Source organism: Bradyrhizobium sp. 62 (genome assembly GCF_023073035.1).
GTDB lineage: Bacteria > Pseudomonadota > Alphaproteobacteria > Rhizobiales > Xanthobacteraceae > Bradyrhizobium.
Genome location: NZ_JADPIT010000010.1, coordinates 23,382 through 79,848, shown reverse-complemented (window position 1 = coordinate 79,848; position 56,467 = coordinate 23,382). Strand labels below are relative to the sequence as shown.

55 protein-coding genes and 1 pseudogene (1 of these 56 running past the window's edge) are annotated in these 56,467 nt (G+C 63.9%); 10 read left to right on the top strand and 46 right to left on the bottom strand.

Going from position 1 to position 56,467, the window contains the following annotated elements; all coding sequences use genetic code 11:
- From IVB47_RS04560 to IVB47_RS04530, 7 genes are all read right to left on the bottom strand, one after another.
- A protein-coding gene (locus tag IVB47_RS04560; RefSeq protein WP_027570538.1) for a xanthine dehydrogenase family protein molybdopterin-binding subunit crosses the window boundary here: on the bottom strand, nt 1–1,564 show its 5' portion. The gene continues 824 nt to the left of window position 1, outside the view; 1,564 of the gene's 2,388 nt are visible here — the first part of the coding sequence; the start codon lies at nt 1,562–1,564; its stop codon lies beyond the left edge, outside the window.
- 2 nt (nt 1,565–1,566) lie between these two features.
- Nucleotides 1,567–2,058: a (2Fe-2S)-binding protein gene (locus IVB47_RS04555; protein ID WP_027570537.1), complete on the bottom strand. Its 492-nt coding sequence runs from the start codon at nt 2,056–2,058 to the stop codon at nt 1,567–1,569.
- A gap of 20 nt (nt 2,059–2,078) precedes the next feature.
- Nucleotides 2,079–3,185, bottom strand: coding sequence for an ABC transporter ATP-binding protein (locus tag IVB47_RS04550; protein ID WP_247460104.1), 1,107 nt, complete (start codon nt 3,183–3,185; stop codon nt 2,079–2,081).
- A gap of 8 nt (nt 3,186–3,193) precedes the next feature.
- Nucleotides 3,194–4,114, bottom strand: coding sequence for an ABC transporter permease (locus IVB47_RS04545; protein ID WP_027570535.1), 921 nt, complete (start codon nt 4,112–4,114; stop codon nt 3,194–3,196).
- A complete protein-coding gene (locus IVB47_RS04540; RefSeq protein WP_247460103.1) occupies nt 4,111–5,028 on the bottom strand; it encodes an ABC transporter permease in 918 nt (305 codons plus the stop codon). Before IVB47_RS04540 ends, IVB47_RS04545 begins: the two co-directional genes overlap by 4 nt.
- A 55-nt stretch (nt 5,029–5,083) precedes the next feature.
- The gene (locus IVB47_RS04535; protein ID WP_247358416.1) at nt 5,084–6,433 is read right to left on the bottom strand and encodes an extracellular solute-binding protein; all 1,350 of its coding nucleotides are present in this window, start codon (nt 6,431–6,433) and stop codon (nt 5,084–5,086) included.
- A gap of 264 nt (nt 6,434–6,697) precedes the next feature.
- Nucleotides 6,698–7,999: an MFS transporter gene (locus IVB47_RS04530; RefSeq protein ID WP_247460540.1), complete on the bottom strand. Its 1,302-nt coding sequence runs from the start codon at nt 7,997–7,999 to the stop codon at nt 6,698–6,700.
- A gap of 346 nt (nt 8,000–8,345) precedes the next feature.
- Here IVB47_RS04530 and IVB47_RS04525 point away from each other — a divergent pair, with 346 nt between their 5' ends.
- From IVB47_RS04525 to IVB47_RS04515, 3 genes are read left to right on the top strand one after another with little or no spacing between them, the layout of a single operon-like run.
- Nucleotides 8,346–9,560 carry an ABC transporter substrate-binding protein gene (locus tag IVB47_RS04525; protein WP_247460101.1) on the top strand — a complete coding sequence of 405 codons (1,215 nt, stop codon included), beginning with the start codon at nt 8,346–8,348 and terminating at the stop codon, nt 9,558–9,560.
- Nucleotides 9,561–9,567: 7 nt separating this feature from the next.
- The gene (locus IVB47_RS04520; protein ID WP_247460098.1) at nt 9,568–11,301 is read left to right on the top strand and encodes an FAD-dependent oxidoreductase; all 1,734 of its coding nucleotides are present in this window, start codon (nt 9,568–9,570) and stop codon (nt 11,299–11,301) included.
- A 23-nt stretch (nt 11,302–11,324) separates the two neighbouring features.
- Nucleotides 11,325–12,119: an IclR family transcriptional regulator gene (locus IVB47_RS04515; RefSeq protein ID WP_247460096.1), complete on the top strand. Its 795-nt coding sequence runs from the start codon at nt 11,325–11,327 to the stop codon at nt 12,117–12,119.
- A 154-nt stretch (nt 12,120–12,273) separates the two neighbouring features.
- On the opposite strand, the gene IVB47_RS04510 is transcribed toward IVB47_RS04515, so the two are convergent.
- From IVB47_RS04510 to IVB47_RS04455, 12 genes are all read right to left on the bottom strand, one after another.
- Entirely contained in the window at nt 12,274–13,056 is a 783-nt protein-coding gene (locus IVB47_RS04510) for an SDR family oxidoreductase (RefSeq protein WP_247460094.1), read from the bottom strand.
- A 57-nt stretch (nt 13,057–13,113) separates the two neighbouring features.
- Entirely contained in the window at nt 13,114–13,704 is a 591-nt protein-coding gene (locus IVB47_RS04505) for a thiamine pyrophosphate-dependent enzyme (protein WP_247460092.1), read from the bottom strand.
- Nucleotides 13,704–14,243 carry a thiamine pyrophosphate-binding protein gene (locus IVB47_RS04500; protein WP_247460090.1) on the bottom strand — a complete coding sequence of 180 codons (540 nt, stop codon included), beginning with the start codon at nt 14,241–14,243 and terminating at the stop codon, nt 13,704–13,706. Before IVB47_RS04500 ends, IVB47_RS04505 begins: the two co-directional genes overlap by 1 nt.
- 162 nt (nt 14,244–14,405) lie before the next feature.
- Nucleotides 14,406–15,149, bottom strand: coding sequence for an aspartate/glutamate racemase family protein (locus IVB47_RS04495; protein ID WP_247460088.1), 744 nt, complete (start codon nt 15,147–15,149; stop codon nt 14,406–14,408).
- 9 nt (nt 15,150–15,158) lie between these two features.
- Nucleotides 15,159–16,424 carry an FAD-binding oxidoreductase gene (locus tag IVB47_RS04490; RefSeq protein ID WP_247460086.1) on the bottom strand — a complete coding sequence of 422 codons (1,266 nt, stop codon included), beginning with the start codon at nt 16,422–16,424 and terminating at the stop codon, nt 15,159–15,161.
- A gap of 3 nt (nt 16,425–16,427) precedes the next feature.
- Complete coding sequence (locus IVB47_RS04485) at nt 16,428–18,089, bottom strand: thiamine pyrophosphate-binding protein (RefSeq protein ID WP_247460084.1); 1,662 nt, start codon at nt 18,087–18,089, stop codon at nt 16,428–16,430.
- A 199-nt stretch (nt 18,090–18,288) separates the two neighbouring features.
- Nucleotides 18,289–19,074, bottom strand: coding sequence for an ABC transporter permease (locus IVB47_RS04480; protein ID WP_247460083.1), 786 nt, complete (start codon nt 19,072–19,074; stop codon nt 18,289–18,291).
- Nucleotides 19,071–19,928 carry an ABC transporter permease gene (locus IVB47_RS04475; protein WP_247287793.1) on the bottom strand — a complete coding sequence of 286 codons (858 nt, stop codon included), beginning with the start codon at nt 19,926–19,928 and terminating at the stop codon, nt 19,071–19,073. Before IVB47_RS04475 ends, IVB47_RS04480 begins: the two co-directional genes overlap by 4 nt.
- 28 nt (nt 19,929–19,956) lie before the next feature.
- Nucleotides 19,957–21,015, bottom strand: a complete 1,059-nt coding sequence (locus tag IVB47_RS04470; protein ID WP_247287791.1) for an ABC transporter substrate-binding protein — start codon at nt 21,013–21,015, stop codon at nt 19,957–19,959.
- Nucleotides 21,016–21,043: 28 nt separating this feature from the next.
- Nucleotides 21,044–22,351: an FAD-binding oxidoreductase gene (locus IVB47_RS04465; protein WP_247460081.1), complete on the bottom strand. Its 1,308-nt coding sequence runs from the start codon at nt 22,349–22,351 to the stop codon at nt 21,044–21,046.
- Nucleotides 22,352–22,366: 15 nt separating this feature from the next.
- Nucleotides 22,367–23,083: an HAD family hydrolase gene (locus IVB47_RS04460; RefSeq protein WP_247460079.1), complete on the bottom strand. Its 717-nt coding sequence runs from the start codon at nt 23,081–23,083 to the stop codon at nt 22,367–22,369.
- Nucleotides 23,084–23,120: 37 nt separating this feature from the next.
- Nucleotides 23,121–24,203 (bottom strand): ABC transporter ATP-binding protein, encoded by a 1,083-nt coding sequence (locus IVB47_RS04455; protein WP_247460077.1) that lies wholly within the window; start codon nt 24,201–24,203, stop codon nt 23,121–23,123.
- Nucleotides 24,204–24,414: 211 nt separating this feature from the next.
- Here IVB47_RS04455 and IVB47_RS04450 point away from each other — a divergent pair, with 211 nt between their 5' ends.
- A complete protein-coding gene (locus IVB47_RS04450; protein WP_247431194.1) occupies nt 24,415–25,353 on the top strand; it encodes a LysR family transcriptional regulator in 939 nt (312 codons plus the stop codon).
- 57 nt (nt 25,354–25,410) lie between these two features.
- On the opposite strand, the gene IVB47_RS04445 is transcribed toward IVB47_RS04450, so the two are convergent.
- The 7 genes from IVB47_RS04445 to IVB47_RS04415 all read right to left on the bottom strand — a co-directional run bounded on the left by IVB47_RS04445 (nt 25,411) and on the right by IVB47_RS04415 (nt 32,837).
- Nucleotides 25,411–26,322 (bottom strand): lipase family protein, encoded by a 912-nt coding sequence (locus tag IVB47_RS04445; RefSeq protein WP_247431197.1) that lies wholly within the window; start codon nt 26,320–26,322, stop codon nt 25,411–25,413.
- 263 nt (nt 26,323–26,585) lie between these two features.
- Nucleotides 26,586–27,776 (bottom strand): mannonate dehydratase, encoded by a 1,191-nt coding sequence (uxuA, locus tag IVB47_RS04440; protein WP_247431200.1) that lies wholly within the window; start codon nt 27,774–27,776, stop codon nt 26,586–26,588.
- Nucleotides 27,777–27,791: 15 nt separating this feature from the next.
- Nucleotides 27,792–28,841, bottom strand: coding sequence for an L-idonate 5-dehydrogenase (locus IVB47_RS04435; protein ID WP_247401353.1), 1,050 nt, complete (start codon nt 28,839–28,841; stop codon nt 27,792–27,794).
- Entirely contained in the window at nt 28,838–30,244 is a 1,407-nt protein-coding gene (locus IVB47_RS04430) for a TRAP transporter large permease (protein ID WP_247431203.1), read from the bottom strand. The genes IVB47_RS04435 and IVB47_RS04430 overlap by 4 nt, the downstream gene beginning before the upstream one ends.
- 4 nt (nt 30,245–30,248) lie before the next feature.
- Complete coding sequence (locus IVB47_RS04425; RefSeq protein ID WP_247287781.1) at nt 30,249–30,827, bottom strand: TRAP transporter small permease; 579 nt, start codon at nt 30,825–30,827, stop codon at nt 30,249–30,251.
- Between the two features lie 136 nt (nt 30,828–30,963).
- Nucleotides 30,964–31,923: a sialic acid TRAP transporter substrate-binding protein SiaP gene (locus tag IVB47_RS04420; RefSeq protein ID WP_035963484.1), complete on the bottom strand. Its 960-nt coding sequence runs from the start codon at nt 31,921–31,923 to the stop codon at nt 30,964–30,966.
- 104 nt (nt 31,924–32,027) lie between these two features.
- Complete coding sequence (locus IVB47_RS04415; RefSeq protein WP_247431207.1) at nt 32,028–32,837, bottom strand: FadR/GntR family transcriptional regulator; 810 nt, start codon at nt 32,835–32,837, stop codon at nt 32,028–32,030.
- A gap of 144 nt (nt 32,838–32,981) precedes the next feature.
- On the opposite strand from IVB47_RS04415, the gene IVB47_RS04410 reads away from it, so the two are divergent.
- Together IVB47_RS04410 and IVB47_RS04405 are read left to right on the top strand one after the other, a co-directional pair.
- Nucleotides 32,982–34,466, top strand: coding sequence for a mannitol dehydrogenase family protein (locus tag IVB47_RS04410; protein ID WP_247460075.1), 1,485 nt, complete (start codon nt 32,982–32,984; stop codon nt 34,464–34,466).
- A 100-nt stretch (nt 34,467–34,566) separates the two neighbouring features.
- Nucleotides 34,567–34,974 (top strand): nuclear transport factor 2 family protein, encoded by a 408-nt coding sequence (locus tag IVB47_RS04405; RefSeq protein ID WP_027519831.1) that lies wholly within the window; start codon nt 34,567–34,569, stop codon nt 34,972–34,974.
- A 24-nt stretch (nt 34,975–34,998) separates the two neighbouring features.
- Here IVB47_RS04405 and IVB47_RS04400 read toward each other — a convergent pair whose 3' ends face one another.
- On the bottom strand, nt 34,999–35,760 hold the full coding sequence (locus IVB47_RS04400; protein WP_247460074.1) for an HAD family hydrolase: 762 nt from the start codon (nt 35,758–35,760) through the stop codon (nt 34,999–35,001).
- 145 nt (nt 35,761–35,905) lie between these two features.
- Here IVB47_RS04400 and IVB47_RS04395 point away from each other — a divergent pair, with 145 nt between their 5' ends.
- Together IVB47_RS04395 and IVB47_RS04390 are read left to right on the top strand one after the other, a co-directional pair.
- Nucleotides 35,906–36,757 (top strand): SDR family oxidoreductase, encoded by an 852-nt coding sequence (locus IVB47_RS04395; protein ID WP_247460072.1) that lies wholly within the window; start codon nt 35,906–35,908, stop codon nt 36,755–36,757.
- Between the two features lie 120 nt (nt 36,758–36,877).
- Nucleotides 36,878–38,143 carry a serine hydrolase domain-containing protein gene (locus IVB47_RS04390; RefSeq protein ID WP_247460069.1) on the top strand — a complete coding sequence of 422 codons (1,266 nt, stop codon included), beginning with the start codon at nt 36,878–36,880 and terminating at the stop codon, nt 38,141–38,143.
- A 57-nt stretch (nt 38,144–38,200) separates the two neighbouring features.
- On the opposite strand, the gene IVB47_RS04385 is transcribed toward IVB47_RS04390, so the two are convergent.
- Complete coding sequence (locus IVB47_RS04385) at nt 38,201–39,088, bottom strand: dienelactone hydrolase family protein (RefSeq protein ID WP_247460067.1); 888 nt, start codon at nt 39,086–39,088, stop codon at nt 38,201–38,203.
- Between the two features lie 112 nt (nt 39,089–39,200).
- Complete coding sequence (locus IVB47_RS04380; protein ID WP_247359171.1) at nt 39,201–40,490, bottom strand: MFS transporter; 1,290 nt, start codon at nt 40,488–40,490, stop codon at nt 39,201–39,203.
- A gap of 425 nt (nt 40,491–40,915) precedes the next feature.
- On the opposite strand from IVB47_RS04380, the gene IVB47_RS04375 reads away from it, so the two are divergent.
- On the top strand, nt 40,916–41,494 hold the full coding sequence (locus tag IVB47_RS04375) for a MarR family transcriptional regulator (RefSeq protein WP_027570502.1): 579 nt from the start codon (nt 40,916–40,918) through the stop codon (nt 41,492–41,494).
- Between the two features lie 13 nt (nt 41,495–41,507).
- On the opposite strand, the gene IVB47_RS04370 is transcribed toward IVB47_RS04375, so the two are convergent.
- Nucleotides 41,508–42,476 carry a hypothetical protein gene (locus IVB47_RS04370; RefSeq protein WP_247460065.1) on the bottom strand — a complete coding sequence of 323 codons (969 nt, stop codon included), beginning with the start codon at nt 42,474–42,476 and terminating at the stop codon, nt 41,508–41,510.
- 819 nt (nt 42,477–43,295) lie between these two features.
- Between IVB47_RS04370 and IVB47_RS04365 the strand changes: the two genes are divergently transcribed.
- Nucleotides 43,296–44,066 carry a response regulator transcription factor gene (locus IVB47_RS04365; protein ID WP_007595845.1) on the top strand — a complete coding sequence of 257 codons (771 nt, stop codon included), beginning with the start codon at nt 43,296–43,298 and terminating at the stop codon, nt 44,064–44,066.
- Nucleotides 44,067–44,237: 171 nt separating this feature from the next.
- On the opposite strand, the gene IVB47_RS04360 is transcribed toward IVB47_RS04365, so the two are convergent.
- The 16 genes and pseudogenes from IVB47_RS04360 to IVB47_RS04285 form a co-directional block, all read right to left on the bottom strand.
- On the bottom strand, nt 44,238–44,696 hold the full coding sequence (locus tag IVB47_RS04360; protein WP_018453988.1) for a hypothetical protein: 459 nt from the start codon (nt 44,694–44,696) through the stop codon (nt 44,238–44,240).
- Nucleotides 44,693–45,205, bottom strand: a complete 513-nt coding sequence (locus IVB47_RS04355) for a flagellar biosynthesis protein FlgN (RefSeq protein ID WP_247460063.1) — start codon at nt 45,203–45,205, stop codon at nt 44,693–44,695. Before IVB47_RS04355 ends, IVB47_RS04360 begins: the two co-directional genes overlap by 4 nt.
- A 42-nt stretch (nt 45,206–45,247) precedes the next feature.
- Nucleotides 45,248–45,733 (bottom strand): rod-binding protein, encoded by a 486-nt coding sequence (locus IVB47_RS04350; RefSeq protein WP_247460060.1) that lies wholly within the window; start codon nt 45,731–45,733, stop codon nt 45,248–45,250.
- Nucleotides 45,730–46,149: a hypothetical protein gene (locus IVB47_RS04345; protein WP_247460059.1), complete on the bottom strand. Its 420-nt coding sequence runs from the start codon at nt 46,147–46,149 to the stop codon at nt 45,730–45,732. The genes IVB47_RS04350 and IVB47_RS04345 overlap by 4 nt, the downstream gene beginning before the upstream one ends.
- Nucleotides 46,150–46,155: 6 nt before the next feature.
- The gene (gene fliR, locus IVB47_RS04340; RefSeq protein ID WP_027570497.1) at nt 46,156–46,908 is read right to left on the bottom strand and encodes a flagellar biosynthesis protein FliR; all 753 of its coding nucleotides are present in this window, start codon (nt 46,906–46,908) and stop codon (nt 46,156–46,158) included.
- The gene (gene flhA / locus IVB47_RS04335; protein WP_007613922.1) at nt 46,905–48,986 is read right to left on the bottom strand and encodes a flagellar biosynthesis protein FlhA; all 2,082 of its coding nucleotides are present in this window, start codon (nt 48,984–48,986) and stop codon (nt 46,905–46,907) included. The genes fliR and flhA overlap by 4 nt, the downstream gene beginning before the upstream one ends.
- Before the next feature lie 85 nt (nt 48,987–49,071).
- Entirely contained in the window at nt 49,072–49,338 is a 267-nt protein-coding gene (gene fliQ / locus IVB47_RS04330; protein ID WP_018453982.1) for a flagellar biosynthesis protein FliQ, read from the bottom strand.
- Nucleotides 49,335–49,751: a flagellar hook assembly protein FlgD gene (flgD, locus tag IVB47_RS04325; RefSeq protein WP_027570495.1), complete on the bottom strand. Its 417-nt coding sequence runs from the start codon at nt 49,749–49,751 to the stop codon at nt 49,335–49,337. The genes fliQ and flgD overlap by 4 nt, the downstream gene beginning before the upstream one ends.
- Before the next feature lie 14 nt (nt 49,752–49,765).
- On the bottom strand, nt 49,766–50,176 hold the full coding sequence (gene flbT, locus IVB47_RS04320) for a flagellar biosynthesis repressor FlbT (protein WP_027519845.1): 411 nt from the start codon (nt 50,174–50,176) through the stop codon (nt 49,766–49,768).
- Nucleotides 50,176–50,520, bottom strand: coding sequence for a flagellar biosynthesis regulator FlaF (gene flaF, locus IVB47_RS04315; RefSeq protein WP_027570494.1), 345 nt, complete (start codon nt 50,518–50,520; stop codon nt 50,176–50,178). Before flaF ends, flbT begins: the two co-directional genes overlap by 1 nt.
- Before the next feature lie 67 nt (nt 50,521–50,587).
- Entirely contained in the window at nt 50,588–51,634 is a 1,047-nt protein-coding gene (locus tag IVB47_RS04310; RefSeq protein ID WP_027570493.1) for a flagellar hook-associated family protein, read from the bottom strand.
- Between the two features lie 3 nt (nt 51,635–51,637).
- Nucleotides 51,638–53,116 (bottom strand): flagellar hook-associated protein FlgK, encoded by a 1,479-nt coding sequence (gene flgK, locus IVB47_RS04305; RefSeq protein WP_247460057.1) that lies wholly within the window; start codon nt 53,114–53,116, stop codon nt 51,638–51,640.
- A 34-nt stretch (nt 53,117–53,150) separates the two neighbouring features.
- A complete protein-coding gene (locus IVB47_RS04300; RefSeq protein ID WP_027570491.1) occupies nt 53,151–54,383 on the bottom strand; it encodes a flagellar hook protein FlgE in 1,233 nt (410 codons plus the stop codon).
- Between the two features lie 90 nt (nt 54,384–54,473).
- A complete protein-coding gene (locus IVB47_RS04295) occupies nt 54,474–55,055 on the bottom strand; it encodes a transglycosylase SLT domain-containing protein (RefSeq protein WP_247460055.1) in 582 nt (193 codons plus the stop codon).
- The gene (locus tag IVB47_RS04290) at nt 55,006–56,346 is read right to left on the bottom strand and encodes a flagellar hook-length control protein FliK (RefSeq protein ID WP_247460053.1); all 1,341 of its coding nucleotides are present in this window, start codon (nt 56,344–56,346) and stop codon (nt 55,006–55,008) included. Before IVB47_RS04290 ends, IVB47_RS04295 begins: the two co-directional genes overlap by 50 nt.
- Nucleotides 56,343–56,467 (bottom strand): annotated as a pseudogene (locus IVB47_RS04285) (chemotaxis protein); the annotation flags it as partial. The gene IVB47_RS04290 and the pseudogene IVB47_RS04285, both read right to left, overlap by 4 nt.

Genomic DNA, 56,467 nt, shown 5'->3' with positions numbered 1-56,467 from the left:
CCGAGACGATCTGCGCGAACGTCGTCTCGTGGCCCTGGCCGTGATTGTGCGTGCCGATCATGACCGTGACCTGGCCGGTCGGATGCACCCGCACCGTGGCGCTCTCATAGAGCCCGCCGCGCGCTCCCAATCGTCCCGCGAAGCGCGACGGCGCGAGGCCGCAGGCCTCGACATAAGTCGAGTAGCCGAGCCCACGGAATTTGCCCGTGCGCGCCGACTCCGCCTTGCGGATGCCGAAGTTCTTGACGTCGGCCGCGACAAGAGCGCCGTCGAGACACCCCATCGGGTCGCCGGAATCGTACTGCACCAGCACCGGCGTCTGATACGGATAGGCCTCCTTCGGGATCATGTTGCGTCGGCGGATCTCGACCCGGTCGATCCCCATCTCGCTGGCTGCGACATCGACGATGCGCTCCAGCACGAAGGTCGCCTCGGGCCGGCCCGCGCCGCGATAGGCGTCGACGGGCACGGTGTTGGTGAAGACCACCTTCACGTTGCAGTAGATTGCCGGCGTGGTGTAGACGCCGCCGAGCAGCGGACCGTAGAGATTGGTCGGAATGTTCGGTCCGAAGGTCGAGAGATAGCCGCCCATATTGGCGAGCGTGTTGACGCGGAAGGCCAGAAACTTCCCGGTCTCGTCCAGTGCGAGTTCGGCCTCGGTGACGTGATCGCGGCCGTGGCGATCGGAGACGTAGCCTTCCGACCGGCTCGCCACCCATTTGATCGACCGCATCACGCGCTTGGCGGCCCAAGTGATCACGGCCTCCTCGCCATAGTGGAACTGCTTGACGCCAAAGCCGCCGCCGACATCGGGCGCGACCACGCGCAGCTTGTGCTGCGGAATGTTCAGCACCAGCGCGCCCATCAGGAAGCGCACGACGTGCGGAAACTGGCTGGTGGTCCACAGCGTGAAGCGATCCGTGCCGGGCTCATATTCGGCAATCGCTGCGCGCGGCTCCATCGGGTTGCCGATCAGCCTGTTGTTGACGAGGCTGAGCTTGGCGACATGCGCCGCTTTCCGGAACGCGGTCTCGACCGCGGCCTTGTCGCCGAGCTCCCAATCGCAACAGAGGTTGTTCGGCACGTCGTCGAACAATTGCGGCGCGCCGGGCCGCACGGCTTCGAGCACGCCGACCACCGAGGGCAGCACCTCGTAATCGACCGTGAGCAGCTCGGCTGCCGCGCTGGCCTGCGCCGGCGTCTCCGCGACGACAAAGGCCACCATGTCGCCGACAAAGCGCACCTTGCCCTGCGCCAGCATCGGGAACGGCGGCTCCTTCATCGGAACGCCCTTGGCGTCCGTGATACCCCAGCCGCAGGGCAGCGAGCCTAGCTTGTCCGCGGCGGCATCCTCGCCGGTCAGGACCGCGATGACGCCGGGCGATGCGAGCGCCGCACTCTTGTCGATGCCGCGCAGGATCGCGTGTCCATGCGGCGAGCGCACGAACACACCGGCCGTCATGCCGGGACGCTTGATGTCGGAGACGTAATTGCCGCGGCCGGTGAGGAAGCGCTGGTCCTCTTTCCGTTTGGGTGAAGCGCCGATCCCGATCACGTTGCCCATGGTCACTCTCCCCTGGCGGCGTTCATGGCGGCAGCGCCAGCCATGACCGAGACGACGATGTTCTGATAGCCGGTGCAACGGCAGATGTTGCCTTCAAGGCCGTGGCGGACGTCGGCTTCCGTGAGGTCCGGCTTTTCGGCCGCGAGCGCCACCGCCGTCATCAGCATGCCGGGCGTGCAAAAGCCGCATTGTAGACCGTGATGCTCGCGAAACGCTTCCTGCATCGGATGCATCTGGTTCGAACCGGGGGCGCCGTGAAGCCCTTCGATGGTGAGCAGCGTCGCACCGTCGAGCGCAGGCGCGAGCAGCGTGCAGCTCTTCACCGGCAGGCCGTCGAGATGCACCACGCAGGCGCCGCACTGGCTGGTGTCGCAGCCGATATGGGTACCGGTGAGGTTGAGCCGCTCGCGCAGCAGTTCGGCGACGAGCATCGCCGGTTCGACATCGACAGTGGTTGGCCGTCCGTTCAGTGTGAAGGATATCTGCACGATCATACTCCTGTGCGCGACGGTCTTTAGGAAAGTGGAAGCGCGCTGCCGGCGGCCCATGTGGCCATCACGACGTCGCCGACGGTGAACGGATCCGCGAAGAAGGTCTTTTCCGGCACATAGGCGACGAACGCGTCGTCCGGCACGGTGTCCAGCATGACCTTGACGAAATAGCCCTGGTATTCGATCGCGAGCACGCGACTCGGCAGCGACGTAGAGCAGCCCGGCGGCAGCTCCCTGCCCGGCCGGACCAGCGCGACATCGTCGCGGCGCACGGCGATATCCATCTTGTCACCGACTCTGACCGTGGACCGCGCCAGAAGCGGGACCTCGATGCCATCAGGCGCGGCCTGCGCGAGCGTAAAGGTCGAACCGTTGACCTTCTCGACTCGCCCCGACAGCACGTTCTGCCCGCCCATGAACTCGGCGACGTAACGATCATGCGGATGGGCATAGACGTCGCGGGCCGCGCCCGCCTGCTTGATCCTGCCCTGCTCCATCACCACCACCAGATCGGCGAGCGCGATCGCCTCGAGCTGGGTGTGGGTGACGTGGATGAAGGTGATGCCGAGCTCCTGCTGCATTCGCCTGAGCTCCTGGCGCATCTGCACGCGGAGCTGCTCGTCGAGGGCGGAGAGCGGTTCATCGAGCAAAAGTACCCTCGGCTCGGTGATCGCGGCGCGCGCCAGCGCCACACGCTGCTGCTGGCCGCCGGAGAGCTGCGCCGGCAGGCGGTCGGCGAACTGCGTCAGCCGAACCTTCTCGATCATGGCATCCGCAGCGCGCAGGCGATCGCCCTTCGACATGCCGCGTACGCGCAAGGCGAACGCGATATTGTCGCGCACTGTCAGGTGCGGGAACAGCGCGTAGGACTGAAACATCATCGCGGTGCGTCGCTGCACCGGCGCGAGCCCGACGACGTTCTGGCCGCCGATGACGATCTCGCCGGCGGTCGGGTCCTCGTGGCCGGCGATCATGCGCAGAATCGTGGTCTTTCCGCAGCCGGACGGACCGATGAAGCAGCAATAGGCGCCATCGGCGATCTTGAGGTTGACGCCGTCGACCACATTGCTGACGCCGTCAAAGCTCTTGCAGACGCCCGCCAGTTCGATATCGCCGCGATCGCTCTTCATTTCCCAGCTCAACCCTTTGTGCTGCTGCCGCGTTTCTTCTGGATCAGCACGATGCTGCCCAGGCTCGCGCCGATGACGATGAAGGACACGATCGTCGTCACCGTGCCGAGTGCGTAAAGCGAGGGCGACGTGACGTTCAAGGTCATGCTCCAGATCTCCAGCGGCAGCGTGTTCAGTGAGCCCGCGGTCTGGAGGCTGCGCGCGAACTCGTCGTAGGAGAGCGTGAAGCCGAACAGCGCGACCGCGACCAGGCCGGGCGCCAACACCGGGATCATCACCAGCCGGATCGACTGCCAGCGGCTAGCGCCGAGGTCGTAGGCCGCCTCCTCCCAGACGTGGTTGAAGCGCGACATCACCGCGAACATCACGAGCACGCCGAACGGCAGCGTCCAGGACAGTTGCGCGCCGAGCGCCGAGGTGTACCAGCTCGCATTGAGCCCGAGCGCCTGGAACAACAGACCGGTGCCGAGGCCGAGCACGAGACCTGGTGCGACCAGGCTGCCGATCATCATGTAGAACACGACGGTGTCGCCGCGAAAGCGCTTGCGAAAGCCGAGCCCGGCGAGGAACGAGACCACCACCGTGATGACAGTGACAATGACGGCGAGCTTGATCGAGCGATCGAACGAGCCCTTGACGTCGCCGGTTCGCACCTGGGTGAAGAGATCGACGAACCAGTGCAGCGAAGTGCCCTTCATCGGGAACACGAGGCCGCCACGGATATCCTGGAACGACAGGACGTAGATGCAGAACATCGGGCCGTACAGCGCGATCACATAGAACGCGAACAGGGTCGCCAGAACATAGAACGTCCACGGCCGGCCGCCCTTGCTCGGGGCAATCGCCTTGGTCGTCGCAGGCGCGAGCGTCTTTGACATGTCGGTTTTGGGCAAGTCCGTCTTGGACATGTCGGCGAGAACCGCGCTCATCGCGTGATCTCCTGCCTGATGTCGACGGTGCGCAGGATCAGCGAGACGACCGCGACCAGCACCAGCGTCAGCAACACCGCGCTGGCCGCCGCGGTCGGATATTGCAGTACGCCGACGTCCTCGTAGAACGCGCTGACCACCGAGGCCGAGCCGCCGCCGGACATCACCTTGACCACGAAGAAATCGCCCATCACGATCGAGACGACGAAGATTGTGCCGAGGGCGATGCCGCTCTTGGACATCGGCACCACGATCAGGCGCATGATGTCGAAACGGCTGGCGCCTGCATCGATCGCGGCCTCGATCAGCTTCTTGTCGATCCGTGCCATGGAATTGAAGATCGGCACGATCATGAAAATGGTGAGCTGGTGGACATAGGCGATGACCACCGCCAGGTCGGAGAACAGCAGCACTTCCAGCGGCTGGCGGATCAGACCGAGCCCCAGCAGCGCCTGGTTGATCAGGCCTTCCTTGCCGAGCAGCGGGATCCAGGAAATCATCCGGATGATGTTCGAGGTCCAGAACGGCACCGTGCAGAGCAGGAACAGGCCAATCGCCAGCAGCTGATTGCGGACGTGGAAGACCAGGAAGTATGCGACGAAGAAGCCAATGATTAGCGTGAAGACCCAGGTCAGCACCGTGAACTTGATCGTCGCCAGGTACAGCTTCAGCGTCAGCGCCGAATGCAGTACCTCGACATAGCTTGCGAGCGTGAAGCCCGGCGTCAGCCCGCCGAAGCCGTCGGTGGCGAAAAAGCTCGCGGCCAGCACGACCAGGATCGGCGCCACGAAGAACGGCACGAGCACCAGCACGAGCGGCGACACGTAGAGCCAGCCAGCGAGATTTGCACGTGGTGGGGTTTGGGCTGGACTAAGGCTTGGCTGCATGTCGGCAAACGCCTCGAACTCGGTCATGTGGCACCGGCGCATTGCCGCGCCGGCGCTTCGTTCACGTCAGGTGAAGCAGGTTTCAGGCCACCTTGAAGTCGTTCCAGCGCTTGTTCATGTAGGCGGCTTCGTCCATCAGCGTGTTCCAGCAGGAGATGTTCTTGACGCGGTCGAGGAACGAGCCGCCGTCACGCTTGGTGCCGCTCTTCTCCATCGGCACGCCATAGGGGTCGTTGACCACCTCGGGCGCGGGCTGGCCCTCGTACCAGAATGCCCATTCGGCCGGCGTGAGGAATTTCTTCGCAGTCGAGGGGACCGGGCTGTAATAGCCGTAGCGCGCGACGAAGCCGCCCTGCCATCCCGACAGATACCAGTTGAGATATTCGTAAGCCGCATCCAGCTTCTTGCCGGAGAGATGCTTCATCAGGCCCATGCCGTTGCACCAGCCGCGATAGCCTTCCTTGCCGTTCTTGATGTTGACCGGCGCGTAGACGCAGGGGATTTCCTTCACGCGTACCGCGGCAACCGCCGGCGACCACATCGACTGGATGACCACTTCACCCGCCGCCATCAGCTGCACCGACTGGTCGAAGGTGGTCCAGGTCGCGCGGAACTGGCCCTGCTTCTTGAGCTCGATCAGCTTGTTGCAGGTGAAGTCGATCTCCTCCTTGGTCATGTTGCCCTTGTTGCCGTACTTGATCAGTCCGGCGCTTTCGAAGCAGAGCGCGGCATCCATGATGCCGATCGCAGGCACGTCGAGGATCGCGGCCTTCCCCTTGAATTTCGGATCGATCAGATCCTTCCATTCTGTGACTTCATGGCCGACGAGGTCGGGGCGATAGCCGATGGAGTCGGCATTGTAGACCTGCGGCAGGAAGGTCGCCCATTCGGTCACGCCGTCGTTCAGATCGGTCGAATCGGGCTTGGCGATATACATGGCCTCGTAGGGCGAGATGCCCTGGCGCGGGATCTTGTGACCGTCGATCTCGCCCTTGGTGAAGATGGGCAGGATGTTGTCGAACTCCTTGACCTTCTTGACCTCGATGCCCTGGATCACGCCGCGCTTGGCAGCGAGCTTGGCCTGCCACCCCTCGAGATCGGCGATGTCGACCGTATTAGGCTGGCTTATGAAGCGGTTGATGGCGGCGGAGGTGTCGAGGTTCTGCATCGTCACCTTGAAGCCGAGATCCTTGGCCGCCTGGTCGCCGATCGCCTTCACCACCGAATAGGACACGCCGACATGGCGCAGCTCGATGTCCTTGATCTCCTGCGCCCAGATCGTCGGGAATCCGCGGATCGCGTCCGATCCTGCGGCCGCGCCGGCCACCGCCGCAGCGCCCTTCAACAGCGTGCGCCGGCTCAGCTTTTTCGCAGGCTTGTCGCTCGTCCCCGCCGGATTGGCAGTGGATGTCCCCTTGTCCCTGTCAAGCATGGCAACCCTCGTTGGCTACGATGAACGCTGCGCACCGGTCGCCATTGACCGGCTGCGGATGTGATCAATTGCGAGGGAGGCTATGGGCGGGATGTCGTGAAGTAAAATTGGAAGTAAAAATTCGCCGCATAAACGCGGCTAATGGTTCGCCCCGCTGCATCGGCTTTTGGCAGCGCGCATAAGAAGACGTCAGGACGTGCACACAAAAACGATAGCTTCGAACGTGCGGGCCCGCTGGTGCGGCGGACGTGATGAAGGCGATCCTCAGGACCTGAGCTGGTCCCGCGCCGTCTCTGGCGCCATCAGCGTCGCGATGATGGTGACGATCGACAGTGCAATGATGTAGACCGACACGGCCCAATAAGAACCGGCCCATGCCAGCAGTGCCGTCGCAATCAGCGGCGAGAAGCCGCCGCTCAGCGCGGCGGCAACGTTGGCTCCCAGCGATGCGCCGCTGTAGCGCACCTGGGTGCGGAACAGCTCCGGCATGAAGGCCGCCTTCGGCCCGAACAGCAACGCATGCGTCAGGGTCATCGTGACGACGAGCGCGAGCGTGATCAGCGCCGGGTCCCTGGTGTCGAGGAACCAGAACAACGGAAACGCCAGCGCCACCGAGAACACGCCGCCGGCGAGATACAGCGCTTTGCGACCGAAGATGTCGGACAGCCAGCCGGCGAGGGGCAACGTCGCGAGCTCGACGAGCGCGGCATAGACCACCGCATTGAGGATCACCTGCCGCGGCAGGCCGAGCTGCGTCGTGGCATAGACCACGGTGAAAACAGTGAGGAGATAAGCGAGCCCGACTTCGGACACCGTGATGCCGATCGCCAGCAGGAAGCTGCGCCAGTCGCGGCGCAAGACTTCCAGCGCCGGCCGCGCCAGGACCTCCTTGCGCTCGAGCACCTCCTTGAAGTGCGGCGTCTCCGCGAGTTTCAGCCGCACGATGAAGCCGACGCCGACGAGCAGGATGCTGATCAGAAACGGCACGCGCCAGCCCCAGCTCAGGAAGTCCGCTTCGGGCAGCTGCGTCATCAGACCAAAAATGCCGGTGGACGCCGCGACGCCGACGGGGAAGCCGATCTGCACCAGGCTGCCGTAGAAGCCGCGATGGTTGCCGGCATGCTCGGCCACCATGACCACGGCGCCGCTCCACTCGCCACCGAGTCCGATGCCCTGGACGAAGCGCAAAATGACGAGAAAGATCGGCGCCCAGACGCCGATCTGACTGTAGGTCGGCAGGCAACCGATCAGGAACGTGCCCAGTCCCATCGCGATCATGGTCGCGACCAGCATCTTCTTGCGGCCGAGCCGGTCGCCATAATGCCCGATGATCGCACCGCCGATCGGCCGCGCGACGAAGCCGACGGCATAGGTCGAGAACGCCGCCAGCGTGCCGACGAAGGGATCGAAGCTTGGGAAGAACAGCTTGTTCAGCACCAGCGCCGCCGCCGTGCCGTAGATCAGGAAGTCATACCACTCGATCGCGGTGCCGAGCGCGCTCGCCCACACCACATGCGCCGTCGTCGATTTCTCCGCCGCACTGGAGACCCCCGATGCTGCCGTCATCGCCATGCCCCAAGATTCCAGATGGCATCATGGCTAAACGTTGTAGCGGTTGCAACTTGCGGGAGTGTTAGTCCTCCCTAGCTCACGATGCGAGATTTCGCGCCACTGCCTCCTCAGTGTCGTCCCGGCGAAGGCCGGGACCCATAACCACAGGGGGAGTTTGGCGAAGACCCGTGCTCCGGTCCTGCGACCGCCCGGCATTAATAGATCACGCGGTGTGGGTCCGGCCTTCGCCGGGACGACGCAGAGGTCTTTATTCGCCATTGACAAACTTATTCACCATTATCTAACTTGCTGTCACAACAACCAGCCGCGCCAAGCGGCCCATAAACGAGAGGGAACGACGATGAGAGGGCTTTTGGCCTGCGCCATGCTCGCGGCCATGACTTCGGCTGCCATGACCACCGTTGCGAACGCGCAAGTCTCCGACGACGCCGTGCGGATCGGCGTGCTTACGGATCTGTCGAGCTGGGGCCGCGACAACAGCGGGCCGGGCTCCGTCGAGGCTGCGAAAATGGCGGTGGAGGAATTCGGGCCCACCGTGCTCGGCAAGCCGATCGAGATCATCAGCGCCGACCACCAGATGAAGACCGACGTCGGCGTGCAGATCGTGCGCGGCTGGTTCGACAACGGCAAGGTCGATGCCGTCGTCGACATCCCCAACTCCGGCATCGCGATCGCCGTCCACAACATGGTGCGCGAGCGCAACAAGATTGCGCTGCTCTCCGGCCCCGGCGCGAGTTCGTTGACCGACGAGCTTTGCAGCCCGAACACCGTGCACTTCACCTACGATACCTACGCGCTGTCGAAGGTGACGGCATCCGCCGTAATCAAGGAAGGCGGAAAGTCCTGGTACTTCATCACCGCCGACTACGCCTTCGGCCAGCAGCTCGAGAAGGACGCCACGCGCTTCATCAACGAGATGGGCGGCAAGGTCTTGGGTGGCGTGAAGCACCCGACCAACCCGGCCGATTTCTCCTCCTTTGCACTCCAGGCGCAAAGCTCCAAATCGGACGTTGTCGCCTTCGCCAATGCGGGCCAGGACACCGACAATGCGATCAAGCAGTCGGGCGAGTTCGGCCTGGTCCAGGGCGGGCAGAAGCTGGTCGGCCTCCTGATGTTCGACACCGACGTGCACGCGATCGGGCTCAAATCAGCGCAGGGCACCTACATGACCACGGCGTCCTATTGGAACATGGACGAGGCAACCCGCGCCTGGTCGCGGAAATTCTACGAGCGCACCAAGGTGATGCCGACCATGATCCAGACCGGCGTCTACGGCTCGGTGCTGCATTATCTCAAGGCCATCAAGTCCGCCGGCACCGATGATCCCGCCAAGGCGATGGCCAAGATGCGCGAGCTGCCAATCGAGGATACATTCGTTCATGACGGACGCTTGCGCGAGGACGGCCGCGTCATTCGCGACATGTATCTCGCCAAGGTGAAAACACCCGAGCAGTCCAGGGAACCGTGGGATTATTTGGAGATCATCAAGACGGTGAAGGGCGAGGACGCCTTCCGTCCGGTCTCCGAATCCAAATGTCCGCTGCTCAAGAAGTGAGGCCTGCATGACCGGCAACGAGCGCAACGCAATTGAGACTTACGAGTGCGATGTGCTCGTGGCCGGATCTGGCTGCTCCGGCATGTCGGCCGCGATCACCGCGCGCTATCGCGGTCTCGACGTCCTGATCGTCGAGAAGGAGCCGCGCTTCGGCGGCACCACCGCCCGCTCCGGCGGCTGGTTGTGGATTCCCGGCACCTCGCTGGCCAAGGCTTACGGCATCGCGGAGACGCCCGAGCAGGCGCGGACCTACCTGCGCCATGAAGCCGGCAACAACTTTGACGCCGCACGCGTCGATGCGTTCCTGAGCGCCGGGCCCGAGGCGGTCGATTTTTTCACCAGCAAGACCGCACTCCGTTTCGACATGCCGCTGGTGTTCCCGGACTACCACGCCGAGGCGCCCGGCGGCACCCAGGGTGGCCGTTCGATGGTGGCGCGCCCGTTCGACGGCCGCGAGCTCGGCGACCAGATCAAGACCCTCGGCATGCCCCTGCCCGAGCTGACCGTATTCGGGATGATGCTCGGATCCGGCAAGGACATCGTCCATTTCATGCGCGCGACGAAGTCGCTGAATTCGGCGGTCTATGTCGCAAAGCGCCTGTCGCGGCATCTGATGGATGTGCTGCGCTATGGCCGTGGCATGACGCTGACCAACGGCAATGCGCTCGCCGGGCGACTGGCAAAATCCGCGCAGGATCTGAAGATTCCGATGTGGCTGTCCGCGCCGGTGCGCGAGCTGACGGTCGAGAACGGCACTGTCACCGGCGCCGTTGTCGCCCGCGAGGGACGCGACGTCCGCATTCGTGCAAGACAAGGCGTCGTGCTCGCCTGCGGCGGTTTCCCGCATGATATCGAGCGGCGCAAGAAGATGTTCCCACACGCGCCGACCGGGAACGAGCATTTCTCGCCGGGCCCGACCGGCAACACCGGCGACGGCCTGCGGCTTGCGGAAAGCGCCGGTGGCCATGTCGAGGATCGCCTGCCGAACGCGGCAGCCTGGGTCCCTGTCTCGGTCACCAAGCGCAAGGACGGTTCAAACGGCGTGATGCCGCATTTCATCGACCGCGCCAAACCCGGCGTGATCGCAGTGATGCGTGACGGTAAACGCTTTGCCAACGAGGGCAATTCCTATCACGACTTCGTCCAGGCCTTGGTCAAGGCGGCGACGCCCGGCGAGGAGATCGCGGCCTACCTGATCTGCGATCACCAGGCCCTGCGCAAATATGGCCTCGGCTGCGTGCCGCCATTCCCGATGCCGCTGGGTCATCACCTCAAGTCCGGCTATCTCATGCGCGGCGAAACGCTTGAGGCGCTCGCGGCAAAGGCCGGCATCGACGCCATGGCGTTCGTCGAGACCGTCAAGCAGTTCAATGCGACCGCACCACAGGGCCACGACGCCGCCTTCGGCAAGGGATCAAAGGCCTATAACCGTTATCAGGGCGATGCGCTGCACGGCCCGAACCCCTGCGTCGCGCCGCTCGAGAACGGCCCGTTCTACGCCATCAAAATGGTGGTCGGCGATCTCGGCACCTATGCCGGCATCGTCACCGACGAGAACGCCAGGGCGCTCGATGCGGAGGGACGGGTGATTCCCGGACTCTATACCGCCGGCAACGACATGGCGAGCATCATGGGTGGCAATTATCCCGGGGCCGGCATCACGCTTGGGCCGGCGCTGACCTTCGGCTACATTGCCGGCCGTCATCTCGCCGACAGCGCGGCCAAGCGCAACGCGGCGTAAGCGAGCCGCACGCCAGGAGGCGCATGAAAAGAGAGAGCCGCGGCATCCAGTCGATCGAGGTCGGCGGAGAATTGCTCCGCGCGCTTGCGAGATGCGGCGAGCCGATGATGCTGCGCGATCTCGCGCGCGAGGCCGGCATGACCCCAGCCAAGGCGCATCCCTATCTCGCCAGCTTCTCCCGCATCGGCTTGATCGAGCAGGACGAGACCACCGGCCGCTACGAGATCGGCGCGCTGGCGCTGGAGCTCGGCCTGATCAGCCTGCGCCGCCTCTCCGGCGTACGCATCGCAGGACCGAAGATCGCGGCACTCGCAAGTCAGATCGGGCATGCGGTCTCGCTCGCGGTCTGGGGGACGCACGGCCCGACCGTGGTGCAGCTCGAAGAACCCGGCCAGCCCGTTCACATCGTGATGCGGGCCGGCTCGGTCATGGCGCTGCTGGAGACGGCCACGGGCCGGGCCTTTGCGGCCTTCCTGCCGGAGAAGACGATCAACGCCGCGCTTGAAAGCGGCCTCGATCGTCACGGCGTCGGCTACAATCCGAAGCGCACCGTGAAAGGCGCGAAGATCGCCGACATGCTCACCGAGGTCCGCAAGTACGGCCTCGCCCGCGCGCTCGGCGACCCCCTCCCCGGCGTCAACGCATTCTCTGCGCCGGTGTTCGACCATTCCGGCCATGTCGCGCTGGTGATCACCGCGATGGGGCCGGAAGGCACTTTTGACGCGCGGTGGGACAGCCTGATCGCTCATGCTTTGCGCGATTGCGCGGGCGGCATTTCGAAACGGCTGGGTCACGGGATGACGGTTGCGGCGGAGTGAGGGGCTGGCTGCCCGCACAACTACGGCTGTCATGCCCCGCGAAGGCGGGGCATCCAGTACGCCGCAGCCACTCGGTTCAATCACGGGCGTCACGGAGTACTAGATCGCCCGCCTTCGCGGGCGATGACACGGGAGAGTGCGGCGACCTTGCCCCCTATTTCTCCTTCACCGGCACCGTGTAATTCAGAATCAGCCGGCCGCCGTCGGGATAGATCGTCTGCCCCGTGATATAGGACGCATCGTCGCTCGCAAGAAACGCCACGACGGAGGCCACCTCGCCCGGCTCGCCGCCGCGGCCGGCCGGCGTGCGTGACATCACGGTCTTGCGGGCATCTTCCGAGGTGTAGATGGACGATGCCACCATGTCGGTCAGAATCGTGCCCGGCCCGACCGCGACAACGCGAATATTGTGCGGAGCGAGTGCGACGGCTGCGACCGAGGTGAGCTGCTTCATGCCGCCCTTGGACATGGCGTAGGTGGCAAGCGCCGGGATTGCCAGCAGTGCATTGACCGAGGACATGTTGATGATGACCCCGCCGCCACTACCTTGCGCAATCATCTGCTTGGCCGCCGCCTGCACACCGAAGAATGCGCCCTTCAGGTTGATGCCGATGATCTCGTCGAATTCCTCTTCGGATATCTCCAGGAGGTCCCGGTTACGAGCGACGCCGGCGTTGTTGACCATGATGTCGAGCCGGCCGAACTCCTTCACGGCGGTTGCGACCAGCTGGTCGACATCGGCACGCTTGGCGACATTTCCGACGACGGTACGCAAGGCATCCGGTCGTGCGAGTTCGGCAGCCGTCGCGGCCAAGCCGTCGGAATCGACATCCGAGATGACGACTTTGACGCCGTCGTCCAGAAATCTTTTCGCGCAGGCCTTGCCGATGCCGCGCGCCGCGCCGGTGATGGCGGCGACCTTGCCGGTTAGTTTCATGGTCTCACTCCAGGATAGCTGCTTCGGGGCAGACTGTTGCAGGGTGAGAAACCCGGCTCAGGCCGCCACGAAACCGAGATGAGCACGGAACCGGTTCTTGATAAAGACAGCATCGCGCGAGGGCAGTGAGCGCGGCGGATTTTCGGCGAGAACCTTGATGACAAAAAGCCGCGGGCCATCGGCCGGCTCAGCGAGCTGCCGCGTGAGGCGCTCCACCTCCTCAAGCGTCCGCACGATCCCGGTCGCAACGAAGCCGCAGGCGGCGGCGATGGCGGTGAGATCGACCCCGCGCCCGGTGTGGCTGGCCTGCATCCCGGTCTCGCCAAAATGCTGGTTGTCGATCACGACGATGTCGAGATTGCGCGGGCGCGCGACACCGATGGTGGCGATGCCGCCGAGGCCCATCAACTGCTCGCCATCCCCGGTCAAAGCGAGGACGCGCTTTCCCGGCTGGGCTTGGGCGAGGCCAAGCCCGATCAGCGCGGCGCCGCCCATGGCGCCCCAGAGATAGAAATTGCCGTCATGGTCGCCGACCGAATGAAGGTCATAGGTCGGCGAGCCGAGGCCGGACACGACCAGCGTGTCCTTGCGATTTTTCAAGAGCGCGGCGACGGCGGCGCGGCGGTCGAGCTGGGCTTGCATTGGCATCACCACTTCTTCTTGCCGATCAGGCGCTGCCCGATCAGGACCGCAATCTGCTGATCGGAATCGTAGGCGAGCGCTGCGGCCGATTCCACGGTCTCGACCAGATCTTCCGCCGTCTCCGCGCGCATTACCTTCAGGCCGATCGCTTCCAGCGACGGCTGGGTCGCTCGGCTCATCGGCACCTGCCAGGGATTGAACTCGGCCCATTCGCCGCGCATCGTCACCAGCATCAGCAGTGGAAATCGTCCGATCGCCGACAGCGACAGCATGTTGATGCAATTGCCGACCCCGCTCGACTGCATCAAGAGCACGCTACGTTGGCCGCCGAGCCAGGCGCCCGCGGCGATGGCGACGCCCTCCTCTTCCGTCGTCAGCACGTTGGTGGTGACGTCGCGATCTGCCGAGAACAGGCGGATGAGCTGGCTGTGGCCGGCATCGGGGACGTAGGACATCTGCCGCACGTCGGCGGCCTTCAGGATGCGGTAGAGCTCGGACGGCCAATCGTCTGCGCGCATGTCGGAATTGGATTGATGGCTGTGCACCGCGTGTCTCCGTGGATTTCGAGGGGCACTCTAGCGATGTTCAGGCGCGAAAGCTCTGACCGTCTGGCGCGATCAGGTATCGAGGGATTGTATAGCTGCTGCCGTTCGCATGAGTTCAGCGAGAACGATGCGCATTGCTGCGCCATGGCAGCTTCTCGACCTTTAGCCAAACCGACGCGGGCGCAGTCCGGCATGAAACCAGGTGATCATGGAATAGATGTCATACACGGGCAATCCAACTTCGGCCTGCAAAGCTGCCGCATAAGGCGGCATGTTGGTGCATTCCAGCACGATCGCGCCGACATCCGGGTTCCTGGCGACCAGCTCCTTGCCGGCCTCGACCACGTCACGTTCCGCCTGCGCGATATCCATGTCGTCCTTCTCGGCCTTGATCAGGACGCGGAAGAATTCCTTGCCGTGCTCGGTGCCGACCAGCGGCGTATCGAGCGGCACGCCGACACCTGCGAGATGGGCCGGCGTCAAGGATGAACCGGACACCGTGACGAGGCCGACGCGCTTGCCCGGCGGCAAGGTCGCCTGCACCCACGGCACCTGCATCAGTGACGAGGTCGCGACGGGAACGCCGACCGCGGCTGCGATCTCCTTCTGGAACAGAGAGAGGAAGCCGCAATTGGTGGTGATGGCTTCGGCCCCGAGCCGCACCAGATCCTTTGCCGCATCGATGAAGTCAGGCAGCAGACCGGCCGCACCCTTCAGCACCACCTTCTTCGGCGAAGCCCCACCCACCACGCGATAGAGCACGGGGAAAGGCCAGGTGGTGCCGTTGCCCATGTCGCCGGGAATGCGGGGAAAGCGCGCCTCCAGCATCAGGATGCCGAGCGGCGCCCCATAAATGGCTTTGCCGCCGCGGGCGATTCGGGGGGACGAGTTGGCTGGAGCGGTCATGATGCGATCTCAGAGAAAACGATCGGGCGAAAACGGTGCGAGCGGAATTTCCGGCGGCTTGCCGCTCAGAAGCTGGGCGACGAGACGGCCGGTGCGGGCCGAACCGACCAGGCCGATATGGCCGTGGCCGAAGGCATAGACGATGTCGCGCGATGCCCGCGCGTAGCCGATGCAGGGACGTCCGTCCGGCATGCTGGGCCGATGGCCAAACCAGGTTTTGATCCGCGAAGCCGGAATGTCCGTCGGCAGTTTCGGGAACATGCTGAAGAGGTTGTTGTGCAAAATCTCGGCGCGCTTCCAGTTCGGCTCGGCCTCGAGGCCTGCGATCTCGACCGTCCCGGCGGCGCGCAAACCCTTGTCGGTCCAGTTCACCACCATCTTCGCATCCGAGGCCATCATCGAGCTGCGCGGGCCCGTCTCCGGATTCTCGATCATGACGTGATAGCCGCGCTCGGTCTCCAGCGGCAGCGGATCGCCGACGGATGCGGTGAGCCGCTTCGAATGCGCGCCGGCGGCAATCACCGCGGCATCGCACGCAATCTCGCCGGTCTCGGTCAGGACGGCCACGAGCTTGTTACCGGATAGCTTCAGCCCAATTGCCTTGGCACGCACGAGCTTGGCGCCGCTTGCCAGCGCATGTTGCGCGAGCGCGGCGACATAGGCTCCGGGGTCGCGGCAGCGCCCGGCCTCGTCCACCACCACGCCGAAAGTGTAGCGCGGATGCAAATCGGGCTCGCGCTGACGCATCTCGTCGGCCGAAAGCTCCAGCCATTCGACGCCGACGCGCTTGCGCACGCGCCAGCCGAGGTCGTTGTCGAAATTGCCGCGCGACGGAAAGACATGCATCACGCCGTTACGCTCGATCAATTCAGGAACGCCCGCCTCCTCCGCGAGCTTCCTGTGCAGCAGCGGCGCGTCCTTCAGGAGGTCGCGCAGCGCAAAGGCCGTCGTCTCGACCCGCGCCTCGGTCCAGCCCGAGAGCAGATACTTGATCAGCCAGGGCAGCGCCTTCGGCAGATAAGACCAGCGGATCGCGAGCGGCCCGAGCGGATCCATCAGATAACCCGGCACCTTCTTCCAGACGCCGGGCTCGGCCGGCGGGATCACCGAATGCGAGGAGAGCCAGCCGGCATTGCCGTAGCTCGCCGCCTGTTCGCCACCGGGCTCGCCCGGCTCGATCAATGTGACGCGATGTCCTTCGCGCAGCGCCTCGATGGCACTGATCACGCCGACCGCGCCGGCACCGATGATGGCGACGTTGCGGCCCTCCGACATCGCTTAAGCCTTCACCGCAGGGGCAAAGTCCTTGCCGACCGACATCGCCCGCGGATCGATGATGCAGTGGAGGATCGACGGCTTGCCCGAGGCGAGCGCACGCTCGAAGGCCGGCGCGAACTCTTCGGTGCGCTCGACGCGCTCGCCGTGGCCGCCGAACGCTTTTGCATACATCGCGAAATCAGGGTTCTTGAGCTGGGTGCCGACCACGCGACCGGGATAGTCGCGCTCCTGGTGCATGCGGATGGTACCGTATTGCGCATTGTCGACGACGATGACGACGAGGGCTGCGTCGTACTGCACGGCAGTCGCGAATTCCTGCCCGTTCATCAAGAAGCAGCCGTCGCCGGCGAAAGCTATGACGGTGCGGTCCGGATATTGCCGCTTCGCGAGCACCGCGGCCGGCACGCCATAGCCCATCGAGCCCGACGTCGGAGCGAGCTGCGCCGCAAAACTGTGGAAGCGGTGATGGCGATGGATCCAGCCGGCATAATTACCGGCGCCGTTGCAGACGATCGCGTCCTTGGGCAGGCGATCGCGCAGCCAGGTCATGACTTGTCCGTACTGGAACGTGCCCGGCAGCTCGCGCGCCTTCTCGGTCCAGGCGAGGTAATCGGCATGCGCCTTGGCGGCTTCGCCCTTCCAGGCGACTGCGCCGGCAGGCTTCAGCGTCTCGACCGCGGCCGCGAACGCGGCGGGCGTGGCCTGGATCGCGAGCTCAGGCTGATAGATGCGGCCGAGCTCTTCGGAGCCCGGATGAACGTGGATCAACTTCTGCCGCGGGGTCGGAATGTCGAGCAGCGTGTAGGATGAGGACGGCATCTCCGACATGCGGCCGCCGACGAGCAGAACGACATCGGCGTTGTCGATGCGCGCCTTCAGGCCAGGGCTCGGGCCGATGCCGAGATCGCCGGCATAGTGCGAGTGATCGGCGTCGATCAGCGAGGCCCGGCGGAACGAGGTCGCGACCGGCAAGTCGAAGCGCTCGGCAAAGCGCGCGATGCTCCTGGTCGCCTCATCGGTCCAGCGCGAGCCGCCGAGAATGACGAGCGGTGCCTTAGCGCTCGCAAGCATGGCGCCAACGCGTTCGATATCGGCGGGCGCCGGCCAGCTCACCGCCGGCTCGATCCGCATGGCGTCCGCAACGGCAGCAGTCTCGGTCAGCATGTTTTCGGGCAGCGAGATCACGACGGGACCGGGCCGGCCCTGCATGGCGACGCGGAAGGCGCGCGCGACCAGCTCCGGAATGCGGTCGGGACGATCGATCTCGACCGCCCATTTCGCCATGGTGCCGAACACCGCCTTGTAGTCGAGCTCCTGGAACGCCTCGCGCTCGCGCATGCCGGTGTCGACCTGACCGACGAACAGGATCATCGGCGTGGAATCCTGCATCGCGATGTGGACGCCGTGGCTGGCATTGGTGGCGCCGGGGCCGCGGGTGACGAAGCAGATTCCGGGGCGGCCGGTGAGCTTGCCATAGGCCTCCGCCATCATCGCCGCACCGCCCTCGGCGCGGCAGATCATGACGTCGATCGGGCTGTCATGCAGCGCGTCAAGCGCCGCAAGGTAGCTCTCGCCCGGCACGCAGGTGACGCGCTCGACGCCCTGCGCGACCAGCTGATCGATCAGGATCTGGCCCCCGGTGCGGGTGTTGCGAATGGTCATGACAGCTCCCTCAAGGCTTTGGCGATGCGTTTCGCAGCTTCGCGAAACTTTTTGTTCCGGGCTGGCGTAGGACAGCCGGAAACAAGGTGCAAGGCCGAAACCGCCGCCCGGCATTACGGCCTCGTCATGCCTCGCCGGCAAATAGCGGCGGCAGCCATGCCTCTCTCGGACGTCGACCTGGGAGCGGGTCCCCTTGCCGTCATGCCCCTTTGCGCTGCCGCGCGCTTGCCAGCAGCACCAGCATGAACGAGGCCGCGGTCATCAGCGTCGAGATGGCGGCGATGGTCGGGTCGATCTCGTCGCGGAGGGCGGTGAACATGCGCTTGGTCAGGGGCTGATACTGGCCGCCGGAGATGAAGAGCGCGACGATGGTCTCGTCCATCGCCGAGATGAAGGCGAAGATGCCGCCTGCGACCACGCTGGACCTGATCTGCGGCAGGGTCACCGCGAAGAAGCTGCGCAGGCGGTTCATGCCGAGGCTCCGTGCGACCATCTCCTGCGCCGGGTCGAAGCTCTGCAAACCCGCCAGCACCGAGATGATGACGTATGGCAGGCCCAGCATCACGTTCGCCAGCACCAGGCCCGGCAGGGTCGCGACCAGGCCGACTTTGGCATAGAGGAAGAAGATGCCCACCGCAGTGATGATGATCGGCACCACCAGCGGCAACAGCAGCGCCACGTGGATGACGCGCATGATGCGCAGCTTCGACTGGCTGATGGCGTAGGCGGCGGCAACGCCGAGCGGCGTCGCGATCACCACGGTCAGGAGCGCGACCGTCAGCGTCACCCGCGTCGCCTGCATCCAGGCGGCGTTGGAGAAATACTGCTGATACCAGCGCAGCGAGAACGACGGCGGCGGGAAGGTCAGGAAGCGCGCGCTGGAGAAGGAGATCGGCGCGATAATCAGCACCGGCAGGATCAGGTAGACCAGCACCAGCGCGCTGATCACATAGAGGGCGATCCGGGCGGGCGACAATCGTGTCATTTCTGCCCCAATATGCGATCGAGCGAGATGAAGCGGCTGACGGCGAAGAAGATCGCGAGCACGCTTAAGAGCAGCACGACGGCGACCGCGCTCGCGGCGCCGAACTGGTTGTAGAGCTCGACATTGCGGCTCACCAGCATCGACACCATCACCGTGCGGCCGCCGCCGAGCAGTTCCGGCGTGATGTAGAAGCCGAGGCAGAGCACGAACACCATGGTGCAGCCTGCGAGCACGCCCGGTAGCGACAGCGGCAGGAAGACGCGGACGAAGGTGAGCGACGGGCTCGCCCCCAGGCTGGCGCCGGCCTGCATGAGATCGCTCGGAATCTTCTGCATGGTGGCATAGAGCGGCAGCACCATGAACGGCAACAGGATGTGTACCGTCGCAACCACGGTGCCGAAGGTGTTGTGCACCAGCGCGAGCGGTTCGCTCGTCACATCGAGATAACGCAAAAGCTGGTTGATCACACCGGTGCGCTGGAGCAGCGCCAGCCAGGCATAGGCGCGCACCAGCACGCTGGTCCAGAACGGCAGCACGACCAGCGACAGGATGAGAATGCTCCATCCTTTCGGCACCGAGTTGGCGAGGTAGGCCACGGGATAGCCAAGCAGCAGCGCGATTCCCGTGACCGCGAGGCTGATCTCGAAGGTCAGCGCAAAGCTGCGCCAGTAGATGTCTTCGGTGAAGACGCGGCGATAATTCTCCAGCGTGAAGCCGTCATGGTAGATCGACTGCCAAGCGAGCCAGCCGACCGGCAGCACGATCAGAGCCAAGATCACCAGCAGCGCCGGCGATACCAATGCCAGCATCAGCGCATGCTCGCGGCGCTGATGCTTTTGCGATGGATCTGGCATGGATCTCGTCAATGCGGTCTCGCTTGGCTTACTTCTGCATGAACGACGCCCAACGCTTCTCGGCGGCTTCGCCGGCCGGCGAGGACCACCAGGCGTAGGACATCAGCGCCTGCTTGGCCGCATTGGCGGGCTCGCTCGGCAATTGCGCGGCGCGCTCGGGCTTGATCACGCCGGTATCGAACGCCTTGGGATTGCCCGGGCCGTAATCGATATTGAGCGGCAGATTGGCCTGGTGCACGGGATCGACGGCCTCGTTGAGAAATTTGACTGCCGTCTCGAGATTCGGCGCGCCCTTGAGGATGCAGAGCGAGGTGCTTTGCAAAACACCCTGGTTGTAGGTGAAAGCGACCTTGGCGCCTTCCTTCGCGACTGCGCTGACGCGGCCGTTCCAGGCCATCTCCATATCGACCTCGCCGTCATTGAGAAGCTGCGCCGACTGTGCGCCGGAGGTCCACCACACCGTGATGTGCGGCTTGATCTCTTCGAGCTTCTTGAAGGCCCGGTCGACGTCGAGCGGATAGAGTTTGTCGGGCGCGACGCCGTCGGCCATCAGCGCCGCCTCGAGCGTGGCGATCGGATGGTTGCGCAGCGCACGGCGGCCGGGGAATTTCTTGACGTCCCAGAAATCCACCCAGCTGTTCGGCGCGTCCTTCGGAAACGTTTTCTGACTGAAGGCCAGCACGCTCGAATAGAACTCGTACGACACCGAATAGGGATTGCGATAAGCCTCCGGCATCGCCGCCGCGTTGGGGATCTTCGAGAAATCGAGTTTCTCGATCAGCCCCTGCTCGCCGCCGCGCAGGCAATAGCCGGTTGGAGTATCCACGACGTCCCAGATCGGCTTGCCGCTGCCGACTTGCGTCTTGATCGCGGGCCAGGCATCGGGAATGGAGTCCTGGTTGATAGTGATGCCGAGCTTCTTGGCGGAGGGATCAAGGATCGCCACCGTCTGCGCCTGCTGGTAGGCGCCGCCCTGCGAGACGAAGGTGATCTGTTCGGCAGCGGCGGCGATGCCGGTTGTTGCGACCAATCCGAGCGATCCGCCCAATAGCGCGTAGCCAAATCGAATATCTCGTTTCGTCGTCATCCTCGCCTCCTCTGTCACCAATTAAACGTCATTGACCGATCGCATCGAGAAACTGGTACCAGCCGGCGACCATGCGGACGGCGGGCTCGCGCAACGGATAGAACGGGATGGCTTTCAATCGCCGCGCGTCGAGCAGCCCGACCTCTGGCGTCTCGCCGCGCACGAAGGCGGCGAGATAGCGGCCCATCAGGCTCGACATCGCTACGCCCGCGCCGTTGTAGCCCATCGAGAACAGCGTGCGGTCGTCGAGCCGGCCGATATGCGGCACCGAGTCTAGCGTCATCCCGACCAGGCCCGACCATTTGTAGGCGAGCGGGACGTCGGCGAGATCAGGGAAGATTCCGACCATCGCCTTGCGCAACGCGTCGAAGGCGGTTTCCGAATCCTGCTTGCCGAACGCGCCGCGGCCGCCAAAAATCACGCGGTTGTCGACCATGCGGAACCAGCGCATCATGCGCTTGGTCTCGGTGTAAGTGCGCCCGGTCGGCATCAGGCTTCCCGCGAGGTTGCGCGGCAGCTTGTCGGTCGCGATGATGGCGCTGCGGAACGGGATCAGCGTGCGCTGCATGTTCGCGGTCGCGCCGGTGAGGTCGGAATAGCTGTTGGTGGCGAGGATCGCCTGCTTTGCCCGCACCGCGCCCTGCGGCGTTTCGGCGACGATGCCGCCGTTCTCCCGCCGCAATCTGACGACCGGTGACTCCTGGAAAATATTCACGCCGCGGCGCGCCACGCCATCAGCAAGGCCGCGCAGATAATTCAGCGGATGGATGCCGCCGGAGCCGGGATTGAGCACGCCGCCGACGAAGATGTCGGAGCCGGTCTCGTCGCGCACTTGCCGCTTGTCGAGGATGCGGACCTCCGCATCGCCCATCTCGCGCTTCATCCAGTTGGCTTCGTCGATCGCGGCCTTCAGGGTCGTCTCGTTGTGGGCGGCCTTGACCTGGCCGGTGCGCGTCAACGCGGCACTGGTGATGTCAAATTCGGAGACCAGCTCCTCGACGATATCGGTGGATTCATGCGCGATCCCGTACATGCGCTGCGCCATGGCGCGGCCGTGCACGGCGTCGATCTCGCGGAACGAGAGGCGGAACTTTGCGGTGATCACGCCGCCATTGCGGCCACTCGCGCCCCAGCCCGGGCGGTTTGCTTCAAGCACGATCGGCGAAAGGCCGCTCTTGGCGATGTAGTGCGCAGCGGACAGGCCCGTATAGCCCGCACCGATGATCACCACATCCGCCTGGTGCTCGCCTGACAGAGCCGGAAACTCGCGCGCGGGCTCGGCCGTGGCTGCCCACAGCGAGTTGGCCGATGGCAGCGCCTTCCGGTCCCGTGTCATGCCACCGCTCATGCCCTACGCCGCCGGCCCGATGGCCGCATCGGCAAGCGCTTTCAAGGTCGGAAAATGGAAGTCCGGCTTGGTCAGCGTCTCCACGGCCGGTGTGCCTCCGAAGCCGGCCATGCCCTGACGACGCTCGATCCAGCACACCTTGTAGCCGAGTTTCCGCGCGATCCCGATGTCGTGATACTGGCTCTGCGCGACGTGAAGGATATCGGACTGCTTGTAACCGAAAGCGGACTGGCGCCCCTTGTTGTACGCGAAAAACTCCGGATCGGGTTTCGCAACGCCAGTCTCGTCGGCGCACACGGTATCGTCGAAGGGATTGCCGAGCGCATGCGCGTAACAGGAGAGCGCGACCCGGTCGGCATTGGTCATCGCGACCACGCGGAATTTCGTGCGCAGGCGTTTGAGTGCCTCGACCGAGTCCGGGAACGGTCCCCAGCGCAGCACCGCGAGTTGGAAGACGTCGCAGGAGGCGTCATCGGCCTGTAGCCCGAGCTCCTTGGCAAGATAGCGATAGACATGAAACATCACCTCGCTCGAACGCTCGTGGTGCTTGTCGCGACCGCGCTTGTAGGATTCGAAGATCTTGTCGTCGCTGAGCTCGGCCGGCGACTTGCCCGAGATCCGGCGCACCGCGGAGAGCACGCCGGTCTCGAAGTCGATCAAGGTGCCGACGACGTCGAAGGTGAGAACCTTGAAATTGCTGAACGAGGCTGTTGACGACATTTTTTGGCTTCTTCTCTCGGTTGGACAAGGCTTGGGTTCAGTCCCTCACCCTGGGCACGACGATGGTGTCCTCGGGATGAAGGGTCACGGTGAGACTGCCGCCGAGCGGCGGGATGCGGCTGTAGGCCTGGTGATAGCTCGCTTGGCGCAGGCTGAGCCCGATGCCATCGGCGAGCGCCAGGAAGATGCGCAGGCTCTCGCCCTGATGGACGATGTCGGTGACCGTGCCGGTCAGCCGATTGCAGGCGTTGTCCGGCGCGCCGTCGTCGATCAGCAGCTTTTCGCTGTGCACGGCGAGCATCAGCGCGTCCCCTTCGGGAATGGCCCGGGCGCTGCGCAGAAGGACATTGCCGAGCGCAACGCTGGAGGCGTCGACGCGACGCACGGGAAGCATCGTGGCCTCGCCAATGAAACTCGCGACGAAGGAATCCGCGGGATGATCGTGCAGGCGCTCGGGAGCGTCGATCTGGATCAGCCTGCCGTCCTTCATCACGGCGACGCGGTCGCTCATGGTCAGCGCTTCGCGTTGATCGTGGGTGACGTAGATGATGGTGGCGCCGATGCGCTTGTGCAGCGTGCGCAGCTCGATCTGCATGGATTCGCGCAGCTGCTTGTCGAGCGCGGACAGCGGTTCATCCATCAGGATCAGCCGCGGCTCGAAGATCATGGCGCGTGCGAGCGCCACGCGCTGGCGCTGGCCGCCGGAGAGTTGCGCGATACCGCGCTCTTCGTAGCCGGCAAGGCCGACCATCGAAAGCGCCGCGCGCACCTTATCCGGCCAGGCCGCCTTCGGCAGCCGTCGCGCGCGCAAGGGAAAGGCGACATTCTCGCCGACGCTCATATGCGGGAACAGCGCGTAGTTCTGGAACACGACGCCGATGTCGCGCTTGTGCGGCGGCATCCAGGTGACGTCGCGGCCGCCGAACAGGATCGTTCCGCTCGATGGCAAGATGAAGCCGCCAAGGATGCCGAGCAACGTGGTCTTGCCGGAACCGGAGGGGCCGAGCAGCGAGACGAACTCGCCGGCCGCGACATTGAGGGACACGTCGTCGAGGGCGCGAACGGCGCCATAGGCCTTGCTCGCGGATCTGATCTCGACGCTTTCCGCTCGTTTGTCCAACGATCGACCTCGCCATGTCCCTACATGGCGTGCCTCACTGCGCGCCATAAGCCTGCTTTATAGACAGGACATTTGAGCACTTACGGTCGAAGCGTGCACCGCACCAACTTCTTCGCTCGCGAGCCCTGTCTTTAGGCTGTCATGTCGATGACACCAGACTTGGCAAAACTCGGCAATTGCCAAATTCTCACCCGGCTCATAACATGGTGTTATGCCCGAGCTGCGCCGGATGCTGCCCTCAAGTAACGCCCTGTTCGTCTTCGACGCAGCGGCGCGCAATGGCAGCTTCACGGCTGCGGCCGCCGAATTGAACGTCACCCAGCCTGCGGTGAGCCGGATGCTGGGTCAGTTCGAGGACCATCTCGGCGTCCGCCTGTTCGACCGCAAGGCGGGACGCGCCGTGCTCACCGAGGAAGGCGAACTCTTGTATCGCCGCGTGCTCGAAGGCTTTCGCAGCATCGAGAGCGGGCTGGTCGAGATCGAGCGGCGCCGCAAGGGCACCGAGACGGTGACGCTGTCGGTCTCCTCCGCCTTCACCACGCATTGGCTGATGCCGCGCATCGACAAGCTGCAGCGGCAATTCCCTCAGGTCGATTTGCGCTTTCAACTGATCTCCGGCGCGCTGCGCGGTCCGGTGGAAAATGTCGATCTTGGCATGCGCTTCCGCGATCGCGAGGAGCCGTCATCCGGCGGCACGCTGGTGATGAAGGAGGTCATGCTGCCGATGTGCAGTCCTGCCTATCTCGGCGAAACCGATCCCGCCGAGGGCAACACCATCATTCGGCTCGCCGAGACGCCGGGCGACTGGGCCGCGGATTACGCATCGCTTCTCACGGGGCGCCGCGGTGCGGCCAAGGCGCTGAGCTTCACGGACTATGCCGTCGTGATGCAGGCCGCCCTGCTCGGCCAGGGCATCGCGCTCGGTTGGCTGACGGTCGCCTCGCACTGGCTGTTGACCGGCGCGCTGGTGCCGGCCTCCGACACGCTCACCACCACACGCCGCATCTGCGAATTCCTGCCACCGCGCAACCGGCCGATGCGTCCCATCGCCGCCGAGATCCGCGACTGGATCACCGCGCAGATGAAAAGCGAGGTCGCCGCGATCGACCGGCTCTATCCGAAGCTCGGCGCGATGGCGGCTTGCTACTAGAGCGTTTTCGGGCGAAGTGGACCGGTTCACGTGAAGAAAACGCATCAAAACCGAAGTCTAGGCGGGTGTCAGCGCGGCACAGTAACGATCGGGCAGGTGATCGCCGATCCCCGCCGGCAGCAGCACCGTGAGCCTGCCGACGACATCCGACCGCGTGTTCTCGGATACGCCGCTGAGGAGATTGCGGACCTGCTCACCAATTCCAGCATTCGCCATTGGCTCATCCGAACCAACATTCGTCGTGAGCTGGCTGGCGCTGAATTTGGCGCCGCGTGCACAGGCGAGATAACGGCCGACGTGATGAAAGCCAAGCCCAGGCGGAGGCACGGTCGGGACGATGTCGGTGCCGTGCACGAGACGATAGGTCGTCCTGCCGAACGTACCGTTGTAGAGGGCGACGAAATCGTCGCGGCCCACGCGCGGACAACCGTAAAGATAGATCTGCGCAGCCGCGAGCTGGAGCTGCTCTCGCGCGAAGTCCGCCGTTGCCACCGCGATCGCGGCGCCGAGGCTGTGCCCAGTGATGAAGATCGGTGATTTGCGCGCCAGCGCTGCCGCCAGTGCGCTCTTCACGCCGTCCCATACGGCCGCCGCCGCATCGACGAACCCCTGGTGCACGGGCGCCTTCGGTCGGCCAAGCGTGAAATCGCTGACCCAGTTCAGGAGATGAAGCGGGTCGGTGCCGGCGAAGGCTACAATGGTTGCGTCGCCCTTGCTCGCGATGATCCCGCGCGTGTCGGTCAGCGGCAGCGTCGAATGCGCCGGTTGGCTCAGCAGCTTGACACCGGACAGATCCCAGAACGGAGAGATCCTATTGATGGTGTCCGGCACATGGGTCTCGTAGGCGAGTTGCGACATCCACATCATCGCGCGAGCGATGTCGAGATCAAAGCCGGTTGATGTCTCGTTGAATTTTGCAAATGCCCGCCGGTCATATTGATCGGGAGGGAGTTCGACCAGAATGCTCACATCAAGCTCCTAAATGGCTTATTGCTGCAATGCGTCGATCGAAAACGGAATGGCGCTACCTTCGCATATGGTTGGAACTTTGACAATCTGTGCGCGTGCCCGGGACGTATTCTGCCTTCCCGCTTAAGAGGACAAGGTTGAGACGAGGCACCTCTCCCTCCGCGTCATTGCGAGCGTAGCGAAGCAATCCAGAGTCTCTCCGCGGAGGAATTCTGGATTGCTTCGCCGCGCTCGCTATGACGGTGTGGATAGAGTCTTGGCCTCTATCGATGCTCGATCGCGCGGATCGCACCGCGGAGCTCGGCGAGGCCGCGGAGGCGGCCGATCGCGGTGTAGCCCGGATTGGTGCGCTTGGTCGCCGCGAGATCGTCGAGCATGCGATGGCCATGATCGGGCCGGAATACGATTTGCCGGTCGCGCGAACGCCGCGCGTTCTCCTTCAGCAGCGCCTTCAGCACCGCGACCATGTCGACGTCACCGTCGAGATGATCGGACTCGTAGAAGGACAAACCATCCGCTTCGCGCTTGGTCGCGCGCAGATGCGCAAAGGCGATGCGCGGACCGAAGCGTTCGGCCATCGCGGGAAGATTGTTCTCGGCGCGCACGCCGAGCGACCCCGTGCACAGGCAGATACCATTCGCCTTCGACGGCACGGCATCGAACAACGCCTGATAGTCGTCGGCGCTGGACGCGACGCGCGGCAGGCCGAACAGCGGGCGCGGCGGGTCGTCCGGATGCAGCGTCAGCGAAACGCCGAGCTGCTCGGCGACGGGCGTGACGCGGCCCAGAAACTCGGCGAGATGCTGCCGCAGAATTTTTGGCGTGACGTCGCGATATGTTTCGAGCCGGTCGCGGAATTGCGGAATGGTCATCGGCTCGGTGGTCGAGCCCGGCAGCGCGCTGGCGATGACCATGACGAGATAGTCGATGTCGGCCTGGCTCATCTGGTCGAACAGCTTTTTCGCGCGGGCCTGCTGCTCGGATGAGTATTCCTGGGTAGCGGCGGGACGCTTCAGGATGTGCAGCTCGAACGCAGCAAAGCGATCCTGGTCGAAGCGCATGGCGCGGGCGCCGTTCGGCAGCTCCCATTCCAGATCGGTGCGGCACCAATCCACGACAGGCATGAAGTTGTAGCAGATGATCTTGATGCCGGCGGCGGCAACCGCCTCCAGGCTGGCGATCCACGTCTCGATCGAGCGCGTCGCCTTGGCCCCAAGACGCTTGACGTCGTCGGGGATCGGAATCGATTCCACCACCGACCAGGTCAGCTGCGAACGGCTGGGTTGGCCGTTCTCGATGAAGTTCTTGCGCTCCTCGACCGCCTTGCGTGTCCAGGCTTCGCCGATCGGCACCTGATGCAGCGCCGAGACGATGTCGCTCGCCCCGGCCTGCCTGACATCGTCGAGCGAGACCGGATCATCCGGCCCGTACCAGCGCCATCCCTCTAGCATCATGCCCATTTTCTCCGATCAGTTCGCGGTCAGCACGACCTTGACACTCTGCGAGCGGTCGAGCGCCAGCCGCAGTGCGTCCGGCGCTGTGGACAGCGGCCGCTCGGCGGTCACCAGCGACAGCACGTCGACACTGCCGTCCGCGATCAGTTCCACCGCCGTCATGAACTCGAGCCCGAACCGGAACGAGCCGCGCAAATCGATCTCCTTGGCCATCACCGCATTGGCGGGCACCGGAATCTGGCCACCCGGCAAATTGCCGATCTGCACGACAACGCCGCCGCGCCTGACGATACCGATCGCACTGGCAAGGCCTGCAGCCGTGCCCGAGACTTCGAAAGCGACATCGTAGGGGCGCGACGCGGCCTGCGCCTTCAGGCCTTCCTCGCCGGCTGCAACATTCTCGACGTAAGATGCGCCGAGCCGGGTCGCAAAGTCCAGCGGCGCCGGTGCGATGTCGGCCACCGTGATGTCGGTCATGCCGGCGCGGCGCGCGGCGAGCATGGTCAGAAGCCCGATCGGACCGGCACCGAAGATGATGCCGCGCGTGCCTTCGATGTTGCCGGCACGCGCGACCGCGTGCAGGCAGACCGCGAGCGGCTCGGCCAGCGCCGCGGCCTGATAGGACACGTGATCGGGAATCTTCACGCACTGCGCCGGAATCGCGTCGAAATAATTGGCGAAGCCGCCCTGCATATGCGGAGTCTTCGAGGCCGAGCCCATGAAGTAGATATTTTCGCAGAGGTTCTGCCGGCCTTGGCGGCAGGCGCCGCAATGGCCGCACCAGCGCGACGGGTTGACGGCAACGCGGTCGCCGACCTTCAGATTCGCCGCGGAGCCCGCGATCTCCACGACCTCGCCGGAGATTTCATGGCCGAGCACCAGCGGCGATTTCACCACGAAATCGCCGGTCCGGGCATGGCGGAAATAATGCATGTCCGAGCCGCAGATGCCGCCGGCGCCGAAACGGAGGCGCACCATGCCTTCGGCGAGCTTGTCAAGCGGGTGCTCGACCATGCGCAGATCTTCGGGGCCAAACAGGGTTGCGGCGAGAGCAGTTGAGGTCATTTGGAAAGTCCCATGTATTTCGGCAGCCAGAGGGTCAATTCGGGGATGTAGGTGATCGCGATCAGCGCGAGCATCAGCGGCACCAGCCAGGGCAGGATTGCCACCGTCGTGCGCTCGACCGAGAGCTTTGCGACGCGCGCGAGCACGAACAGCACCATGCCGAGCGGCGGATGCAACAGGCCGATCATCAGGTTCAGCGTCATGATCAGACCGAAATGGATCGGGTCGATGCCGAGCTTGAGCACGATCGGCAACAGGATCGGCACCAGAATGGTGATCGCCGCCGTGGTGTCGATGAAGCAGCCGACGAACAGGATCAGGACGTTGGCGAGCGCCAGGAACACCCATTTGTTGTGGGTGATGCTGAGCATCCAGTCCGACAGCATCTGGGCTGCCTGCGACACGGTTAGCAACCAGGCGAAGATCGAGGCTGCCGTGACGATGAACAGAACCGACGCCGTGGTCTCGATGGTGTCGAACGTCGCTTTCGCGACCGTCTTCAACGTCATGGTGCGGTAGCGTACCAGGCCGAGGAACAGCGACCAGATCACGGCGGCGACCGCGGCCTCCGTTGGGGTGAACCAGCCGAGCGTCATGCCGCCGATCAGGATCACCGGCGCCATCAGCGCCATCACCGCGGAGAAATCGAAGTACCAGTCGATCGCGAGCAGCGCGAATAGGCCAAGACCAACTGCCAAATTGGTGGAGAGACCGGCGACCGTCAGAAGCCAGACGGCCATCGGGAAGCTCAATACGACGACGATCTCAAGCCCCGCCGATCCCAATTGCGGCCAGGAGAACGGCGTATCGCTGCCCCATTTGTTCTTGTGCGCGAAGTAGGTGACGGTGGCCATCATGAGCAGCGTCAGCACGACGCCTGGAATGACGCCCCCCAGAAACAACGCGCCGATCGAGACGTTGGCCATCATGCCGTAGATCACGAAAGGCAGCGACGGCGGGATGATCGGGCCGAGCGTGGCGGACGCCGCGGTGACGCCCACGGAGAATTCCGTGGAGTAGCCGTGATCCTTCATCGCCTTGATCTCGATGGTACCGAGACCGGCGGCATCCGCGATCGCTGTGCCGGACATGCCGGAGAAGATGACCGAGCCGATGATGTTGACGTGGCCGAGGCCGCCCCGCATCCAGCCGACCAGCGCGACCGCGAATTTGTAGATGCGGCCGGTGACGCCGGCGATGTTCATGAGATTGCCGGCCAGGATGAAGAACGGCACGGCGAGCAGCGGAAAGCTCTCAACGCCGGCGATCATGCGCTGCGCCAGGGTGACGTCGGGCGTCACCCCGCTGACCAGAATGTAGAGCAGCGAAGACGCCGCCATGGCGATGGCCACGGGAACGCCGAGCAGCATGAGGATGAGGAAGCCTCCAAGCAACAGCAACATGGAATTACCCTTCAAAGCCGTCGTAGGCGCCGGGACGTTCGAGGATCGAATAGCCCTGTCGCAAATGTTGCACTGCCACCTGCACGGAGCGCACGAACATCAGCACGAAGCCGAGCAGCACCGCATAGTAGACGTAATCCTTGGGAAGATTGATCGTGGTCATGGATTCATCGCCGATGATCTGGATGTAGACCCAGACCAGCTTGATGGCGTAGCCGAAGAAGGCGATCCGGATCAGGTCGATCACCGTCGACAACGCCCGGGCCACGAGGTGCGGCAGATAGCGATAGATCAGATCGACCTGGATGTGCCGCGACAGCCGCACGCACATCGATGAGCCGATGAAGACCACGCCGATCAGGCAGTAGGTCGCGATCTCCTCGGTCCAGGCGTAGCTGTCGTTGAGCACATAGCGGGTAAAGAACTGGAGGAAGACGGCAAGCGCCATCACCCAGAAAATCGCCAGCGCGACCCAGTCCTCAAAAGCGTAGATGCCGAGATCGACCTTCGGCGCCGCCTCTTCCTCGAAGGTGTGGGCGATCTCGTCCGCGGTGATCTGCCGGTGCGTTTCGGCGGTGGACATGGGTTGCTCCTCAAACTGATCACGTTGTTCCGGGATGGTGCGTCAGCACCAGACCCAGAACCTCGAGATTCCCAGGTGCGCAATTGCGCACCTGAGGTTCGGTCCTGCGGACCGCTCCGGGATGACGACTACGTCGTCACTTCACCGCCTGAATGCGTTCCCAGTCGGCCTTGCGATAGCCAAACGTCTCGAACGCGACGTTCTTCAGCACGGTGTCGCGGAACTCGTTCTTGTCGACCTCCGTGACGGTCAGGCCCTTCTCCTTGAAGAAGGCGACCAGCTTGGCCTCGTTCTGCTTGATCTCCGCGGTCGCCTTGGCGGCGGCCTCCTGCGCGACGTCGGTGAAAATCTTCTTGTCCTCATCGCTGAGCTTCTTCCAGAGCGCGCCGGCCACCACCGTGTTGAGATGGTCGACGATGTGGCCGGTCAGCACGATGTGCTTCTGCACCTCGTAGAACTTCTTGGCCTCGATCGTGGTCAGCGGGTTCTCCTGCGCCTCGACGGTGCCGTTCTGGAGCGCCAGATAGACTTCGGCGAACGCGATCGGCGCGGTGTTGGCGCCGCAGGCGCGCGGCATCGCCAGATAGGCGGGAACGTCGGGCACGCGCATCTTCAGGCCCTTGAGGTCGGCACAGGTCTTGATCGGCTTGTTCGACGAAGTCTGGCGCACCCCGTAGTAGGTCACCGCGACGATGTGGTGGCCGCTCTTGTCCTCATAACCCTTGGTGAGCTCCTTGAAGATGTCGCTCTTGGTGTAGGCGAGCAGATGATCGGCATCGCGGAAGGTGTAGGGATAATAGGTGACGCCGATCGGCGGAAAGCTCTTCGCGGCAAAACTCGAGCCGGAGATGATGATGTCGACCGAACCAAGCGAAAGGCCTTGGTTGATGTCGGCCTCCTTGCCGAGCTGCGAGGCCGGATAGACGTCGATCGCATAGCGCCCGTTGGTGCGCTTCCCGATCTCCTGCGCGGCCCAGACCGACGCGGTGTGGAACGGCTCCGAGGTCTCGTAGACATGGGCCCATTTGAGCTTGGTCTGCGCCATGCCGGCGCCAGTCGTAGCAATCATCGCCGCGGCCGAGACCGCCAGCACCATTGTCATCTTTTTCAACACTGACTTTTCCTCCATCTTTCAAGTCTGCTTCTTTTAAATCTGCTTCTTGTCAGCCCGCCCCCAACGCGGGTGCGGGCTGCACAATGTCATCGCTGTCGCGCACTGCTGCTCTCAGCTCGCTTCTTCTTCGGCGCACGTTCCGGTTTTGACGGCTTTGCCGTCGATCGCGCAGTGCGCCCGGAAGACGGTGCTGCCGCTTTCTCGGCGCCGAAGTTCTGCGCAAAGCGCTCCTGGGATCGCGCGAGATGATCGCGCATCGCGTCGCGAGCCGCTTCAGGATCGTGTGCGGTGATGGCGTCGCGCACCGCGCGATGCTCGTCGAGCGCAGTGCGCCACGTGCCCGGGCTCTCGAAATAATGCGCAAGCTGCGCGAAATAGGGATTGAGGCGCTGGTCGAACAACTCGCCGACCACACGGACCAGAACGGCATTGCCGAGGCTGCCGGCGATCGCGACGTGGAAGGCGCGGTCGTGGACCATCGAGGCTTCGCCGGGGTGTTCTACATTCCCCATCGCGACAAGGGACGCATCGATGCGGGCAACGTCGTCTTTCGTCGCCACGCGCGCGGCTTCTTCGGCGATGGCGCTTTCCAGGAACTCGCGGGCGCGCAGCAGCTCGAACGGGCCCTCGATGACGAAAGCAGGCGCGGTCGCCGCAACCGCCGCGGGCTCGATCACATAGATGCCGGAACCGACGCGGATGCGGAGGCGGCCCTCGACTTCGAGCGCGATCAGGGCTTCGCGCACCGTCGGCCTGGAAATCCTGAGCTGCTCGGCGAGTTCGCGTTCGGTCGGCAAGCGGCTGCCGACCGCGTACTCGCCGCTGTCGATCAGGCTTCGCAATTGATCGGCGACTTGGCGATAAAGCCGTCTCGCCTCCACAGCTTCCAGCGGCACGCTGGTCCTCCCGAAAGGGTCATGCCGGCAGCTCTCGCTGCCCGCGGCCCGCCAATTTGGAAAATTGGTCTTACCAATTGACCGCAGCATTGACCGAGGATAGGCGCCATGTCAAGCAGCGGCCAAACAAGAGGAGAGACGACCATGCGCCTTGATCCAACGCGCCTTGGCCGCGCCAATTTCGATCGGCTGCCACCAGGTATTCGCCGCCCGGCCTACGACCGTTCGCGCGTCACCTCCGGCATCGTGCATCTCGGCCTTGGCGCGTTTCATCGCGCCCACCAGGCCGTCGTCATCGATGATTGCCTTGCGGCCGGCGCCACCTCGTGGGGCATCGTCGGCGCCAGCCTGCGCAGCCCTGACACACGCGACGCCCTCGCCCCGCAGGATCATCTCTATACGGTTGCCGTCCGTGCAGCCGAAGGCACCGAACACCGCATCATCGGTGCGCTGCTCGACAGCGTGGTCGCGCGCGAGAGCCCGGCACGACTGGTCGAGCGAATGGCCGATCCCGCCATTCGCATCGTCTCCCTCACCGTCACCGAGAAGGGCTACTGCCACACGCCGCAGACCGGCGATCTCGACGAGCGGCATCCTGAGATCGTGCACGACCTCAACAATTTCGACGCGCCGCGCTCGGCTCCCGGCTTCATCGTGGCCGCGCTCGCGCGCCGGCGGGCCCTGGGCGCCCCGCCCTTCACCGTGCTGAGCTGCGACAACCTCGCCGCCAACGGCCACACCGTACAGCGGATCGTGACGCAATTCGCCGCGCTACGCTCGAAGGATCTCGGCAAGTGGATCGCGGATACGGCGGCCTTCCCCTCGACCATGGTCGACCGCATCGTGCCGGAGACGACGGATGGTGACCGCGATGCGGTTTCATCAGCACTCGGTTTGCACGACGCAGGGCCGGTCATGACCGAGCCGTTCACGCAATGGGTGGTCGAGGATCGCTTTACGGCAGGCCGGCCCGACCTTGCCGCCGCCGGCGTCGAACTGGTGAACGACGTCAAGCCGTTCGAGTTGATGAAGCTGCGGCTGCTCAACGCCAGCCATTCGGCGCTGGCCTATCTCGGCTATCTCGCCGGCTACGAGACCATCGCCGACACCATGCAGGATCCGCATTTCGCGCGCCTCGCCGCGCAGGTGATGGAAGAGGCCGCGGTGACGCTGACGATGCCATCAGGCGCAGACCTGGCCGCCTATCGCGCCTCGCTGCTCAAGCGCTTCGCTAATCCGGCACTGCATCACCGCACTTGGCAGATCGCGATGGACGGCTCGCAAAAGCTGCCGCAGCGGCTGCTCGGCGCGATCCAGGATCGTCTCGCCAGGAACCTGCCGATCGCAACGCATGCGCTCGCGGTGGCCGGCTGGATGCGCTACGTCACCGGCCTCGACGAGAAGGGCCGCACCATCGACGTGCGCGATCCGCTCGCTGCCGAGTTCGCCGGCTTGGCGCGCGAGGCAGGTCCCGTCGCCGAACGATTGGCGCCCGCACTGCTCGGCGTCGAAAAAGTGTTCGGGCCGCTGGGCGCCGAGCCGCGCCTGCGCGAAGCCGTGACCGCGGCGCTCGGCCGACTCTACAAGGATGGCGCGCGGCGCGCGGTGGAGACGCTGGTCTCGGTGTGACCACAAAGCCGGCAGCAATGCTGCATTGCGGTCCAGAGCGAACGGAAAGTCGACGGAAGTCTTGCTTGATTTTTGCCTGTCATTGCCCCACCCGAGAGGCATGGCAAAGGACACCAAGGTGATCGCCGCGAACGCAGCGTTCTACGCCGCCTTCTCGACTGGCGATTTCGACGAAATGGAGCGGATGTGGGCGGACGATGACGCCATTTCCTGCATTCATCCCGGCTGGCCGGCCATCATCGGCCGGGCCACGGTGATCGGAAGCTGGCGCGACATCCTGCAGAGTCCGGAACGGCCGCAGATCGTCTGCGCGGAACCGCAGGCCATCGTCGATGGCGACAGCGCGCGCGTGCTCTGCATTGAGATCGTCGACGGCACGGCATTGGCTGCGGCCAACCATTTTCGGCGCGTCGGCGACGACTGGCGCCTGGTGCACCACCAGTCCAGCCCGATCGCGCAAATTGTCGAGCAAGCTGAGGACGATAGAGCGAGCCACCGCGTCCATTGAGGGCGGCCGGCCCGCAGGCACATTCTACTGTGCATGGGGTTGTTTTTCAGTTTTTTTGTTTTGGCGCCTCACCCCGAGCCCAGACAGGTCATCCAGCACGACCCGCGCCTGGCTAAAATTGTCGTCCCGGAAGAACATGCTTCTGGTGATGAGCACGGGAATGTTCGCCCGCGCGGCTGCGATCAGGCCATTGGTGGAATCCTCGATCGCGACGCAGTCGGACGCGTTGAGCTTCAGCCGCGCCAGGGTCTCGACATAGACATCCGGCGCAGGCTTTTTGTGCCGCACGTCATCCCCGGCGACGATCGCAGCAAAATCCGCGGCCCAGCCCGCTCCCAGCGCCCGCGACAGCAGCGCGTCGATGTTGCCGTGCGACGTGGTCGTCGCGATCGCGAGCCGCTGGCCGCGCGCCTTGGCAGCAGCGAGCAGATCCGTCACCCCGGGCCGTAAGGGGCAGCAGCCGGTTTCGACCAGTTCGGCATAATGCGCGGTCTTGATGCGGTGGAGTTCCGCGATGTCCACATCCGATAATGGCGCGGCGATCCTCAGCCTTTCATGGTGGGCGCGGATCCGTTCCTTGCCGCCCGTAACCCGCAGCAGATCCTTGTAGACGGCCCGGTCCCATTGCCAGTCGAGACCGTGGCGGGCGAAGGCATGGTTGAAGGCCTGCCGATGCAGCTCTTCGGTCTCAGCCAAGGTACCGTCGACGTCGAAGATCAGCGCGGCGGCGCGGCGGATCAGCTCGGCGGCGTCACATGGCCTTATGGCGGGCGCTTCTGCCTGCATGATCTATACGTCCCTCCCGACGAGCGACCATCGCCTGCACGGGCGGACGAGACAAATTGCAATATCTTTTGCCGGACCCAAAAATCTCTTATGAGCGAAGGCGCGCTGCGGCGCGAACGGGAACTCCGACCTGCAAGGAAGATGTATGCGGCTCTTTATCCTTGGCCTCGGCTACAGTGCGCAGCACTTCGTCCGCCTGTTCGGTGGCCGCTTCTCGCATATTGCCGGCACGGTGCGCGATCCCGCGCAGCGGGGCGCTCTCGCCGGCGTCGAGGTGCATGCTTTCTCCGGCAGCAGTCCGGCACGCGAGACGAGCGAACGCATGAGAGACGCGGATGTCCTGCTCGTTTCAATCCCGCCCGGCGGCGCCGGCGATCCCGCAATCGCGGCCTTCTCCGGCCTGCTGGCGGCGGGCGGCAACCGCAAGATCGTCTATTTGTCCACGATCGGCGTGTATGGTGGTCACGCCGGCGGCTGGGTCGATGAGAGCACGCCGCCGAAGGCGGACCTCGACCGCACGCGCATGCGGGTCGCGGCGGAACAGGCGTGGACCGACACGACCGGTGGCGACGCCGCGATCCTGCGGCTTGCGGGTATCTATGGCCCCGGCCGTAACGCGCTGGTGACGCTGCGCGCTGGAACGGCGCGGCGCATCATCAAGCCGGGACAGGTGTTCAACCGCATCCACGTCGACGACATCGCGAGCGCGATCATGGCCGCGATTCATCACCCGAGCGGCGGCACGTGGAACGTCTGCGACGACGAGCCGGCGCCGCCGCAGGACGTGATCGCTTACGCGGCGAAGCTGATGAACGTTGCACCGCCGGCGGAAGAGCCGTTCGAGACCGCCGAGATGTCGGCGATGGCCCGCAGCTTCTATGCGAGCAGCGCCCGCGTCTCCAACGCGAAAATGAAGCGCGAGCTCGGCGTCACGCTTGCTTATCCGACCTACCGCCACGCGCTCGAGGCGTTGTGGCAAGCGGGGGAACGAGGATAGGGCTCCGGCTTCCCGGCGTCCTAGGACATGCCCTGCCCGCGCTTGACTTCGCGCCGGTGCGGTCGTGATCTAATCACTGAGCGGGCCAATGCATAACGAGCCCGAGCTTGGGAGGATTCCATGAAGAACATCGCCATGATCGCCGCGACCGCTGCCGCCATCACGTTCGGCGCAGCACGCGCCGCACCGCTGCCCGAAGCTAGTCCAGACGACGCCGGCTTCTCGAAACAAGGCCTTGCACGGCTCGACAATTTCTTCGCACGTGAGATCGCCGCCAAGCGCATCCCCGGCGCGGTCGTCGCGATCGCCCGTGACGGCAAGCTCGTGCACTACAAGGCCTACGGTATGCTGGATCCGGACAAGGGCACGCCGATGCCTATCGACGCGATCTTCGCGCTGGCTTCGATGACCAAGCCGATGGCCGCAGTCGCGGGCCTGACATTGATGGAGCAGGGCAAGCTGCCGCTCCAGGCCAAGCTGTCCGACTATTATCCCGGCTTTGCCGACATGAAGGTCGGCGTTCAACAGGCCGACGGTTCATTGAAGCTCGAACCGCAGGCATCACCGATCTTCATTCATGACCTGTACCGACACACGTCTGGCCTGATGTACGGCGGCCGCCCGGACAGCGCGAGCCCGGTGGCACGGCAATATCCGGAAGGCACCGCGCCAGCGATCGAAGGTGACACCCAGGCCTTCATCGATCGCATCACCAAGCTACCGCTGGCGCATCAGCCCTCGACCGAGTTCGAATACGGTTTCTCGATCGACGTGCTCGGCGCCGTCGTCGAGAAGGTGAGCGAGCAGAAGCTCGGCGACTATCTCGCCGCCAACGTCTGGCAGCCGCTCGGCATGAAGGACGCGACCTTCCACCCGACCGACGCACAGCGCCCTCGCCTCGCCCGCCCGTTCGCCAACGATCCGCTGACCGGCAAGCCGCAAGCCATCAAGCTTTTGGACACACCGACAAAATTTGACTGTGGCGGCGCCTGCTCGTTCGCGACCGTCGGCGACTACATCCGCTTCGGACAGATGCTGCTCAACGGCGGCGACCTTGACGGCCAGCGCATCCTCGGTCCCAGGACCGTGCATCACATGACGACCAATCATCTCAGCCCGGAGATCAAGAACAACGTGGCGAACATCGAGCCGCATCGCGCCGGGTTCGGCTTCGGCCTCTCGGTCGCGGTCCGCACCAGCGAGGGATTGTCGTCAGTCCCCGGCAATCCCGGCGAGTTCACCTGGAATGGCGCGTACGGAACGCAATTCTTCTGCGACCCCAAGGAGCGTCTCGTGGTCGTGGTGGGAACGGCGGCGCCGGGCGAGCTGCGGAAATATTATCGCGAACAGGTTCAGGACATCGTTTATGGCGCGATGGTGAAGTGAGATCGACGCCTTGAAATAGAAGGGCGGCCGCTCGGGCCGCCCTTTTGAAAATCGGCGTCAGCTCAGGACGCCATACTTCTTGAACCAGGCCTGGGCCTGCTTCCAGGCATCTTCTGCGGCGTCCTTGCGGTAGCTGCCGCGGTAGTCGGCATGAAAACCGTGCGGCGCTTCCGGATAGATTTTGAATTCGGCCGTCTTCTTGTTCTGCTCCAAGGCTGTCTTGAGCTGCTCGACCTGGGCGACGGGAATGCCGGTATCGGCGCCGCCATAGAGGCCGAGCACCGGTGCCTTCATTTCGGGCGCGAGCTGCATCGGGCTCTTCGGCCATAGCGGATTGGCTGGATCGACCGGCGGACCGTAGAAGGCGACGCCGGCCTTGAGGCTGCCGCTGTGAGCGGCATATTCCCAGACGGTGCGTCCGCCGCGGCAGAAGCCGATGATGCCGAGCTTACCGGTGTCGCCGCCTTGCGATCCCGCCCACGCCACCGTCGCATCGAGATCGGACAGCAGCTCGGCGTCCGGCTTGGCATTGACGATCGGCAGCAGGTCCTTGATCTCGGTGACCTTGGTCAAATCGACGCCCTTACGGAAATAGTAGTCGGGCGCGATCGCGAACGCGCCGAGCTTGCCAAGGCGCCGCGTCACGTCCTTGATGTATTCGTGCAGGCCGAAAATCTCCATCGCCACGATGATCACCGGCGCCTTGGTGTCGCCGGCGGGGCGGGCGAAATACGCAGGCATCTCCTCGGAACCGACCTTGATCTTGGCGTCCCCGGTCTGGAGGCCACTGGTGTCGGTCGTGATCGCCTCGGCGCGCACGGGCCCGGCCGCAAGCGTGTAGCCGGCGGCGACGGCCGCGGTGGCGCTCATGAATCCGCGGCGCGAGACCGGGGCGACCTTGGTCAGCCCGACGACGTCGGATGTCATGGTGGTTTCGATACTCATCGGTTAATCCTTCCTGATGCGCGGCCCTGATCCTTCAGGCGCGCATTCGCCAATAATTGCCGGTGAAACGCAAATCACCAGCCTGCGAGCGCGCCACTTTCGGGGCTTGTTTTCAGATCTTGGTCTGACGCTGTTTCACCGGCGCAGTCTCGGGCATGAGGCTCATCGCGACAAGTCCAACGATCGCCGCAAGCAGCAGGTACCAGGCCGGCGCCAGCGGATTGCCGGTGACGTGGAGGAGCCAGGTGACCACGAGCTGCGCCGTCCCGCCGAAGCTGGCGATCGCGACCGCGTAGACGGTCGCGAACACGCCGCCGCGGATGTTCTGGGGCAGCGCCTCGGTGAAGGTCGCGTAGAACGCAGTGAACGGCAGCGAGCCGATGACGGACAGAACACCGAAACCAACCAGGAGCGACAACGCGCCGGGCGCATGGACGATCCACAGGAAGGTCGGGTAGGTCAGCAGCAGCGTTGCGAGCTGCGGCCAGATCATCACCGGCTTGCGACCGAGACGATCCGCCAGCCAGCCCCCGACCAGCGCGCCAACAAACTGGATGCCGTTGCTGACCAGCGACACGGTGAAAGCCAGGGTCGACGACACATGCAGCGTATTCTGCGCATAGGTCGTCATATATTGGGTGACGTAGGTCGAGATCGTGCCGCTTGCCAGGATCATCAACGCAAGTCCGATGATGCCAAGGTGCCGTCTCGCCTGCGAAAGATGACCGGTGTGCTCGACGGTGCCGGCACCGGCTTCGGCCTGCGGGATTGTCTCGGGCAGCGTCCGGCGCATCCAGAAGCCGAACGGCAGGCACACCGCCCCGATCAGAAACGCCACCCGCCAGCCATAGGCGTCGAGCATCTCCGGCGCCATCGTCCTGCTCAGGATGACGCCGACGAGCGCGCCCGCGGTCGCGGCGATCTCCTGGCTGGCCGGCTGCCAGGCCACCACCAGCGCGCGATGCTCGGGCGGAGCGATCTCGATCAGATAGGCGGTGGTCGGTCCAACCTCCCCGCCCAGAGCAAAGCCTTGCGCCATACGCGCCGCGATCACGATGACGGGCGCTGCAAGGCCGATCGTTTGATAGGACGGCGTGAGCGCGATAGTCAGGATCGATAGCCCCATGAGCGCAAAGCTTAGCAGCATGGCAGGCCGCCGGCCGATCCGGTCGGAATAGATCCCAAGCACGATTCCGCCGATCGGCCGCGTCACGAAGCCGGCGCCGAAAGTCGCCAGCGACAGCATCAGGCTGCCGTACTCGCTTCCCGTCGGGAAGAAGGTATGGCCGATCTGGATGGCGAAGAAGCTGTAGGTGATGAAGTCGTAGAATTCGAGCATGTTGCCGACGGTGGCGGCCAATGCTGCGCGCTTGACGCTGAACGGCTTCACTTGCTCGATCACGGACGACACTCTGGCATTCCCGGGCTCGATCCTATTTCGATTTAACCGCCTGGCCGCATTGCAACGCAACATCCATTAACCGCAAACGGTGGTTCCCTCGCGCCCCTTTCCGCCGGCCCGAGTTGCGGCCGATCCGCCTGCTCGCGCGATTCGAAGCGCATCACGCAATAAATGGGCTTTGCGGTGGTCGCAACGACACATCATGTTGCACGCACATCCCACGCTATCGGAATTTGCGCGTACTCCGCGGTCATTTGACTGAAATTTTCAGAAGAGTTGAGCCGGGCGATTTACTCGAACTTTCTTCGCGACGCTCTAGTTCCACGACCGGAAGGTTCCACCTCTTTGGGGATCCTCATTATCCGCCGCCCGGATTGCGCTACCAAAAGCTCAATTGAATTAAGATTTACCGACCTGGAATTGAAATGAACTTGGCTCGCGAATCGATTGAACTGCTGGAACAGGTCGCCCGGATCCTGTGGTTCGAAGGCACCAAGCACGGCTTGCGTGACCGCGAGTGGATGGCGCTGCGTTTCCTTTCCCGCGCCAACCGGTTTTCCAGGACGCCGTCGGCGCTCGCGAGTTACGTCGGCACCACGCGTGGTACCGCCTCGTTCATCATCGGCGAGCTGGAGCGGCTCGGATATCTCGAGCGAAAGCGCTCGGCCCAGGACAAGCGGTCGGTGATGCTGAGCGTGACACAACAGGGCAAGAAGTTCCTGGTGCGCGACCCCGTCAACGTCCTCGTCGAGGCCATCGCCGTGCTCGAGGGCGAGGCGAAGGTCAGCTTCCGCGACGCGCTCCGCCACGTGCTGGATCAGTCGGACGCGGCCGAACAGCGGCACCATACCGACGTCTGCAAGCGATGCATCTTCCTCCGCGAAGATCGCACCACCACGGACAGCAGGACGACGGCCGAGTTCAGCTGCCGCCTGTTTCGGGCGCCGATCGCGGAGGCGGAGGTCGATCTGCTATGCACCAGCTTCGAGCATCACCGCAAATAGAAGTGGCCCTCGATCAGGGCGTGGCCTTGCGTGACGAATAGATGACGCCCCCGCTGGACTCGACCACCAGACGTCCGTTCTCGTTTTTGATCTCCTCGATACGGCCCAGGCCGGGCACCTGCTGTCCCAACACCGCCTCGACGACGCCGTTCGGGCCTTGCAGGATCGCAATCCCCTCATAGGCCTGGCGGACCGACCAGCCCTTGACCGTCTTGCGCGGCGCCGAGATGCGCTCGGACGGTGCTACCGATCCCGTGATCTCGGGCGTAGCGGCCGAGGCCATCATTGGCATTGGCTGTGTGGCGACGGGCGCCGGAGCCTGGGCCTGCACCTGGGCAAGCTTGTCGAGCTTCACCGTAGAGGACGAGCTCACCCGTTCGATGCGATCCAGATTTTCGCCAAACCGGCCAAAACGGTCATTGGTCGCCTTGCTCGATTGATCGACCGCGGTGCGCAGGCCGTCGAGATTGTCGGACACGCCCGACACCTGCCTGCGCAGTTGCGCCACCGTCTCGCGCAGGTTCCTGATCTCAGTATTGGCCGCGACGTTGCTCTGGGCGGGCTGCGTGGTGAGATAGGCGATCACGCCGGTGCAGGCACAGATGACCAGGATCGCAGCGACCGCCAATGTCGCGAGCGGCACGACCCATGTCGGGCGCGGCGGCGGCGGTTTGGCCACGATCACGGCCGGCTTGATCACGATGGGCGTAGGCTTGGAGATTGCCATCTTGTCGAGGCGCGCCTTGGCGCGAATACGCTTCAGACCCTCGAGCGCCTCTTTCGCCAGAGTTTCATCGCTCGCTGCTGCCGACGCAGGCTTGGTGCTCGCAGCGGGCTTGGTATTCGCGGCAGGCTTGGTATTTGCAGTGGGCTTGGCCGTCGGCGCCGCATTGTCTCTGGCATCGCGCGTCTCCGCGGCCGGTTTCGCCGCTGCGGAAACATCGGCGGTCGCGTTGGGACGAACTTGTCCATCGGACAACATGCGAGAATGCTCCGTTCGGTTCGATCTGTCGAACGGTGACATTATTTGCCGAAGCTTGCCTGAAACGTGCGCATCGAAAACTTCTCATCACGCGCGATGCGGCGTCACATGAGTCAAACGCGTCACGCACGTGGCGAGAGTGCGACTCGAAAGACACACCCTCGCCAAGATTTCGCCAAGCTGGAGTCGCCTCGCCATACATGAGTCGAATTGTCGCACGTGGAAACGCGATGACGAGAGTCAATCCCGGGTTGAAAAGCCATCAATGTGCCTGAACCGCAGCACCACCCGAAATAGCTGTAATCATACGGGGATGCGGAACTTTAGAACCGCCAGGGTGCAAAACTAGTTCGAATTCCAAATCAACTGATGCGATTGAATATACAAAGAAACAACTCGAACCAAACCAACAGCATCAAGCACGTGTAGCAAACGCTTAGTTGCGCACGCTTGATCGGAAATCGGCAATTGTTACGGTCCTACTCAAGTGATTCTCGCCAGTTGGCGAGGGGATTGACACAGTACAGTAGCGTTCGGATGCAATGAGCAACTTGGCGCAACTGTTCTAGGTCGCTTTCTCAATCCGCTCCGCGAGGTGATCCGCAAAACACCCGCCGAGCCTCACGCAGTAAGCGTTCAGTATCGAGTCGAAGTAGCAGGCCTGCGAGACGCAGGCACTGAATGCGTAGGGCTGCCCGCGAATATCGAAACCATAATAACGGTTCGCGGGATGGAATATCGTCAAACAGCACAGTTGCCGAGCCGGGCATCACAACAAACAACCGGCCGAAACAAGTGCGAAACAGGGGCGAAAAACTGATGTATATTATCGTTGATGATCGCGAGAGCGTCACGAACAGCTATGTCGGAGGGCTCGTTCGCGAAGGTGTATCGTCGATCGGCTTCTCCTCCGGAGAATTCTGGGACTGGCTGCAATCTGCGAGTGAATCGGATCTGGCCGCGGTGGACGCCTTCCTCCTCGGGGATTGCGACACCCGCGGAAGCCTGCCGCGGGCGATGCGCAAGCGCTCCTCGGCCCCTATCATCGCCATGAGCGGCCAGAAGATGCTCAAGAACACGCTGGAGCTCTTCGAGTCGGGCGTCGATGACGTCGTCCACGTGCCGATTCACCTCCGCGAGATCCTCGCCCGAACGGCCGCGATTGCGCGCCGCCGGGTCGGGGAACTGCCGAGGCCCTGCGAGACCAGGATCCAGGTCTTCTTCAACGGACGTGACCCCGAGATCGCTGGCCACGCCCTCACCCTGCCCCGCCGCGAACTGCGCATTCTCGAATATATGGTCAGCAACCACGGCAAGTGGGTCACCAAGACGCAGATCTTCAACGCGGTCTATGGCATCTTCGAAGCGACATTCGACGAGAGCGTGATCGAGAGCCACGTCAGCAAACTGCGCAAGAAGCTCCGCGACCGCCTCGGCTTCGATGCGATCGTGGCCCGACGTTACGTCGGATACCGCCTCGACATCCCGGCCGGCGAGACCATCGACGTGCCGATGCAGGAGCTCGACGAAGTCGGCATTCTGCTGAACAGGGCGCATACCGCCCCAGTGGCGTATCCGGCCGGAAACTGATCGGCAGGGCGCTGCCACGAAACCGACAACGGCCTCTGCGAACCACCTTCGCAGAAGCCGTTGTAGTTTCTGACGTCAACGGCGAATAGAGCGCGGCAGTACCGGCGCTGCGGCTCGCGTGCAAGTATATTCTAGAGGCTCGCTTCTGATTCAATCAGAACCGGTAATGCCCTAGGGCTTCTGCTGGAATTCTTCCTTCGACACGTAATTGAAGTCCTCGACAAGGACGTCCTGGACGACTTCGGCCTGCATTCGCTCGTTGACACGCTGCTTGATGGCCGTCGTGAGGATGGAGAGGTCGTAACGGGCGAGTTTTCTGAAATCGAGGCGGTCGTCGGCATAGATCCTGCGGAAGGCTTCATCGACGACGAACGGCTCGGGCGGAACGTTGAGCTGGTGCATGGTCCGCGCCTCTACGGTATAGACGAAGCGCGCGACGATGTAGCCCTGCACGTTGCCACTCTCGACCATCGGCACGCTCAGCGCCCGCGTCTTCTGGTACTGCAGCCCGTCAAGATATTCGTCCTTTGCCGGCAGCAGGCTGCCATTTTCCTTCCAATAGGCCACGGCATAGCTCGTTCCCGCGGTGAGGATGCATACCCAGAGCCCGGCCAGCACGAGTCTGATCATTTTCGGTCCTGTGCTGCGCGACCGGTATAGGTGCCGTCCGACTCGGCGTCCTTGATGGCCTTGACGATGATGGTCGCAACCTCGCGCACCGCATCGTAATGCATTTCGAGGATGGAACGGTTTCGCTCGAGCTTCTCGCGCAGCCGCTGGACCTCCTCGGTGATCTCGACCTCGCCGCCGAGGTGCATTCGTGCCCGCATCAGGCGGACGAATTCCAGCATGCTCCGGCTCTTCCGGGCGCTGAACTCGTCGAAGTCGATCTTCTTGCCCGTCGCGAGCGCAGCCGTCTCCTCTTCGACGATGCCTTCGAGCCGGCGGATCGCAGCCAACAGGCCGCGCACCTCGTCCGATCTCGCCGCCTCCGCACCGTCGTTCGCCACCTCGTCACCGACATTCGGCAGCAGCACGGGCAACAGGGCATCCCCCGACATGGCCGCCGTCGTCATCGCCTCGGTGTCCACGGCCGGCTGCTCCATCACCATGGCCGCCGCGCCTTCTTGTGCCTGCATAGGAAATTCACCCTTCAACTTCTGTCACCCATTCCCGAATCATCATCCGGCCTTGCCCGTAGCGTCCGGTCCCGCCGGATGCGCGGCAGCAAGCTGCTTGGCAATGCCAATGCCCTTGCCCTTTGCCAACTGCGCACCAAGTTGCTCCGCCAGCATCGACTTCCAGACGCCGCCCGCCGTGCCCTTCCCGAAGACCTCCTCGGACTCCTTCGGCAGCATCGTCTCGACGAAGGTCTGGAGGATGAAGGCCTCGAACTTGCGGTACACCTCGCCGGATGCCGGCGCCTTGATCACCTGCACCGGCGCCCCGTTCACCGCGCCCGACTGCGGTTCCGAAACCTTCGTCGCGGATTGATCGGCAGCAGCCGTCTTGGCCTTCGCCTTGCCGACCTCCGCGTCCATCGTGGCGGCGAAATCCGCGTCCGATGATTTCAACGCGTCGAGCTTCGCGGTAGCCGCGCGCTGCGTCGCGGGATCGGCAGCATCGAGGACGTCGAGAACGAGGTCGGGTGTCGCTGTCACGATCATGTCTTGGTCCGATTGGCTTGCCGTGGCGTCCACTCGCGCACGGTGAGGCTTGTTCCCGTCATCTCCTCGAGCGATCGCTTCTCGGCGTCGCGAAGCTTGTCCGCGAGCGCCGCCTTCGCGACCTGCTCGAACTGCTTCACACGGCGGCTCTCCGCGCGAACCTGGTCGAGCTGCTGCGAGGCCTGCGCCTGAATCGCACGCGCGCCGACGCTGGTTCTGGTCAGACGCCGCGCGATCGATTCGCTCGATGATCCCGCCGGCGGCTTGCCCTCGTTGAGAGTTCCGACCAGCCATTCCTGTTCATCGTGCAAGCTGCGCTCCTGCTGCCGCAGATGCGCGAGCTGCCACTCTGACAGCCGGAGCTGGAGCTTCACGAGCGAGACCATCCGGCCGAGCTTGTCCGCGCGCGACGTCATGGCCGATCACTCCGCCAGCCACGAGGAGACGCCAAGCATGAATTGCGTCAAGAGCTCGTCGCTGGTGAGGTAGAGCAGCAGGAAGCCGCCGAACAGCACGAACGGTACCGAGATGAAATAGACGGGAATCGCCGGCGTCAGCTTGTTGATCAGGCCGACCGCCAGGTTGACGACGACCGAATAGACGATGAAAGGGCTGGCGATCCGCAGCGTCAGCACGAATGCCTCCGACAGCCTTCCGACGAGCTGGTCGAGCGGCATGCTGCCGCCGAGCCGGTCGCCGGGATGCCAGACGTCGTAGGAGTTCATCAGCCCGCGCAGGACCTGCCAGTGCTGGTCGGTCATGAAGAACAGCGTGGTGACGGACGTCATGATCAGCGGCACCAGGGCCGGCGCCGGATCGGTGTCGCCGACCGGCGTCCCCGGGATGTTGCTCAGCCCGATTGCACTGGCCATCACGGTGGCCATGGTCTGGAGTGCGAGAAAGAACACGCGACCGCCGAGCCCGATGACGCTGCCGACCACGAGCTCGGAACAGATCAGCAGCACGAGCGTCAGCGGCGCCGCGTTGTCCGTAAGTGGTTTCAGGACGGCGATCAGGATCGGCGTCAGCGCAAACGTCGTGACGAGCGCGACGAACAAGCGGACCTGGGCCGGAACGTTGACGCTGGAATAGCCGGGCACCAGCATCAGGCAGGCACCGATGCGGCAGAACACGATGAACGTCACCAGCACACTATCGGTGAGGCCGCTGATCACGATATGGCTCCGAGGGCCCTGATCTCGGTGCTGCGCGCGACCTCGACATGCGACAGGATCGGCAGGGTCGGAAAGACCCGCTCCAGGATCATCCGGACGTAGGGACGCGCTTCGGGGGTCACCGCCAGCACCACGCTGGTGCCGTTCTCGGTGAACTTGCGGATCGCGGCGCTGGCTTCGGTCGCAAACTGCTCGATCAGGCGCGGATCGGCGTCGAATTCGACGACGTCGCCCTTGGCGTCGCGCTTCAGGCTCTGGTGGAACGCGAGATCCCAACGGTTGCCGAGACGGACCACGTTGAGCACGCCGTTGTCGGAGAGATCGCCGCAAATCTGCTGGGCAAGACGTGTACGCACATGCTCTGCCACCTGCTCGGAGCGCCGCACATGGGGCGCGATCTCGGCGATGGCTTCGAGGATCAGATGAAGGTTGCGGATCGACACGCGCTCGGCCAGCAGGATCTTCAGGATCGCCAGCAGCCCCGAATACGATATCTGCGACGGGCAGAGATCCTCGACCAGGCGCTTGTATTCGGGATCGAGCCGGTCGAGCAGGCCGCGCATGTCCTTGTAGGACAGGAGCTGGGCGAGGTTGGCCCTGATCACTTCGCTCAGATGCGTGAGCAGCACCGAGAGATTGTCGACCGGCTTGCAGCCCTGGCGCTTGACCTCGTCGGTGAACGCGTCCGTCACCCACAGCGCCTTCATGCCGAAGGCCGGCTCGATCACCTCTTCGCCGGGAACGTCGGGCTTGCCATCCTTGTCGACGAGCACCAGCACTTCGCCAAGCCTGAGCTCGCCCTGGGCGACGCGGGTGTCGTGGATCCGGATCTGGTATCCCTTGGGATCGATCGACAAATTGTCGGTGAGCTTGATCTCGGGAACCACGAAGCCGTACTGCTTGGCGAACTTCTTGCGTATCTTGGCCACGCGGTGCGCCAGCTCGTTGCGCGAGCCCAGCAGATGGACCGAGAGGTGGCCCCCGAGCGCCAGCTCGATCTCCGCGGTCTTGAGCGATTCCTTGACGGACTCCTTGGCATCGACCTGGGCGCGTTCGTCGGCCTTGCGAGCATCTTCCTTCTGCTTCAGGGCTGCCTGCCGCCTCGGCAGCGAGTATCCGACGAAAGCCATGACGCCGCCGAGCAGCAGGAAGGGCGCCGTCGGCAGCCCCGGCATCAAGGCGAGCACGAACATCATCAGCGCGGCGGCCGACACCGCGCGCGGATAGCCGCCGAGCTGGCGCAACACCGCCTGCTCGGCCGAACCTCTGGTGCCGCCTTTCGAGACGAGCAGGCCCGCCGACAGCGACACGATCAGCGCGGGCATCTGCGTTACCAGACCGTCGCCCACGGAGAGCTTGGTGTAGACGTCGGCGGCGCGTGCCAGCGTCAATCCGTGATGCGTCACGCCGATGATGATACCGCCGAAAATGTTGATCGCGGTGATGATCAGGCCGGCGACGGCATCGCCGCGGACGAATTTCGAGGCGCCGTCCATGGCGCCGAAGAACGCGCTCTCCTCTTCCAGCTCGCGGCGCCGGCGCTGGGCTTCCTTGTCGTCGATCAGGCCCGCGGACAGATCCGCGTCGATCGCCATCTGCTTGCCGGGGATGGCATCCAGAGTGAAACGGGCGCCGACTTCGGCGATACGCGTTGCGCCCTTCGTGATCACGACGAAGTTCACCGTGACCAGAATCGCGAAGATGATCAGGCCGATGACGAAGTCACCACCCATGACGAACTTCGAGAAACCGGCAACGACATGGCCCGCGGCGTTTTCCCCCTCCCCGCCGCGCGACAGGATGAGACGGGTCGTTGCGACGTTGAGTGCAAGCCGCAGGATCGTCGCGATCAGGAGCACGGTCGGGAAGGCCGAGAAATCGAGCGGACGCTGGATCCACAGCGCGACCATCAGGATCAGCGCCGACAGCGCGATCGAGAATGCGAGGCCGAGATCGATCAGGATCGGCGGTATGGGCAGGAACAGGATCGTGAGCATGGCCACGATGCCGCCTGCGAAAAAGGCGTCGGCGCCCAATCGTCGCGGGGTCGGCAGGCTAGCAGCTAACGTATCCGTCATGGGTCACCGGCAGAGGATCCGGCCCGTAATCTGCCGTGCAAAGCTTACGCGGGGGTGGTGGCAGGGGCAGCCGGGACTGCCCGGATCAGAAGCCGCGCTCGATGTGCGAATAGACCATCTCGGTGAAGGTGGAGAGATGGGCTCCGATGAAGGAGCCGGAGACGGCAACGACCACGAGAATGACGATGATCTTCGGAACGAAGGTCAGCGTCACCTCCTGGATCTGGGTCAGCGCCTGGATCAGCGCGATGATGGTGCCGACCAGCATCGCGGCACCGACGGCAGGCCCGGAGGCGACGATGATGGTCCAGATCGCCGCCTGGACGATGTCGAGGGCATCCCGTTCGTTCATGACTGGCTGATCGTGAGACCGGGGCCGATCGCGACTTTCGTACCGTTCTCGAGTGTCGCGATGGAGCCGTCGCTGTTGATGGAGACCGAAGCGACCTTGCCGCTGAAGCTTGCTCCGGTCGAGTCCGTGAAGCTGACGGTCTTTCCGATCAGTCCATTGGCCTGCGACAGCGACTGCGAAGACAGCAGAGCGTCGAGCTTGGTATTGGTCTGCATCGCCTGCTCGACCGACGAGAGCTGCGCAAACTGGCTCATATATTGCGAAGTGTCCATCGGATTGGTCGGATCCTGATTCTTCATCTCCGCGACGAGGAGCTGAAGAAACGTGTTGTAGTCGACGCCGGTGCTCGACGTCGTCGAGCTGGTCGAACTGGACGACTTGCTGGTGCTATCGGTCGCGCTGGTGACGTTCATGTCGCTCTCCGCTGTCAGGCAGCCTCGAATGGGGAATCGATCTTGGCGCCGGCCAGGATGGCCTGCTCCACCGGAAACAGTGCTCGAATCCGCTTGAGCGCCTCGAAGTAACGGCTCGCCCCTACCAGGTCGTCGACCGCACCAAGCCCGACCAGCATCTCCTGGCTCTCGCACACGGCGAGCAGAGCGGCATGATGCTGCCCGTAGAGAGCCGAGGCGTCCCGAACGTCGGTCGGATTCATCAGCATGAGCTGGACGATGAAATAGAGCTGCCGCAGCGCAGTTGTGGCGTCGGAGGCCTGCATGATCTGCCCTTCGAGCAGGAACATCACGTCATTGACGAGTTCGACGGAGACCTTGCGGTCCACGCGCAGCACCGCGCCGTTGATGTAGACCCGTTCGCCCGCACGCAAGGATATCTTCATCAAAGTGCGTCTCGGATCAGGCGGTTGATTTCGATGAGCTGGATCACGTCGTTCGACTTTTCTTCGCGAAGGCGGTCGGCTTCCTTGACCACCCACAGCCCGATCGAGATGATGTCGGCGCGCAGCTTTTCCGGAAGCCCGTTTTCCGGATGCGCGAGATCCTCGATGAAGATCGTCCACAGCCGCCGCACATAGAGCAGGCTCTCGACCAGATCCTCGAGGCTGAAGCGGTCCTCCTGGATCCGCTCGAGCCGGTCGATGCCGAGGCTGAGCGCCTGCCGCTCGCGGCCCCGCGCCTCATAGCCGCTCTCGTCGACGACCGATTCATAGGCTTCAAACGTCATCAGGACAACTCTGCGCAGGAGACCGAACAACAAGACAAGGGTTACGCGCCTTACGAAGGAGCTGGACTCAGAGATAGTTGATGAGGCTGATCTTCTGGAGTTGCGAGGTGAGCGCAAGCGCCGTCTGGATCTGCGTCTGCAAGGTGTTGACCCTGACGGAGGCTTCCGTCGGGTCCACCTTCTCTATACCGACGATCTGATTGTTCAGAATGTCCTGCTGCGTCTTCAGCTTGTCGGTTGCGGAGGTGATCCGCTGCTGGACCGTGCCGATGTCACCGCCGAGGGTCGCAAGGTCGGTGATGGCGTTTCCGACAAGGCCGATGGCCTTGTCCACGACGACTTGGAACGTCGCTTGGTCCAGGTTCGCGTTCCCGAGATCCGCCATCATGGTGTAGGCCTCGGCGAGCTTGCGGAAACCTGTCTGATTGGCGCTGACGGAGGTATCTGCGATCTCCGTCGTGGAGATACGGCTTTGCATCACCTGGTCGGTCGCCGATGACCAATTGGTGTTCCAGGCCGGGCTCGCGAACTCCGCATCGAAGGTGGTGTCGAGGAAGGTCTGCATCTGGGCCGGGGTGATGGTGTTCACGCTGGGCGATGATTGCGAGAAGCCGAAGGTCGCAAGGAAGTCGGCATCGACCTGGTTCTTGCTGGCCGAGCCCGCGGTGTAGGCCGTGATCGGCGTGTTCTGCGTGTTGATGCCCGCGAAGAGAGACGAGCCGTTATAGGAGACGTTCAGCGCGCCAATCAGATCCTGGAGGTTGGAGGACGCAGGCGGCAGGATGATCCGCCCGCCGCCGTCGGTACTGCGAGCCGCGATCAGGTCCTTGAGGAAGTCCGTTGCGGTCGAACCAAGCTGGGTGATCCGGCTCTGCGTGATGTCCAGGCGTCCCGAGACCAGCCCGTTGGTATCGACGAGCTGATCGGCAAAGCTTAGGTCCGCCCGCAGGGTGACGTCGCCTCCCGTCGTGGCGCCAAGCTCGAGGCCGACATCGGCGAAGCGGCCGGTGGTGGCTTCCTTCGAGGCCTTGGCCAGCGCGGCCTGATTGTTGGTGATCGAGGACCTCAACGACGAAGACAGCATCAAGGTCGAGATGTAGTTCGCGCTCATCATGACTTAATTTCCCACGGCAGCCAGCAGGCTCTGCAACATTTCGTCGACGGTCGAGATGATCTTCGACGAGGCCGAATAGGTGCGTTCGACCTGGAGCATCAACGACATCTCGTCGTCCATGTTGACGCCGCTGACGTTCGACAGCGCCGCGGTGCTGCGGTCGAGCAACGTTTTCTGGTAGGTGCCGTTAGAGTCGGCGGTCTTGCGCTGGTTTTCGATCCAGCTCGTCGAGGACGACGCGAAGTCGATCAAACTGCCGCTCGGCTTGCCTTGCGTGGTCGCATCGAACGGCTGCGACGCATCCATGGCGCCGATGAGCTGCTGCAGCCGGGCCGAGTAACCGCCATTGCCGACGGTATTGTATTGGTATGCGACGTTGCCGCCGATCGCACCGTCGCGCAGCAGATTGGGATTGCCGCCCTGGGCCGGATCGACCGATGCAGCAACGGAAATCGTACCAGCGAGGCCCACCAAGACGGTGGCGCTCGCCGGCATCGCCGGCGCGCCGGGATAGGTGAAGAGACCGGGGACGTTGGGCAGCGTCGGAACAGGCGACTGGTCACTTTCCTTGAAGGCATCGACCAGGCCGCGCGCGATTTCGTCGAGCTGGCTCTGGTAAGTAACGGTATCATTGTCGCGCAGCTGCGCGAGGCCAGCAAGCTTGCCGGACTTGAGCGGCATCACGGAATTGGCGCCGGTTACCGGAACGCCGTCGATATAGACGGCATTGCCGGTGGTGCCGGCCGTATAGGCGTTCGTCGGCGCAAAGCTCACCGTTCGCGCTATCTTGTCGAACAGCACGACGCCGCTGTCGGTATAGAGCGCCGCGTCCCCGTTAGGACGGAGCGACATCGACACTCCGACCTCCTGTGACATCTGCGAGACGATGCTGTCGCGCTGGTCGAGGTAGTCGGTGATGTCGTCGCCGGAGATCGTCCCCTTCACGATCGCGGTGTTGACGGTCTGGAACTGGGAGAGCAACCGATTGATGTTTTGAACCGACGTTTGCATGTCGGCATCCGCGCCCTCACGGACCGTCTGCACGGTTTGGGTCGCCTGGTTGAGCGCGATCGCCATGTCCTTGGCGGACGTCACCGCTGCCTGCGCCAGCGTGGTGTTGTCCGGGGCGTTGGCATATTGCTGGAGCGCCTTCTTCAGCGCGTTGAGCTGCGCCGTCGGCGACTGGTCGAGTTCCGGATCGTCCACCGTGGCAGATGCGATCTTCTGGAGACCGTCAAGGATCGCGCTCTGCTTGGCCGACGTCGAGGTTGCGGTCAAGACATTGTCGTAGAGCCCCGAGCTGGCGGCGCGCTGGATCGCCGCCACGTAAACGCCGGCCCCGGGGAGATTGTCCAATACGGCGATCTTGCGCGAATAGCCGGCGGCACTGGCACCGGCGATGTTGCGCGAGATCGTCGACGACTGGATGCCCGACGCCATGAGCGATGCGCGAGCGGAGTCGAGAGCAGCGGTAAGGGACATGGTCTACTCTTGGCCGGGACGAGTGCAGAAGGATTCAGCGCTTCAGGTTGACGACGACGTCGAGCAGGTCGGCGCCGGTCTGGAACGATTTCGAGTTCGCGGTGAAGCCACGCTGTGCCTCGATCATCCCGGTGAGCTCGTCCGCGAGATCGACGTTGGAGTCTTCCAGCGCTTCAGACTGGATCGTGCCAAGCCCACCGGTGCCGGCATTCGCGGCCTGAGCGTTGCCCGAATTCTGGTTGGTCGAATAGACGTTGCCCGGCTCGGGCGTCAGATTATCGGGGCTCGCCACGTCGGCGAGCATGAGCGTGTAGAGCGTCAGCTGCTGACCGTTCTTGAGCACGGCGGTCACGTACCCGTTCTGGTCAACGTCGACCTTATCGATGGCCGACGGAACGCTACCGTTGACAGTGGCCTTGAAGCTGAAGTTGGTGCCGACCTGCGTCATGTTCGACAAGTCGAGGGTCACGGTCGCGCCGCCGGTGACCGGAAATGCAAGCGTCGTGGCGCTCGCTGCGGCCAGCGCGCCCTTTCCGGCCGTCGTCGTGTCGAAGGTATAAGTTCCGGTCGCGCCGAGCGTGGCGCCCGTCGTCGAGTTGTAGGCTTGGATTTGCCAGGTGTCCAAGCCCGCCGCTGTCGCGGTATGGGACATATAGAGATCGACCTTAACGGGCTGGCCGATATTGTCGTAGGCCACGATCGAGCTTTTCGACGAGTACGCGCCCGGACCGGGCGGACCGGCAATAAGTGCTGCCGTCGGATCCAGATTGCCGGTGGTGAGCGTTCCCGCCGTCGATGGCACGGGCACCTGCGAGACCTGGGCGATGTTCACGATCTGCATTCCCGACAGGCTGTTCTGTGAGAAATTAGTCACCTTCCCCGGCTGGCCGAGGAGGTAGTAGCCGGCCGCATTGACCAGATTGCCTTGGCTGTCCGGGACGAACGAGCCGGCCCGCGTCAGGAACTGCTGCGTGTTGGTGGCGTCGGACACCACGAAGAAGCCGTTGCCTTGAACGGCAAGATCCGTGCTCGATGTGGTGAATTGCGTATGTCCGGCGTCGCTGATGGCGTAGCGGACGGTGGTCTCGACGGCGCCGGAATCGTAATTGCCGGAGCCGCTCTTCAGGATCAGCGAGGAGAATTCGGTCGAAGCCCGCTTGTAGCCGGTGGTGTTGACGTTCGCGATGTTGTCCGAAACCGTCGACAGCTTGTTGGACTGCGCGGCCATCCCGGAAACGCCGGTACGCATAATGCCATAGAGGCTCATGGATTGGGCTCCTTAAGTAGGTTGCAATTACAATGATGGGTTTTGCTTGCGCGGGGCTGATGGTAAGGAACCATGCACAACTTCATGTCGTCAGCTCGTCTTGGGCTGACAGAACGAGCGCGCCTTGTCGGTCCACGCGCCGAAGCCGCTCGAGACGAGATGCGCGACGATGTGGCAGACGTAGCGCTTCTGCGCCGGCTGGTTGTTGGGGCCTGCATTGTAGCGGGCGACCGCCATGGTCCAACTGCCCTCGCGCTGCTTCAGCACCTTCAGGAAGCGCGCGGCGTAGTCGACATTCCCTGCGGGATCGAACATCGCCCGGACCGAGACGAATTTGTCGCCGTGATAGTAGTGGTTGATCTGCATGCAGCCGAGGTCGATCAGCTTGATCCCCCTAGCTCGCATGGCTTCGAAGTTGGCGATCGCGTCGTTCATGTCCTTGGCGAATACGGTCTGTCCATCGGCGCCGAGCGCGTAAGGATGAAGCGCGCCGCGCCGGCCGGTCTCGGTCAGGCCGACCGCGTAGAGAATGCCGAGCGGAATTCCGTGCTGCTGGGACGCACGCGTCATCTCGCGCTCGCACGGGCGCGAATTGTCGGTCGCAGCAGTCGCGGCGCCGGCGTTACAGATAAACAGGGCCGCGACGAATCCGCGGCGCCACGTCCTGCTCATGACGCGTCTCCTGGTTGGACGGGCGCTCCTGTCGGGCCTGCTTGGCGCCGCCGTCCGCTTGTCCCGACGAATTACTCGTACCGTCGAACGTGCCTTGCGACTGGGACGACGGCTGTTGCTGGCCCGAAAGCTGCGGCTGCGACTGGTCGGAGCCGCTCTGGAAACCATCCAGCGAGCCGTGCTGGACGGGTGCTATGTCGGCGACGTAGCCCGCCGATTGCATCAGGTCGCGGATCGAATCGCGCTGCTGATCCAGCATCTGGCTCGTGTCCTTGCGCGCGGCGGCAAGGTGGACAGACACTTCGTTGCCGACGAGCCGAAGGCGCACGGTGACATTGCCGAGCGCGGGCGGCTCGAGATTGATAGTCAGGATCTTGAGCGGCTGATCCGGCGAATTGGTTTGGGACGCTGTAAGATCTGGAGCCGCGGACGCCATCGGTGCCGGAGATTCCTTCAACTCGGCGACGACCGCGTTGGCAACCTGCTGCGGAGCGTTGAACTGCGCCGGCGGCAGATGGGTCTCCTGCTGGACCACGGTGACCTTGGTCGTCCCGGGCAATGCGTCCCGCGCCAAAGCCCTGGCGGCACGCTCGACGTTGGCCGCGACGGCCTCGAAGCCGGGTGCCGTTGCCTTCAGCGATGGCTCACTGCTTTGCGGCGATGTCGCCTGGTCGGCAGCCGTCGCGTGCGACGCCGCGGTCTGCGAATGCGGGGTGGTTGGAGCCGCGGGAGGCGCGGGCTCGGCTGTCGTCGCCTTCGCCGTGCCTATGGCCTGAACGTCGCGCTTCGTCGTGGAAGATCGCTCGTCGCGCCCGGACGAATCCTTCTTGTCGCCGGTCGGTGCTTGCATCTGCGGCATCACGACCGGCGGCCCGGCGACGATCTCCTGCCCCATGATCCCGGCAATGCTCGATCGGCTCTGGACGTCGGCCTGCTCGGTAGGATCGAGGGATCCATGTTTCCCGGACGATTTCTCGGTGGGTTTCTCCCTGGATTCGGGCTCTTCGGCTGCCGCGGCACGGTCGTGCACCGTCTCGTCGCTAGCGTCGTCCTTCCCGCTCTGATGCGCCAGGCGCGTTCGCAGCGTTCCGGCTTTCACCGCCGTGTCGCCGCCCTCGTCGTTGAGCGCCCGCTTCGCGAGACTCGAGACGGTGTGCAGCAGATCGTTGAAGCAGGAGCCCGCCTGCGCCTTCGGACCGGCGCTCTTGCCGGAGCGCGATGTGCCCCGCATGTTGAGGCTTTCGGCGAGACTCGAAAAGACCTGTCCGGAGGTTCCACTGAGCTTCGTCATGGACGGCGATCCCTGGTGAGAAGTTCGAGTTCCCCGAGTTGCTTCTGCGCGCGCGCAAGCGTTGCGGTCGACGACGCCAGGTCGAGACGCGCCGGCGTGACCGGAGACTTGTCGACTGCGG

Bases quoted from the DNA above. Each gene is read 5' to 3' on its own strand.
- IVB47_RS04515 (WP_247460096.1), top strand. From the start codon at position 11,325: ATGAAAAGAGAGAGCCGCGGCATCCAGTCGATCGAGGTCGGCGGAGAA.
- IVB47_RS04555 (WP_027570537.1), bottom strand. From the start codon at position 2,058: ATGATCGTGCAGATATCCTTCACACTGAACGGACGGCCAACCACTGTC.
- IVB47_RS04365 (WP_007595845.1), top strand. From the start codon at position 43,296: ATGTATATTATCGTTGATGATCGCGAGAGCGTCACGAACAGCTATGTC.
- IVB47_RS04540 (WP_247460103.1), bottom strand. From the start codon at position 5,028: ATGACCGAGTTCGAGGCGTTTGCCGACATGCAGCCAAGCCTTAGTCCA.
- flgD (WP_027570495.1), bottom strand. From the start codon at position 49,751: ATGAACGTCACCAGCGCGACCGATAGCACCAGCAAGTCGTCCAGTTCG.
- IVB47_RS04355 (WP_247460063.1), bottom strand. From the start codon at position 45,205: ATGCAGGCACAAGAAGGCGCGGCGGCCATGGTGATGGAGCAGCCGGCC.
- IVB47_RS04430 (WP_247431203.1), bottom strand. From the start codon at position 30,244: ATGTTGCTGTTGCTTGGAGGCTTCCTCATCCTCATGCTGCTCGGCGTT.
- IVB47_RS04420 (WP_035963484.1), bottom strand. From the start codon at position 31,923: ATGGTGCTGGCGGTCTCGGCCGCGGCGATGATTGCTACGACTGGCGCC.
- IVB47_RS04395 (WP_247460072.1), top strand. From the start codon at position 35,906: ATGCGGCTCTTTATCCTTGGCCTCGGCTACAGTGCGCAGCACTTCGTC.
- IVB47_RS04465 (WP_247460081.1), bottom strand. From the start codon at position 22,351: ATGACACGGGACCGGAAGGCGCTGCCATCGGCCAACTCGCTGTGGGCA.
- fliQ (WP_018453982.1), bottom strand. From the start codon at position 49,338: ATGAACGAACGGGATGCCCTCGACATCGTCCAGGCGGCGATCTGGACC.
- IVB47_RS04350 (WP_247460060.1), bottom strand. From the start codon at position 45,733: ATGATCGTGACAGCGACACCCGACCTCGTTCTCGACGTCCTCGATGCT.
- IVB47_RS04385 (WP_247460067.1), bottom strand. From the start codon at position 39,088: ATGAGTATCGAAACCACCATGACATCCGACGTCGTCGGGCTGACCAAG.
- flhA (WP_007613922.1), bottom strand. From the start codon at position 48,986: ATGACGGATACGTTAGCTGCTAGCCTGCCGACCCCGCGACGATTGGGC.
- IVB47_RS04490 (WP_247460086.1), bottom strand. From the start codon at position 16,424: ATGTCGGAGGGCCGCAACGTCGCCATCATCGGTGCCGGCGCGGTCGGC.
- uxuA (WP_247431200.1), bottom strand. From the start codon at position 27,776: ATGATGCTAGAGGGATGGCGCTGGTACGGGCCGGATGATCCGGTCTCG.
- IVB47_RS04410 (WP_247460075.1), top strand. From the start codon at position 32,982: ATGCGCCTTGATCCAACGCGCCTTGGCCGCGCCAATTTCGATCGGCTG.
- IVB47_RS04520 (WP_247460098.1), top strand. From the start codon at position 9,568: ATGACCGGCAACGAGCGCAACGCAATTGAGACTTACGAGTGCGATGTG.
- IVB47_RS04450 (WP_247431194.1), top strand. From the start codon at position 24,415: ATGCCCGAGCTGCGCCGGATGCTGCCCTCAAGTAACGCCCTGTTCGTC.
- IVB47_RS04345 (WP_247460059.1), bottom strand. From the start codon at position 46,149: ATGACGTCGCGCGCGGACAAGCTCGGCCGGATGGTCTCGCTCGTGAAG.
- flgK (WP_247460057.1), bottom strand. From the start codon at position 53,116: ATGTCCCTTACCGCTGCTCTCGACTCCGCTCGCGCATCGCTCATGGCG.
- IVB47_RS04550 (WP_247460104.1), bottom strand. From the start codon at position 3,185: ATGAAGAGCGATCGCGGCGATATCGAACTGGCGGGCGTCTGCAAGAGC.
- flbT (WP_027519845.1), bottom strand. From the start codon at position 50,176: ATGAAGATATCCTTGCGTGCGGGCGAACGGGTCTACATCAACGGCGCG.
- IVB47_RS04485 (WP_247460084.1), bottom strand. From the start codon at position 18,089: ATGACCATTCGCAACACCCGCACCGGGGGCCAGATCCTGATCGATCAG.
- IVB47_RS04300 (WP_027570491.1), bottom strand. From the start codon at position 54,383: ATGAGCCTCTATGGCATTATGCGTACCGGCGTTTCCGGGATGGCCGCG.
- IVB47_RS04290 (WP_247460053.1), bottom strand. From the start codon at position 56,346: ATGACGAAGCTCAGTGGAACCTCCGGACAGGTCTTTTCGAGTCTCGCC.
- IVB47_RS04400 (WP_247460074.1), bottom strand. From the start codon at position 35,760: ATGCAGGCAGAAGCGCCCGCCATAAGGCCATGTGACGCCGCCGAGCTG.
- IVB47_RS04360 (WP_018453988.1), bottom strand. From the start codon at position 44,696: ATGATCAGACTCGTGCTGGCCGGGCTCTGGGTATGCATCCTCACCGCG.
- IVB47_RS04405 (WP_027519831.1), top strand. From the start codon at position 34,567: ATGGCAAAGGACACCAAGGTGATCGCCGCGAACGCAGCGTTCTACGCC.
- IVB47_RS04470 (WP_247287791.1), bottom strand. From the start codon at position 21,015: ATGACGACGAAACGAGATATTCGATTTGGCTACGCGCTATTGGGCGGA.
- IVB47_RS04375 (WP_027570502.1), top strand. From the start codon at position 40,916: ATGAACTTGGCTCGCGAATCGATTGAACTGCTGGAACAGGTCGCCCGG.
- IVB47_RS04545 (WP_027570535.1), bottom strand. From the start codon at position 4,114: ATGAGCGCGGTTCTCGCCGACATGTCCAAGACGGACTTGCCCAAAACC.
- IVB47_RS04295 (WP_247460055.1), bottom strand. From the start codon at position 55,055: ATGAGCAGGACGTGGCGCCGCGGATTCGTCGCGGCCCTGTTTATCTGT.
- flaF (WP_027570494.1), bottom strand. From the start codon at position 50,520: ATGACGTTTGAAGCCTATGAATCGGTCGTCGACGAGAGCGGCTATGAG.
- IVB47_RS04460 (WP_247460079.1), bottom strand. From the start codon at position 23,083: ATGTCGTCAACAGCCTCGTTCAGCAATTTCAAGGTTCTCACCTTCGAC.
- IVB47_RS04435 (WP_247401353.1), bottom strand. From the start codon at position 28,841: ATGACCTCAACTGCTCTCGCCGCAACCCTGTTTGGCCCCGAAGATCTG.
- IVB47_RS04475 (WP_247287793.1), bottom strand. From the start codon at position 19,928: ATGCCAGATCCATCGCAAAAGCATCAGCGCCGCGAGCATGCGCTGATG.
- IVB47_RS04310 (WP_027570493.1), bottom strand. From the start codon at position 51,634: ATGATGAGCGCGAACTACATCTCGACCTTGATGCTGTCTTCGTCGTTG.
- IVB47_RS04390 (WP_247460069.1), top strand. From the start codon at position 36,878: ATGAAGAACATCGCCATGATCGCCGCGACCGCTGCCGCCATCACGTTC.
- IVB47_RS04370 (WP_247460065.1), bottom strand. From the start codon at position 42,476: ATGTTGTCCGATGGACAAGTTCGTCCCAACGCGACCGCCGATGTTTCC.
- IVB47_RS04480 (WP_247460083.1), bottom strand. From the start codon at position 19,074: ATGACACGATTGTCGCCCGCCCGGATCGCCCTCTATGTGATCAGCGCG.
- IVB47_RS04530 (WP_247460540.1), bottom strand. From the start codon at position 7,999: ATGACGGCAGCATCGGGGGTCTCCAGTGCGGCGGAGAAATCGACGACG.
- IVB47_RS04495 (WP_247460088.1), bottom strand. From the start codon at position 15,149: ATGACCGCTCCAGCCAACTCGTCCCCCCGAATCGCCCGCGGCGGCAAA.
- IVB47_RS04425 (WP_247287781.1), bottom strand. From the start codon at position 30,827: ATGTCCACCGCCGAAACGCACCGGCAGATCACCGCGGACGAGATCGCC.
- IVB47_RS04535 (WP_247358416.1), bottom strand. From the start codon at position 6,433: ATGCTTGACAGGGACAAGGGGACATCCACTGCCAATCCGGCGGGGACG.
- IVB47_RS04525 (WP_247460101.1), top strand. From the start codon at position 8,346: ATGAGAGGGCTTTTGGCCTGCGCCATGCTCGCGGCCATGACTTCGGCT.
- IVB47_RS04505 (WP_247460092.1), bottom strand. From the start codon at position 13,704: ATGCCAATGCAAGCCCAGCTCGACCGCCGCGCCGCCGTCGCCGCGCTC.
- IVB47_RS04510 (WP_247460094.1), bottom strand. From the start codon at position 13,056: ATGAAACTAACCGGCAAGGTCGCCGCCATCACCGGCGCGGCGCGCGGC.